Here is a 54,646-nt window from a genome sequence, read left to right as displayed (position 1 = left end):
TTGAAGGCAAGGATTATATTATGCAAGACGGTGACGTCACTTATTTCCGGTTTAATGTCTAAGATTGTCTGAATAAAAATGATTTCTGTTGTTTTTTAGCTGATAGGAATAGGCAGAATGCTTATTATCGTGGTTCAGGTTCAGGAGGTTGGGCTTGATTTTGATAGATAGATAGTCTATACTATATTAGTCAAGGACATGTAAGGTTTTCACAAAGAGAATTTGGAAAACCCTTCCTGCCCCATGGTGGGGCCATTAGTCCAAAGGAGGAGGTGATTTCGTGAGAAAATACGAAGTCGTGTTTATTTTTAAAGTGCTTGAAGAAGAGGCAACAAATACGGTTGTAACCAAATTTGAAAACCTCATTAAAAACAACGGCGGTGAAATCGAGAAGATTGACCGTTGGGGGAAAAAACGTTTAGCCTATGAAATTAAAGATATGACAGATGGTTACTACGTTTTAGTACATTTCAATGCGGAACCGGCAACGGTAAAAGAACTCGATCGTGTGGCTAAAATTACTGAAGAAGTATTGAAGCACATGATTGTTAAAGTAGACGAGAAATAATTAAAGTCAAGGGGATGAAACCATGAATAAGGTTATATTAGTTGGTCGCCTTGCACAAGATCCTGAAGTGCGTTATACGCAGACAGGCAAGGCCGTAGCATCTTTTTCTTTAGCTGTCAATCGCTATGCAGGCCAAGGACAAACCGAGGCAGACTTTATACCCATCGTAGCATGGGAGAAACTAGCCGAAATTTGTGGCAACAATCTTACCAAAGGACAAAGAATATTAATCGAAGGACGTCTTACCATTCGTTCTTATGAAGCGAATGATGGTCAGAAACGTCGTGTTGCTGAAGTAATTGCTCAGAACATGGAGTTCTTGGAGAAAAAGCAGTCACATAGTTCTGCTGAATCAACAGGCGGTAATTCATTTGATGCCAAATCCTTTGGCAAAGAAGTCTTCCCTGAAGAAGAAATACCATTTTAAAAGGGAGGTTATGTAGTGAAGCGCGAAAGAGGCAGAAAGCCAAAGAAAAAGGTTTGTAGTTTCTGTGTTGATAAAATTCAGACTATTGATTATAAAGATGTGCCGAGACTTCGCCGTTATACGACAGAACGCGGTAAGATTTTACCTCGTCGTATTTCTGGTAACTGTGCCAAACATCAACGTCAATTGACAACAGCAATTAAACGGGCTCGTAATATTGCATTACTGCCGTTTACAGCAGAATAATAAATTAAAGGAGAATCAGTATGATTCTCCTTTTTGTTACTTTAAAACTTAAAGATAAGGTTTCATAATAATTAGGCTACTCTAGTATTTGGTGATAAAGTCGTAATTCTTAAAAGTATGGAAGTATAGTGTAAATTACAATCATATATGTAAAATGCCCTCTATATCATCAGCATGAACTGATGTGATGTAGAGGGTGTTTTTTTTTGACATTTTTTAGCACATATTTTTGTCAATATTCAACTTAATGAAATATTAGTCTTTTGTTAACGAAAGCTTAATATGTAATCGAAGGAAACAACTAAGCCTGAGCAGAAACAATCTATGAACTTAAATAAAATGGTAAAAAGCAGGGCTAATCAAATGTTTATGTAAGGGGGATTTAGAATGAGTGAGTTGTTTTCGAATCTTAATTTAGATTGTAATCGTCGTGATTTTATCAAAAAGTCATCGGGTGCAATGGCAGCATTAGCTTTTGCTTCGTTGCCGATTACGGTTCAGGCGGCGCCATTAAGGGTAACTAGTTTGTCACTACCAGAATGTCTCAATCTTGATCCGGTGACGATGGCAAGAAAATCACCTTGTATTCAAGCGGCATATCAGTACATATTAACCGTGGCTAATGAGATTCAAAATGAAGATTTACGTATACGTACGTTGGAAATTTTAAATAATCCCGCGCCAACGTTAATGGAACTTTACCCTGCTTATAGGGAAAAAGAAAGGGTGAAACAACAGTTAGTGTCTGCCGGGTATATAGCTTCCGACGCTCAATATGAAGATTTTTTACCTCCTTATACGACGTTGGAACAATCAGTTATTCCTTTTTATGCGGCACCAGGCAGCGGCTATTATAGTCATCATGCCTATCCGGGTGGATTAGCTACGCATGTTGCTGTTAATGTAAAAGCCTCGCTCGGATTTTTTAATGCTTACAAGGACATTTATTTTTTGCCGATGGATCGGGACATTGTTTTGGGCGCACAATTACTCCATGATCTTCACAAGCCGTGGGTTTTCCAATGGCAGGAAAACGGTGTATCTCGTACGGAATATACGATTGCAGGGACAGGTCAGCACCATATTTTGAGTATTGCGGAATTGATTCATCGTAATTTTCCACCCCAATTAATTGTGGCTCTTGCTTGTGCCCATAATCATCCCGGTACGGACAATGACGAGCATGACGTGGTGAATTGGCTTAAAGCGGCGTCCATTTTAGCTGGAAAAGACCCCGTAGATGTTGGCTTATTGTCGTCGACGGGCAAAACTTTGCCTCTGCCGCGTCGTACAGAAGGTTTTCTTGTCCATCTAGGTGATCATGACTTTGTTTTGGCTGGAGCAGCGTCCAAGTGGATGGTCGCGAAATTGGGCGATATTGCTAAAGCTGAATATTCTTTTACTGAAGCAGATCTTAAGACTTCCCGATTTTATGCTTTTCGTAATTATGTGTTTTCCCAAGTTACTTTGGACCAATTGTACTTGATTTGGACGATAAAAGGAGATGAGGCATTAATCGATATGGTGAAGTCCATCGTGAATGTATAAAAATTAGCCATAGCTGAATGGTGTATGAACAATTTTCTTTCTTGGGAAAGAGGCTTATTGGACTTTTGTTAAGATTTGATTATCAATTGGTTAGGAAGTACCTGCGATGATTGTTTTTTGTCTTGGTGGTTATTATAATGTTATTTAAAAGCGTCAATTTATTCCAAAGGGTGTGAAAAAATGTTTAATTTGGGTATGTCTGAACTTGTATTAATTTTGGTTATTGCTTTAGTTGTTTTTGGTCCTGGTAAGCTTCCTGAAGTAGGGAAAGCTATCGGCAAGGGAATCCAGGAGTTTAAGCAGGCTACGACCAATCCCGGCTCAGAAGCGGTCGTTAAGGCTGAAACCAAGTCTCTTATCAGCGAACCTAAGACACTGGAAGAGCACAAGTGAGGTTTTGGCGATGAAAATAGCGCAGCAGGAAGAAGTTTGTGCTGAGAGTTTTGCCGGGGCTGCAGAGGGCGTCATGTCTCTTGTGGATCATTTGCAGGAATTCAGGCAACGGCTCATTAAAGTCATCATTGCCATCGTGATTGCCAGTAGTTGCAGCTATATTTTTTCAGCCGATATTGTTGCTTGGATGACTCAACCGGCGGGTAAGCTGTATTATATGCATCCTGCTGAGGCTTTTTTTACTTATATGAAAGTTGCTGTTGTTGTTGGTTTCTTGATTACTTTACCTGTGACAATGTATCAAGTCTGGGCCTTCCTGTTACCCGCTTTAAAAAAACGGGAAAAACACACTGCCACCTTCTTCATGCTTGCTTCAGTAGTGCTTTTTGTGCTTGGTTTGGTTTTTGCTTACTTCTTTGCCCTGCCAGCTGGTGTTCGTTTTATGTTAGGCTTTGAAAGTGATAATTTGCAGCCCCTCTTTTCGATTGGTGATTACGTATCTTTTGTCCTGTCTTTTTTGTTACCTTTTGGACTTATTTTTGAATTGCCGCTGTTTATTCTTGTGGCTGCTCACTTTGGTTTGGTTAGTGGTGAGTTTTTGAAAGCCAAACGGAAAGCTGTTTTGGTGTTGGCTTTCATAGTAGGAGCCATCTTGTCACCTACACCGGATATTCTTTCACAGACACTTGTGGCTGTGCCATTGATGGTCCTCTATGAATTGAGTCATTTGATTGTCCGTTATATTTTGCACAAATAAATTTTATTCATTTATTGGGTCTGAATCTTTTCTTGATTTCAGATCCTTTGTGTTTGTTTTCACAGTTTGTTTTAAAAGCTTAAAGATAACTTAACACAATGTTAATTATTAACAAAGCTAGACCGATTATAATGGAGGCGTAAAGTTTGTTCAGTGTATTTGATGAGGAGGGTTAGTGTGGAAGAAAGAAAAAGTCTATTTGAATTGTTTACGGAGCATCAACAGTGTATGAATCGACGGTCTTTTCTTAAAACATGTGGAGCCTCTATGCTTCTAGCTAGTTTGCCTGTAAATATTATGCAGGCTTTTGCTGAAGAAAAGGTTGAAATTCACTCAGGTGCAACGCCAGATCATGTGATGTTGTCGTGGACTATGGACCCTAAAACAACACAGACGGTTGTTTGGCGTGCCGCAGATAGCAACGCAAAAGGAACAATCCAATGGGTTAAAACAGAAGAATTCAAGCATTCTTCATGGGAGCATGCAGACAAAGCCGTGGCAACGAATGATATTTTACATACTGAATTCGGCGATGTAACCGTTCAATATGCTACAATTGAAGGTTTAAAACCAAGTACTCATTATATGTATCGTGTACAAGACGGAAAAGACTGGAGTGACCCCTGTGATTTTGTTACTCAGCCGTCTGCAAAGCAGCCTTTTAAATTTCTGGTTTTTGGTGATTCTCAAAGCGGATTGCCTAAAAATCCCGAATATGGACCTTGGCGGACAACGATTCATAATGCTTATCAGGCCCATTCGGATGCGGTTTTTTTCATGGTGGTAGGTGATCTTGTTGAGGTGGGACAAGACTACAGACATTGGAACAACTGGTATGCTGCTGCAAAAGATGTAGCTGAGAAAATTCCACATATGGCGGTACCTGGTAATCATGAAACTTATGATGTACCGGAAGAAAATCATTCTGTGAAACCCATTTATTATACCAAGCAAAACAAATTACCTGCCAATGGCCCGGATGCTTTAATCGGACAAGTGTATTCTTTCGATTATGGCGATGTTCATTTTTCTATTTTGGATAGTCAAGCCGATGAAGAAGGGCAATATGTACCAAATATGCTTCAGCTTGAAGCCGAATGGCTTGACAACGATTTGGCAGCAACGAATCAAAAATGGAAAATTGTCTTATTCCATAAAACACCCTACTATAACAAAGCTGTGCGGGCCAATGAAAAGCTAAAAGCAGTGATACTACCTGTTATTGATAAACATCATGTCGATGTTGTCATCAATGGTCATGACCATGGTTACTCTCGTACCTATCCGATATATCAGGATTCTTTTGTAGATAGTCCGGCTCAAGGTACGGTCTATATTGTAGCGGGACGCAGCGGAAATAAATTTTATACCGATTTATCACAAAAAATCTGGGATGCCTTTTTTCATGATCCTCAGGCTGAACCGAATTACCTTGTTGTTGAGGCTATGGGCGATCAATTAGTTATTAATGCTTACACGCAAAGTGGGGAGCTTATTGAGCGGTATAGTATTGATAAAGTCAGTGGGAAGGATTCGCCCTTGACGATGCTTCCTGAACGCTCTCAGCAACCACGGTTGGTTATCTGGGGGAATATGCTTCAAACGCCGCTCCTGAGTGCTGTACCACAAAAAATAGCCGATGCATGGCATGTTCCTTTGCGGGCCTTTTTTGAATTTATTGGTGCTTCCGTCGATATAATGGGTGGAGGGCGAATTGCCGTAAAATATCAAAAAACTAACCTGATTTTCCAGATGAATGATACGCAAGTGATTGTGAATGACCAACCTTCGGTTCTTCAATACCCTTTGGCTACTGTTCAGGGGGCAACGCTTATTGCCGCAGAAGATTTAAAAAAATTACTAGGCTTTGGTTATCGCTATGATGCTAAATTGAATATGCTATTTTTGGCAAAATAAACGATTTTTTCAAAAAAAGCTCGCACCACTTTTTTAGAGTGGCACGAGCTTTTTTGTTTATTATTCTATTGTAATTTAAATACAGCAACAATTTCTTTTAAATCGATAGCAAATTGTGAGAGCGTATGACTGGATGCGGCAATTTCCTGGATGGCTGCTGTTTGTTCTTGTGTAGCAGCTGATACGGTTTGAGTATGGCTGGATGTTTTTCCACTGGCTGTTGTAATGGCCTCCATGGATCTAGCCACCTGTGAACCATCTCCAGCAATTTGCTGAATGGAAGCAGAAATTTCTTGTACTTGCTTGAGGGTTTCCTGAGAAACGGTAGTAATTTTTTTAAAGATGTCACCAGCGAGATCGACAGCTTCCTTCCCTGCATGTACTTCAATATTTTGATCATTCATAGCTGTTACGGCATTATTTGTATCAGACTGTATTTCAGCGATAAGTTCAGCAATTTGTTTGGCGGCTGCTTGTGACTGTTCGGCAAGCTTGCGCACTTCTTCAGCAACGACAGCAAAACCACGGCCTTGTTCACCCGCGCGAGCCGCTTCAATTGCTGCATTTAAAGCGAGTAGGTTGGTTTGACTGGCAATATTCGAAATGGTATCGATAATTTGACCAATTTCTTGCGAGCGTTGTCCTAAATTCGTGACAACACCTGTTGATTTTTTTACAGCACTTTCAATATTATTCATTTGGGTAATGACGTTTTCAATGGTCTCTTTGCCATTATCGGCAGCTCCAGCTGTTTCCTTCGAACTTTGTGCTGCTGTGGAGGAGGCGGTTGCAACTGCGTTAATACTCAGCGTCATTTTTCCCACGACACTTGTTGTTGCGTGAATTTCTTGCGTTTCGTTTTCGATCGTATTAGCAATATTTGTTATCGATTGAGCTACTTGTGTAGCGGCTTGCGCTGATTGTTCAGAACTATCTGTTACTTGTTGAGAAGAATCAGATAATTGTTCGGCATGAAGCAGTACCTGGGCTGTAATACGGCGCAGTTCGTCAATGGTTTGATTAACGGCGTCTGCTAGCTGGCCGAGTTCATCAGAGGTTTTGAGTGATAGTCTTTGTGTTAAATCACCGTTACCTAATTTTTTTACTACGTTCATAATATGAAATAATGGTTGGAGCATTTTTTTTAACAGGTGCCATGATAGGAAGGATAAAATAAGTAGCAATACAATTAAAATAAGTAATGAAGAAGTGAAGCTGTGATAGAAGCTTTCAAAAAGTTCTTGCTTGGGGATGTTTACCATAACTGACCAACCTGTTGATTCGATGGGATTTAAGGCAATGGCCTCTTTTGTACCTGCTTCATTTGTAATTTCAGCAGTTGTAGATTTAGCTGTTTTCATTAAATTTTGCACATCGGCTTGAATGGGCTTTCCATCTAATACGAGTTGTTCATTCTTGTGTGCCACATATTTTCCTGATGGTGCAATAATGCTGGCATAACCTGTCTTTCCAATAAGTGTCTGACTAATCATGGCTTGCAAATAATTTACTTTTACACCTTGAATGAGCACACGAAAGACATGGTTTTCTTTATCTTTAATCGGATAGGCAAAAACGATACTTGCCTGCCCGGTTGAATTGGAAATAAGAACATCACTGATTTGCGGCTGTCCTGTGGCCATAACGGCTTTAAAATAGTCACGATCAGCTCGTGTGGAGTGGAGTTGCTTGGCGTCAAATGGATACAAGTTGATAACGGAGCCTTGGGCGTCAGCAACCATTAAGCTATAAACACCTGGAATGGTCTTAGCATACCCGGCGAGTTCTTGCTGGGCGGCATTATAATCATTACTGGCAATGAGGGGATTTTCAGCGATTGCTTGACCCGAACTTATTAAACAGGAAGTGTAGGCGTCTACAGCATGTGATAATTGAGCCGACTGATTCCTTAGATTTACTTCATTATCGCGGTAAATGGAATTGTAAAGACTGTACAGATTTGTGCCGCTAAGTAAGATGCCTGTAGCTGTAATCATACCGATGAACAGTACAATGAGTTTTGTTCTAATACTTGTTTGGCTTAAGTGTAAGAATTTCATAATACATCAGACTTCCTTTCTGTAAGTAGAGGTAAATGAAATAGTTCTTATTTGTTGTATTCCAGTTTGTTTTTCTTTTTCCTGTATATAGCAAGAAAAAAGACTGATATTTCAAAATCTGGTTTTATGACCGTTGTGACTGAAAAGCTGTTCTCTATGTACGATGAGGCCCTAGCCTAAGGCACGCTATATAGGCAGTAATAATATTTCCGGAAAATAACATTAGGTTATATAGCCTATGTCTGCTTTATGACAGGTGTCATATTTTAGTAACTAGTACGCTGAAAGCGCCAGTTACTGGAACTTTTTATTGTGGCATCATGAATTGTCAGCGGGGAAAAATCCAATAGTTGCTCTGCTGCCAAATAGTGTTTATAATTAATCTCAATAAGCGATTCTTTTCTTCCTTTTGTACTTTTTCAGAGCTGTTAAGTAAGTAGCAGGAAAGCTATTCTTAAGGTTAGAATAATAGTAGTAACTATTTTGGGGAAGCATTGTGTTACACAGGGAGGAACTTTTGTGTTTACACCTGAATCAGATTTGCTGAGCAAACTCAAATTAATGGAGCGGCTCAAAGCGCAGCTTGTTATTGGCACGGGTCAAGTGTTTGAAGCCCTTGCTGATTATGGAGAAAAATCTTTGTTAGATGCTTTAGCTAATTTGGCTATTACTGTCTATGTACTTGCTAGACGGCTCGGTATCGATTTTGCTTCGCTTGAAGCGGATATGCTAACGAAATTAAGGCAATCAGGCAAGCGTGACAGTCAACTTGAAAAGCTATTTGGTGATTATAGCCAACTTGAGCGTTATTTAAAACAGAAGAGGTGAATTCATGAGTTCTCAGTCTCGTTCAGTAACTCCCATGGTAGAAGGGGGGATTCTTTCTGCTGTAGCGATAATTTTCGCCTTTATTAGCGCTTACTTGCCTGTTATTGGTGCATTTATCAATTTTATATGGCCTGTTCCGATTATTTTGCTTGGCGTAAGGCATGGCTATCGTTATAGTGTAATGGCCACAGTTGTGGCAGGATTGCTCATTGCCTTATTAATGCATCCTATGCAAGCTGTAACTGTTGTTGTTGGGTTTGGTCTTATTGGTATTGCCTTAGGTCATTCTTTCCGAAACAACCATTCACCAGTAAAGACTATCTTTATTGGTTCAGTGGCCTCGCTTGTATCAAAAATTGCCGTGCTTGCCATTACTGCCGCTGTGATGGGTTACAATCCCCTTAGTATGGAAACAGAATCTTTTCAAGCAGCCATCAGTCAAGTACTTGATTTTTATCGGTCCGCGGGCTATAGTGAGGAAGATTTAGCTAAGACAGCCCAGACCATGACAACTATTGTGGATATTGTGAAAGTGATTTTTCCAGCCGGATTTGTCTTGGCATCTTTTTTTGATACATTTTTTAATTATTGGCTGGCTAAGAAAGTACTAAAAAGACTGGGCTATAGCTATTCCGCTTTTCCTCCTTTTCGTCAGTGGTGTTTGCCACGATGGGTTGTGGTAATCTTTTTAGTCGGACTTGCCATGCTGTTGTTTGGCAAATCGAATCAGAATGACTTAATTTATAATATCGGCATGAATATTGAAGTATCAGGCAGTGTGCTGCTTCTTATACAGGGATTGGCGTTATTTTACTACCTTGCCGAGAAATACAATTTGTCAAGATTTGTACGGGGGATTATACTAGTCTTAATACTAACAAACGGTCTTTTTACGCAGATTGTTATTATTGTTGGAGCTTTTGATGCTGTTGTCGATTATAGGCAACTGCGATTGCTCCGTCTGAAGTAAACTGGAGGGTTTGGTATGTCACAAGGCCCATCTTCTTGGTTTGATACAAGGATTTATCTTGCTGTAGCAGCAGCGCTACTTGCAATCATCCTGTTTTATAACCAGTATGTTGCAGTGCTGGGAGCTGTTTTACTCTATGCTCTGTATTGTTATGGTAGGGAAAGACATCTCGAACGGCAACATGCACTTGCAGTTTATATGGAATCCATGACTGGACATATCGATGAAGCTTGTCTTTACGCTCTTCAGGGGCTGCCTGTAGCTATTGCCCTTATTGATGAAGAGGGATTGATTCATTGGTGCAATCATGTTTTAACAGAGTGGTCCAATAATCAAGGCCGGGCTGGCGAGAATATTTTCGATTTTTGGCCAGATTTGCCTGTGGATCGTCTGAAAGATAACGCAGGTTCCTTTATTTTTGCCGTGGATAACAAGAAATATCATGTGCAGTATCGTATTACTGGAGAAGGTGACAGGCCACTTAGATTGTTTTATCTGACAGATATTACAGAAACTGAGATACTTCGCACGAAGGTGCGCGATTTAATGCCTGTTTTCGCTTATATTCAAATTGATAACTATGTTGACGTACTCAAAGGTTTGAATGAAACACAAAAAACGGCTATTCTAGCTGAAGTGAATCAAAAACTTGTCGAGTGGATGACGGAACTCAATGGGTTTTTAAAGAAATACAGTGAAGAACTTTATATCGGTGTATTTAATCATCACGCTCTAGAAAAGTTGCTTCAGGATCGCTTTGATATTTTGGATAAGGTGCGGGATATTCATGGCGGAAATAAAATCCCATTGACATTAAGTATGGGTGTTGCTGCCGATGAGTCGTCTATTGCAGCTCTTGATCAAAGAGCGCAAGCGGGTCTGGATTTGGCTTTGGGCCGTGGCGGGGATCAGGCTTCTGTTCATATTGCAGGAAAAATGCAATTCTATGGAGGTAAGACCAAAGCGGTTGAAAAAAATACTCGCGTCAAGGCTCGGATTGTGGCGCAGGCAATTCGTGACACCATTTCGGATGCTGAGCTTGTGCTTGTTATGGGTCACTTAGCCGAAGATTTTGATTCGCTGGGAGCGGCGTTGGGTGTTGCAAAAATGGCGCGTATTTTAAACAAGCCTGTTCATATTATTATGAGTCCTACGAGTTTAGCTGTGAATAAGTTAATGGATCTTGTGCCGGAATATAAAGAGTATGAAAACTTACTGATTACGCCGGAACAAGCATCTGCGCTCATTATTCCTCATACCTTAGCGTTCGTTGTTGACACGCATCGTCCGGAAATGACGGCAGCGCCAGATGTTTTAACAAAGGTTTCCAAGACCATTGTCATTGATCACCATCGGCGCAGTGAATCTTTTATTCGTAATTCCCTGTTAGTTTATTTGGAGCCTTCTGCTTCTTCTACAAGCGAGCTTGTAACAGAACTACTCATGTATTTTGATGATAATGTTGATTTAACCCGTTTGGAAGCATCTGGTCTTTATGCGGGAATTATTGTTGATACGAAGCATTTTACTGTGCAGACAGGTGTTCGAACTTTTGAGGCGGCTTCTTATCTCAGGCGTAGCGGGGCGGATCCTTCTATTGTTCGTCATCTCTTCCGCATGGATTTTGAGTCCATTCGTTCCCGTGCCCTGATCATGAATAATACAGAAATGTATCCTGGCGGTATTGTGATTGCCATCTGTCCCGATAACATTAAAGAGGCACAGGTTGTTGCCGCTCAGACGGCAGATCTGCTGCTTAGTATTGAAGGAGTGAATGCTAGTTTTGTGCTGATCAGTGGCGACGATGGCGTTGGCATTAGTGCTCGTTCGGAAGGTGATATTAATGTACAACTCATTATGGAAGCACTCGGCGGCGGTGGTCATCAACTTGTTGCCGGAGTTAAAGTAAAGGGTTTTACAGTAGATGAAGTGAAAAGTAAGTTATTAACTATTGTTGATCAATATTTGGAGGAGAGTGAATCACATGAAATTAATTCTACAACAAGAAGTGAAAAAACTTGGTAATAAGGGTGATATTATAGATGTATCTGAAGGCTATGCCCGCAATTTTTTATTACCGAAAAAATTAGCTGTTGTGGCTACATCTACAAACGTCAATTCAGCTGTGCAGAAGAAGGCGGCAGAAGAAAGAAAATCGCAGCAGTTGCTTGATGAAGCGAAGGTGATGGCGGCACAGCTCACGAAAGTGAGTGTTACTGTGGAAGCCAAGCTGGGTAACGGTGGTAAACTTTTTGGTTCTATTACAGCACAGGATGTGGCGGATGCTTTAAAAAAACAATATAATATTGAACTAGATAAACGAAAAATTGAAATGAAAGATCCTGTTAAGAGTTTAGGTGTTTATCAAGTAACCGTGAAAATTCACGCCGAAGTAACTTCTCAAATTGAAATGAAAGTCGTGGCAAAAGCATAAACTCTCCGGCCCGTGTTTGATGTTTATACTAGAGAGGAATACACTATGAAAAATTTTTTTAAGAAACTTGTTCACAAAATGCCGTTTACAGATAAGATGAGTGAAGGCGATCAATTAAAACGCCAAGTGGCATCGCTTTATCAGCTCTATTCCGGGATTATTGGTACCGATCATGTTGTTTTAAAGGCAGGAAAACTCGATGCCTTATCACTCATGGGAAGTGAAGATATCCGGGAAAGAGTACTGGCATTACAAAAGTTAGTTTACGAAGATCCTACGCTGGAGCAGCTTCCAACGCTTGCGGAAATTCCGGAAATTTTAGGTCAGCTTGAAGATGAATTAGCAGATCTCATGGCGCGTCGCGTTGTGGAAGAGCGTATTGAGAAAAAAATTGCTGACAAGATGGAAGAACGTCATCAGGAATATGTGCAAGAAATAAAGATGCAGGTTATTAAAGATGAAAAAAATGTGGAAAACCCCCAAACCCTTAAAAAATACGCGCAACTTGAAAAACTTGAGTCGGTTAAATTGACGAAATCCCTGATGGAATTAGTCAGGCCGACGACCCTCGCTGAAATCGTCGGGCAAGAACGTGCCATTGAGTCGCTAAGATCTAAGCTGGCATCGCCGTATCCTCAGCATTTAATACTCTATGGACCACCTGGTATTGGTAAAACAACGGCTGCGAGGTTAGTGCTGGAAGAAGCTAAAAAGTCTACAGTAACTCCTTTTCGTACTGAGGCTCCTTTTATTGAAGCCGATGGCACAACACTCCGCTGGGACCCCCGTGATATGACAAATCCTCTCTTAGGTTCTGTCCATGATCCGATTTATCAGGGAGCCAAACGAGACTTAGCTGAAGGCGGTATTCCTGAACCTAAGCCAGGCATGGTCACAGATGCCCATGGTGGTATTTTATTTATTGATGAAATTGGCGAAATGGATGCCATGCTACAAAATAAGTTACTGAAGGTCTTAGAAGATAAGCGCGTTTTTTTTGATTCCGCTTACTATGATCCCAGTGATGAGAATGTACCGAAATATGTTCAGAAGCTGTTTAAAGAGGGGGCACCGGCCGATTTTATCTTAATTGGAGCTACAACACGTGAAAAGTATGATATTAGTCCAGCTCTTCGCTCGCGTTGCGCCGAAATTTATTTTGAGCCCTTAACTCCCAAAAATATTGAGGAAATTGTTTATAATGCAGCTAAGAAACTGGCTGTTGCCATTGAGCCTGAGGTACCACGTATTATTAGTGAGTACACCATTGAAGGTCGCAAAGCGGTCAATTTGTTGTCCGATGCCTACAGTTTGGCTCTTTATCAACATCAGGGGCAGACAGAAAGTATGATGATTACAGCCGCTGATATTTATAAAGTGACACAAGTTAGTCGTCTGAGCCCCTATGTGAATAATAAGGCTTCCAAAACGGGTCAAGTTGGCCGGGTCTTTGGGCTGGGTGTTGCTGGTTATTTAGGGTCTGTCATTGAAATCGAAGCCGTTTCTTTTCCTGCTAGCGAAAAGGGGAAGGGCAGTATGCGTTTTAATGAAACAGCTGGCAGCATGGCTAAAGATTCTGTGTTTAATGCCGGAGCTGTCGTGCGAAAAATTACGGGCGAAGATGTGTCGAACTATGATATTCATGTCAATGTCATTGGCGGGGGAAATATTGATGGTCCTTCAGCAGGTACGGCCATTCTTTCCGCCATCATTTCAGCGATTACAGGTCGGAAAGTTCGGCAGGATGTGGCTGTAACAGGTGAAATTAGTATTCAAGGGCAAGTAAAGGCAGTTGGCGGCGTATTTGAAAAAGCCTATGGTGCCAAACAGGCCGGTATTACGACCCTCGTTATTCCAAAAGAAAATCAAAAAGATCTTGCACAAGGGCACTTGGGCTTGGATATTCGTGCTGTTGATACGGTAGAAGAAGCCATTGCTATTTTGTTTGAAGAAAGTAGCGTGGTAAGTGCGTAGTGAGATAGCACAGGGAGGAACCAAACGTGATTGACCGAGTACCCCCGCAAAACGTTGAGGCAGAGCAGTCTGTTATTGGCGCAATGCTGATAGAAAGAGAAGCTATTTCTAAAGTTGCTGAGTTTTTGCAACCGGAAGATTTTTATCGTGAAGCCCATCGGCTTATTTATACGACTATTTTGGACTTGTTTAATAAAAATGATGCCGTTGACATGGTGACAGTAACGGAAAATCTACGTAAAGTAGATAAGCTTGAAAGTGTCGGTGGTATTTCTTATATTACGTCTTTGGCCAATAGTGTACCGACAGCAGCAAATGTTATCTATCATGCCCGTATTGTGGAAGAAAAATCTCTTCTCAGGCTGCTCATTAATGCAGCTACGGAAATTGCTGGCATGGGATATGAAGGTAGTGAAGATGCGGCGCAGATACTCGATCAGGCAGAACGTAAAATTTTAGAAGTATCCGGTCGGAAAATGGGCCATGATTTTACGCCCATTAATACCATTGTTATGGATGCCTTTAATAAAATTGAGCTGCTCTATGCTTCGAAAGGCGGTATTACAGGTCTTCCTACGGGGTTTAAGGATTTAGATCGCCTTACTTCCGGATTGCAGCCTTCTGATCTTATTTTAATTGCAGCTCGCCCCAGTATGGGTAAAACGGCTTTTGTCTTGAATATTGCGCAGCATATTGCCATTAAGGAAAAGAAAGCGGTTGCCTTTTTTTCCTTGGAAATGTCCAAAGAACAGCTTGTTCAGCGTATGCTTTGTGCTGAGGCACCTATTGATGCTCAGCGGCTGAGAATCGGTGAATTGGAAGAAAATGATTGGACGAAACTTGTTCGGGCATCTGATCGTTTATCGGCGGCGCCTATCTTCATTGATGATACCGCAGGCATTACGGTGCTTGAAATGCGTTCTAAGGCTAGGCGCTTAAAAATCGAGCATAATTTGTCGCTTATTATTATCGATTATTTGCAACTCATGCAGGGGAGTTCCGGCAGTGGACGCAGTGAAAACCGTCAGCAGGAGATTTCAGAGATTTCCCGTTCACTAAAGGCTCTGGCTCGCGAGCTTCATGTACCTGTGATTGCTCTTTCGCAGCTTAGCCGAAGTGTAGAATCCCGTCAGGTTAAAAAGCCTATGCTGAGCGATTTACGTGAGTCTGGTTCACTTGAGCAAGATGCCGATATTGTGGCTTTCCTTTATCGTGAGGATTATTATGACCCTGAGACGGAAAAGAAAAATATTACGGAAGTCATTGTAGCGAAACATCGTAATGGACCTGTAGACAGCATTCAGCTCTTTTTCCATAAGCAATGGACGAAATTTGTGGATCTTTCAAGACAAACACCGAGTTAATAACGGGGCCGTTAGGCTCTGTTATTTTCTTTTTTTTTTTGTAAAAGTGTAATTTTATCTTGACGATGTATTTATTTCTGCATATAATGTCTATAACAAGTGTATAGAGTCAAAGGTAATGATAGAAAGAGTAGTTATGTGTATTCATTCAGAGAGCTAGTGGTTGGTGTAAACTAGTTGAGGAGCATAATGAAGTTCCTTCTTGAACTGCGAGCTGAAATTAATAGTAGGCTTGAACGGTTTACCGCCGTTAAAGGTCAGAGTAGGTTTATTTTCATCAACTAGGGTGGTACCGCGATATTTTCGCCCCTTTATCGCAGGTGCTATTTTTTTTGGTTAAATAAATCAATTTTGGGTGGTACCACGATTTGATCGTCCCTTTTTGGGGCGATTTTTTTATTCTTATATCCGGAATAAGAGTAAATAACGATCACTATTTTAGGAGGGTTCACGATGAATATTCCCTTGTTAATTGTTGCTTTATATATTATTGCTTTATTCTTTATTGGTCTTTATGGTCATCGTCGTACAAAAGGCAGTACAGAAAACTATGTTTTAGCTGGTAGAAGATTGACGACACCACTCATTACCGTTTCTATCGTTGGATTGGCTATTGGCGGTGCCTCAACGATTGGTGTGGCTGAGCAGGCCTATCAAGTGGGCCTGTCTGCTGGATGGTATACAGCGGCTTGGGCGGCAGGTGCGATCACGATGGGGCTTTTATTGGCGAAAAAATATCGTCAGCTTCATATTTCCACCATTCCCGAGTTGCTTGGTAAATACTATGATAAAAAGGGCGTGATCGCTGGTGTTATTTGTCAGATATTCATTCAATTGATTATTACTTCCTTGCAATATATTGCTGGGGGAAGTATTCTTCATGCCTTACTGCCGAATGTTTTCGATTTTCAAACAGGCATGATTACAAGTGCGATTGTGTTTATCAGTGTGACTTTTGTGGGGGGGATGTGGTCCGCAAGCCTTTCAAACCTTCTCCATATTGTCCTTATTTACGTGGGGATTACCCTTGCAACAATTATTCAAGTAGGAACATCAGGTGGATTGACAGCCATGGCGCAGCAACTGCCCGCAGATATTCCTTATTTTGATTGGTTTCAAGGCGTGGGTTGGCAGCAAATTGTCAGTTGGTTTGCTGTCATGATTACAGTTAATCTTTCCTTGCAGAGTATTGTTCAAATTTCACTCGGCGCCAAAGATACACGCACCAGCCGTAATGGCTTTTTATGGGGTGGCTTGATGATGATTCCTGTCGGTTTTCTTTGTGCCTTGCTAGGGATTGCCGCCAAGGTACAGTTCCCTGAAACAACAGGTGCGCTGGCCTTGACCCAAACGATTATGACGCTCAATCCTGTTTTAGCCGGATTGACGCTTGCTGCTCTCTGGTCTGCTGATATTTCAGCGGCATCCAATCTTCTTTTAAGTGCAGCGACGCTATTTTCACAAGATGTTTATAAAAAGTCGATTAACCCGGCTGTAAGTGAGCAGAAATATTTACTCATAACCAAGTTATCTGTCGTAATTTTTGGGTTTATGACTTTCGTGTTAGCTTTAACTATTAGTGGGATTATTAAAACCTTAATGGTCGCCCTCAGCTTGACGGCAAGCTTTAGTGTGATAGTGCTATTTACAATTTATGCACCTAAAATGTGCTCCAAGTCAGCGGCCTTTTATACGATTGTGGCCGGAGTCGTGACGCTTATTTTGTGGCAGACAGTACCGCAAATTCGGATTTTCCCCCATGTAATCTTTTTAGAATGGCTCGTATGTTTGGGTACCTTTGTGGGTGTTCATGTGCTTGAAGGAAAATCCGCTGTTGCCTTGGACACTGAAGAGTCATTGGGATAAAAAGATCGAAAGAATAGCAATTCGGGGTTGACAGATTCTTTTATTGTCGTGTATACTTGTAACTACATTACGAAGTTACATTTTATTGGATCAATGAATTGCATAGTGTGAATGAAAAGTTGTGATGGAGATATTTGTATAGCATCTGTTTCAGAGAACCGGTGGTTGGTGTGAACCGGTAGCAGAAATATATAATTGATCACTCCTGAACTGCAAGGCTGAAGTTTGTAGTAGGCCGCGCCGGAAACAGCTCCTTGTGAGTGCAACCGTTATATTGCTAGGGTTGTTAGACCTGATGAGAGATGTATGAGCTTTTTATTATTCGCTCATATGAATAAGGGTGGTACCGCGAGATTAACCTCTTGCCCCTTGATTAGTTCAAGGAGGTAAGAGGTTTTTTATTGTTTAAATTTCATTATCTACCTAATGGAGGGATTTAAGAATGAATGTATTAGAAAAAGGTGCAAAATTTATTTGTGAGAAGTTTACTTTGTGGATTATTGTCTTTTCTGTTCTTGCCTATGTAGAACCGGAGCCATTTAAGCCCATTGTTCCTCATATTTCTTATTTACTTGGTCTTATTATGTTAGGCATGGGTCTTACCCTGTCATTCGATGATTTTAAATTAGTTTTTAGTCGTCCCAAAGATGTTTTATATGGTGTGGGTTTCCGCTATTTAATTATGCCTTTTGTAGGTTTTTGTGTGGCGAAAGTACTTGGTTTGCCGCCAGCTCTTGCAGCAGGTGTTGTATTACTTGGCACCTGTCCAAGTGGAACAGCATCGAATGTGATGTCTTTTATAGCTAAAGGAGACACGGCCTTATCGGTCACTGTTTCGAGCGTAAATACCATTTTGGCGCCTGTCCTTACGCCCTATATGTTTTTGCTATTAGCGGGAACTTTTATTCCCATTAATGTAACCGTCCTGTTTGTTGAAATTGTCAAAATTGTTCTGTTGCCTGTTGCGACGGGTGTTGTATTAAGGATGCTCTTGCGTTCGGTAGTAGAAAAGGTCAGCAAAGTTGTTCCGGCAGTTTCGGTTGTTCTGATTATTACTATTTTAACATCTGTTGTGGCGGTTAATGCCAGCCGCTTGGCGACAGTCGGATCTATTTTGCTCTTAGCAGTGTTTTTGCATAATGGTATTGGGTTATTATTTGGCTATGGTGCTGCTCATGGTGTACGTATGGGCGAAAAAAAGGCACGGGCTCTCACTTTTGAAATTGGCATGGAAAATTCCGGATTGGCTGTTGCCTTGGCCATGGTTCATCTTGATCCGATGGCCGCCCTTCCTGCTGCTCTATGTAGTATCTGGCAAAATATTAGTGGCAGCTTACTTGCAAGCTATTGGGGTACGAAGGATGAGCCAGTAGCAGAAGGCGCGCCTGTTTTGGCTAAATCAGAAAACTAAGTGTCATGATTATTGTTAAGAAAGTAGGCGTTTGTTGTGAAAAAGATAGTATTCAATTATGGCGACTCTGTTATGGAGGCAGAGATAAGTGAAGAAAAAGTGTTGCAAGTCATTACAGGTAGCCCTGTTGAAGTAACAAAAGGGGAAGATGAAATTATTCTTGATGCTTTGCGGCATCCTATTGGCAGTGCTCGTCTGAAAGAATTGGTTCATGCCGGTGAAACTGTGTGTGTCGTGATCCCTGATGCAACACGTACTTGGCAAAAGACAGATAAATATTTATTTCGCATTGTAGAAGAACTACATGCCGGCGGTGTAAAAGACGAGGATATTCTGTTTATCAGTGCTCTTGGATCACACCGGAAACAAACGAAAGAAGAACATCGCTCGCTCCTAGGTTCGGTTTTAGCTGATCGCTTTGACGTAGTCGACCATGATTGCTATGACAAGGAGAACCTTGTTTATTTAGGTGAAACAACCTATCATACACCTGTTTATGTCAATAAGACAGCGATGTCCTGTGATCATATCGTCATTACAGGCGGGATTGTTTACCACTTTCTTGCTGGGTGGTCAGGCGGAAAAAAATACATTCTTCCTGGGATTTCTTCTTATGAAACCATTATGGCCAATCATGCTTTATCACTTAATGATACACTGGGGGAAGGGGCTGATCCTGATGTACGATCCGGTTATGTTCAAACGAACCGTCTTCATTTAGATATGGTTGAGGCCGCCAGCTTTGTTCGTCCTACTTTTATGTTTAATGTTGTGATGGGACCTGATGGCAATTTGGCAGGTGCTGTAGCCGGGCATTATTTAGATGCGCATGCCGCAGGACGTAAACTCGTTGATGCGATTGACGGCGTGCCGATTTCCGAAAAGGCCGATTTAGTTGTTGCATCAGCAGGTGGCTATCCAAAGGATATTAATTTATATCAATCCATTAAAACGGTAATTAATGCACGCGAAGCAGCGAAACCGGGTGGTACGTTGATTGTTATGACACAATGCCGCGAAGGGTTGGGTGGTAACGCTGAAGTACAAGATATGATTTTAAATTATGATACGGTATTGGAGCGGGAAAAGGTTCTTCGCAAAGATTATAGTATTTCAAAATATGTGGGTTATTATTTTTGTGAAACAGCTGAAAAATTTGACTTTATTTTAGTATCTGATCTTGATCCAAAATTACTGAGAAAAGCCGGAATTACTGTCGTGAAGACCTTAGCTGAAGCCTTAACGATGACTTATCAGAAACGAGGCAGAGACTTAACAACTCATTTGATGCCGCATGCAGCAAATACTTTGCCAAAACTTTCATAGCAGCTATTTTATAAAGAATATAGCACAGAAAAAGTGTAGCAGCCTATTGCTTTGATACGGTAATAGGCTGCTACACTTTTTACTGCACAAGGTAACGTTAATATGTGGATTGACAAATCCGTAAAAGGCAGATACAATAATCTTATCGATACTGATAATCATTATCAGTTATTTGCTTCATGGAGCAAGGTGATTAGCTCGCTTGCTGCATTGCCAATCATCATTTTATTAGTGCCGCTGAGAAAAACAGCATTGAATTATTTTGAAGAAAAAAAGGAGCGATAATCATGGTTAAAGCTTTGAATCAATTACGTTCTGGCGAACAGGGAAGGGTTAATAAAATAATCGGAACAGGCGTGATACAAAGGCGACTGCTTGATATGGGCATTACACCAGGCACAGCAATTCAGGTTCAAAAATTTGCGCCACTCGGTGATCCCATGGAGATTAAGGCCAAAGGATTCAATCTCTCGCTACGCAAGGCGGAAGCTGAAAGTATCCAAGTCGATGTAGCCTTATAAAGTGATTATAGGAGGAGTTATTATGCCGCTAGTTATGGCGAAATCTGGAGAAGCTTTTACAGTTTCCTCACTTGAGGGTCCTCATGAACTACGGATGCGTCTCGTTAATTTGGGGATTTTTCCTGGTGCAATCATCCAAATTCTTCAACGTACATCATCGACAGTATTACTCAAGGTTCAAGATACGCGGCTGATGATTCAGCAAGGTATGGCTTGTCAGGTTTATGTAAAATAGATATTTTTTACGGTTAAAAGTCAGGAAAAACTAACTTTAAAGTTAAAGGAGCGAAGATATGGAAGCGAAAAAACTACGAATTGCCCTTGCCGGGAATCCTAATTCGGGTAAAACAACGATTTTTAATAATTTAACAGGGTCCAGACAACACGTGGGGAATTATTCCGGAGTGACTGTTGAAAAAAAAGAAGGAACTCGCAGGTTTAAGGAATACGATCTTTTGCTAGTCGATTTGCCTGGTACTTATAGTTTAACGACGTATTCGCCTGAAGAAGTTGTTGCACGCGATTTCATTGTTCAGGAAAAACCGGATGTTGTCGTCGATATTTTGGATGCGGCCAATTTGGAACGGAACCTTTATTTAGCTGTTCAGCTGTTGGAATTAGAGCGGCCCTTTGTTTTGGCCCTCAATATGGTTGATGTGGCAGAATCACAAGGGCTGATGATTCAGGATAAGATTCTGGCTGAAAAACTGTCTGTGCCAGTAGCACGGATGATTGGTAATCGTGGCGAAGGTACTGAGAGAATGCTAGAATCTGTCGTACAAGCCGCGCAGCAGAGTGCAAGGTCTTTTTCTATCGACTATGGAAAAACCATTGAAGAGCCGATTCAAGAATTAGTAAACCAGCTGAGCGCTTTAAGTCAGGATTTAAAATATCCGATACGGTGGATGGCGCTAAAATTATTGGAAAATGATCAAGATATTATGGGGCGTATTCAAAATGTAGCGGGCGGGCCGGCCATCATAGCCCATGCCAAAACATTGCGAGAAACGTTGCAAAAAGATTTCGATGAAGATCCGGAAATGACCATTGCTACTTTGCGTTATCAGTTTGTTGGGGACCTATATCGCCAGGCTGTTTCAGGAAGACCGGAACATGCAGTGACGCTGTCTGATAAGATTGACAAAGTTTTAACCAATCGTGTTTTGGGTATTCCCATCTTTTTAGGAATGATGTGGATCGTATTTACCCTAGTGTTCACCGTGGGGAAGTATCCGCAAGATTGGCTTGCACAGGGAATTAAGGTTGGGAGTGCTCTCGTCGGTCAAGCTTTACCTGAGGGCGATTTAAAATCACTTATTGTTGATGGAATTTTCGGCGGTGTTGGCAGTGTCATTTCATTTTTGCCGCTTATTTTAATTTTATTTTTAGCCATTTCATTATTGGAAGACACAGGCTATATGGCGCGGGCGGCTTTTGTCATGGATCGTATTATGCGTAAGGTTGGACTGCATGGAAAATCTTTTATTCCCTTGTTACTAGGATTTGGTTGCGGCGTTCCGGCCATTATGGGAACGCGGACACTTGAAAATCCTCGCGACAGGTTAGTAACGATTTTAGTTTCACCGCTTATGAGTTGTAGTGCGCGGTTACCTATTTATAGTGTCTTAATTGCTGCATTTTTTCATGACGATGTTGCCGGAAATGTCTTATTTTCTATTTATTTGTTAGGAATTGTACTGGCTATTTTAATGGCGCGTATTTTTCGGTCGGTCTTATTTAAAGGTGTAACAGAGCCGTTTATTATGGAACTCCCGCCTTATCATCTGCCAACAATCAAGAGTGTTTTCATTCATATGTGGGAACGTAGTGTTCTGTATTTGAAAAAAGCGGGAACAATTATTTTAGCTGTCAGTATTATTATGTGGTTCTTGACGAATTTCCCGAGCAATGTGGAGTATTCAAAAGACTATGAAGCGGCTGCAGAGCAAGCAGAAGTACAATTTACTCAGCGAGTGAATACAGAAATTAATGAGCCTCTAAATATAGCTAATATTGATGAAAATAATGCACTGAAAGATACAATCGATAAAATTTTAGCTGTTCAGGAAGATTTTAAAAAGGCTACCGAAGATCTTGATGATGACGATTCCCAATTAGCCGTTCTATCAGCGAAGCAAGAAAGTGATTTAAAAACGATTGAAGAAGAACAGCCTGAAATCTTTGAAAGCGCCAATCATTATGCAGAACTAAAAGGCGATTTAGAGGATGCGAAAGATGAACTGGATAAAGAAAAGGGTGCTGAAAAAATCGGTCAAAGTTATGCCGGGACAATCGGTAAATTTTTAGAACCTGTCATGGCTCCGCTAGGTTTCGATTGGAAAATCAACATTGCCCTTATTGCAGGCTTTTCAGCGAAAGAAGTCGTTGTAGGAACATTAGGTACCATTTATAGTGTTGGTGATGTCGGCGAAAAGACATTGCCATTACAAACAGCACTTGCAGCAGACCCCGCATTTAATCCGCTTATTGCTTATACTTTAATGGTTTTCTGCCTGGTTTATTCACCTTGTTTAGCGGCTGTTGCAACAATTAAACGGGAAACGAATTCTTGGAAATGGGCGATTTTTGCTTCAGCTTATACGACGAGTCTGGCCTGGGTACTTGCCTTTATTGTCTACCAGGGAGGGCTGTTCTTGGGCATTGGAATTTAAGGAGATGGAGAAATGGAACAAATCATTTTATTTGGTGTGGGTATTTTAGCTGTTTTTTATGTAATTCGGTTATTATGGAAAGAGGTACAAGGGAAAACGACTTGCAGTTGTTGCAAAGGTTGTTCTTCAACGAAATTCGGCTCTTGCAAAAAGGGATGATAAATGAAACGGCTCTATAGAAAATAATCTGTAGAGCCGTTTTTTTTTGGCAGTCTTTCACGAAAAAATCCGAACGTTTATATGTTAATATTAAATAATATTCGACTTTTTTATTGACACTGAAAAAAACAGATGATATGATATTTAAGGGATAAAATGCATGTAATCCCGTAAGAATGAATGATTAAGTTTTTTTGAGAGTTTTAATTGTCTCAATAAGCAAGAGTGTTGCTCGTGATGAAACTTATCGCTGGGTGCAACCAATTCCATGACGAAATGGATGGAAGGCGCTGACTTCAAGACAAATATAAAAAAGGGTGCCGATATTAGCAAATATCTGACATCGGATGAAGTGGATGAGTGTCTTCATTATGATTATCATTTGAGATATATTGATACAATTATGGCTAGATTTTGTCTCTAGAAGAAAGGGTGAGAATATGTCAACAGTAGTTGTTATGGGTACGCAATGGGGCGATGAGGGAAAAGGGAAAGTTGTTGATTATTTAGCAGAACAGGCAGATGTTGTTGTTCGTTCACAAGGCGGTAATAATGCTGGTCATACTGTAGTTGTCAATGAAATGGCCCATAAGCTGCAATTATTGCCGTCAGGAATTTTATATAAGGGTAAAACCTGTATTCTTGGCAATGGTGTTGTTATTGATCCGGGTGCGCTTATTACTGAGATTAAAAACATGCAGGCCAAAGGATTTGATACTTCGGCACTGCGCATTTCCAACCGGGCCCATGTTATTCTGCCTTATCATCAGTTGCTTGATGAAGTGGAAGAACAAGCGCGTGGCGCATTTAAAATCGGTACAACGAAACGAGGCATTGGTCCGTGTTATATGGATAAAATGGCTCGCGTAGGCATTCGTATCGTTGATTTAATGGATGAAGAAGAATTTAGTGCTAAATTAGAGCGGAACATTGCCGCGAAAAATCATTTACTGAAGAATGTTTACGGCGTAGAAGGATTTGAGTATGAAGCTGTGAGAAAAGAATATTTGGCTTATGCCGACTTCCTGCGTCCTTATGTTGCGGATACTTCTTATATTCTGAGCAAGGCCATTAAAGCAGATAAGAAAGTGTTATTTGAAGGCGCTCAGGCCACCATGCTTGATCTTGATCACGGGACTTATCCTTATGTTACTTCTTCGAATCCCATTGCTGGTGGAGCCAGTGTGGGTTCGGGTGTTGGTCCTAGCAAGCTTGACAAGATTATCGGAGTTGTGAAGGCTTATAATACCCGTGTAGGCGAGGGACCTTTCCCGACAGAGCTAAACGACGAAATAGGCAATCAGATTCGCGAAACAGGTCATGAATATGGCACAGTAACAGGTCGGCCTCGTCGTTGCGGCTGGTTGGATGCTTGTGTTGTCCGTTATGCGGGACACTTAAGTGGTATTGATTATATGGCTATTACGCGATTGGATATTTTAGACGAACTTGAGACACTGAAGTTATGTGTCGGTTATAAATATAAAGGCGAAATTATTGGCGAATATCCGGCTAGCTTGAAGGTTTTGGCTGCTGTTGAGCCGGTTTATGAAGAATTTGCTGGTTGGAAGACTTCAACTTGTGCAATTCGTAAGTATGAAGATTTACCGCTCAATGCGCGTAAATATCTTGAACGCCTTAGCGAAGTGGCTGAGATTCCGCTTGGTATCGTTTCGGTTGGCCCAAATCGCGATCAAACGATGATCTTGAAGCCCTTGTTTTAGTCATCAGAATCAAAGGCTGTTATCTTTTAAAGGTAACGGCTTTTGTTTTTGAAAAAAACATTGACACTTCTTGTTGAAATCTGTATAATAACTTCTTGTGAGACATGATCCACTAGCTCAGTTGGTAGAGCACCTGACTTTTAATCAGGGTGTCCCGCGTTCGAGCCGCGGGTGGGTCACCAGCAAAATCAATGCTTTTCAAACTTATTGTTTGGAAGGCTTTTTTTATTTCTATAAAAGTACCAAAATGTTATTAAAAGAGCTCTGCGAAGAGCGGCTGCTAGCCGTCTTTTGCAGAGCTTCTTTGGTTCAACCAAGAGGCTTCGCTATCACGAATGCCTTTGAAATCGTGGATAAAGGCCTCTAGAGGAGTGAGATTGTAAGTGGCAGTAGAAAAGGTAGCCATGTTCACGATAGCACCTGTAGTAACATCATATACAGTCTGGTTCAAAATAATATGATAGGTGTTTTTTTCTTGTTTCAATCGGACTGCGCTTACTTCGGATAAAATGGCTAAGCGGCAATTCGATGCTGTAGCTGCTTGTTGCCAAGTGAGTGGTGTGGAATTGCTTGCGATGATAGAGTTTGGTAACGTTTGCCGATGTTCATCGTCTAAAGCTTCACACATATACCCAAAATCTGCTGTCAGTTGATGAGGTAAGCTGTTTTGGAGTGGCGCGGTATAGATGCGGTCAAAATTTGTCTGCTGGGTTGTCAACTGTTCAGGCAAGTTTATTCCTGCTTGTATGGCTAGACGACGTTTGTCATAATAGTTTTTGAGGGCCGAATCGACATAGGCAGTGAGATTATGGGGCTTATCGAGTGTGTCAGGAAGGTTCCATTTAATTTCCCGACCAAACTGCTGATAGCCTCCCACGAGCGTTTGCAAAATGCCTGTTACGGCATCGCCGGAATTGACTACGCGAGTTAGGTGAAGGAGACCTTCAAATTTAGCAGCAAATGCCGCATTGCCTACGGCAGGTGCGCCAAAGGTGATAACTTCAATTTGATCGGGATTTATTCCGCTGCTTAGCAGCCTGGCTCCGGCTAGTGTTGCTGCTGCGCCGCCAAGACTATGTCCTGTAAGATATAACATATCATTTTTGTTGCTTTTAATCAGATCGATAAGCAAGTGTGAATTAAATTTGACGTTACGTAAGGTTGCTGCCGGTCCGGCTTGTACGAATTTATTAAATCCGCGGTGAACTTTCGGTTCTGTATTTGGTACATCCTTTTTAGCGGCATTAGCGGCGAATTCGTCTAAGTTGGTACCGGCAAAATATACTTTATCAAAACTTAAGTCCATTTTTATGTCTTCAGATGATTCCGTACCCACAATGGCAATGATGTAAGTTGTGCCTCCGGCTTGGTTGGCTTTTTGTGCTAGGACGAAGCGAGCGCCATTATGGCCCTCTGGTTGTATATAGTGATCGATTTTCCAGCCGTCTTGTTCTAAATAATGATTGGTGAGTTCGCCAATTCGGTCATCATAGGCTGCTACGCTAGTTCCGGCTGTAATATATAATTTGTAAGCTTCTTCATAATCTTCTTTTGGACCTGTATGTCCAGCAAGCGGGGTATAGATGAGGACAAGGGTGAAAAGAAGAAAAAATATACGTTTCATTGAAAAACTCCTTGAGGCTTTTTACTCTAAAATTCGCTTTCTTTTTAAATAAGCCTTCTTGTTGTTGAAATGAATTAATATTCGTAAAACTATATTTTTATATTATTCTGCTTCTTTTTTAATTATTTCAACGAACAGTGTTTTGTCTTATATTAACTAACGATTTCTTTATTTGCATGAGCAAACGGGAAAAATTTAAGGGGTTTATATAATCGATGGAATTCCAAGCGAGTTGTTTTTCGTTACTTGTTATGTCAGTTTTAGTGGTGAGAAAAATAATTGGAATGGCAGCTAACGAAGGCTGCTTCTTGAACCAACGCCAGGTTTTACAATCATCAATGTCCGGTATCGTTACATCTAATAGAATAAGATCTGGTAAAGTTTTAAGTGCGGAAATCAATGCTGTTTCACCATTTGTAGTCCAATTTACTTCGTACTTTCTTTCTGAAAATAAAGTAATAAGAGCGCGGGTTTTAGAAGAATTGTCTACAATGAGAATAAGCGGGTTTCTATTTTTCATGGGAATAAGTCTCCTTTCAAAATTTTATAGTTTAAAAAACAGTATTAGTGTCATATAGACACTAATACTGTTTTTAGTTAAGAAATTCCTGCTCGGCAGGGTCTTATAGACACAATAATTGCACTGCTTTTATTGGCGCGATATCTTAAAGACAGGAGGTGTGGCTTATGGAAACTTTAGGAGCTAAAATTAAACATTTACGAAATAAACTAACGCAAGAAGAATTGGCCGCCATCCTTCAGGTTGATCGTTCGACCTTAGCATCATGGGAAGTGAATCGCCGTGAACCTGACATTGCAACATTATGTCGCATAGCAAATTTTTTTAAGGTAAGTATTGATTGGCTTGTTGGTTATAGTCAGGATATTTCTTCGCATTCAAGATACATTCATGAAACTGTAAACGATTATGGTATTAAAATAGATGAAGCTTGGCAGACTGTAATGATTTTGGCCCAACACTACGGGCTTAAACCGGATGATGTACGTCAACTAATCGAAATAAATTCGAAGATAGCCCGGTCATTGAATGGGAAATAGTTTGGTTATCATAATAAGTTACCACATTGGTAAAAATAACTATTGCCAAACGTTATAAATTTGTGTATACTATCCAAGTGACATGAACTTGGTTTAATAAATGGCGCGTTGGTCAAGCGGTTAAGACACCGCCCTTTCACGGCGGCTTCATGGGTTCGAATCCCATACGCGTCACCAATATTTCCGACTTTTCATGGGCGATTAGCTCAGCTGGGAGAGCGCCTGCCTTACAAGCAGGATGTCGGCGGTTCGATCCCGTCATCGCCCACCATATTTCAAAATTTTGGCCCGGTAGTTTAGTTGGTTAGAATGCCGCCCTGTCACGGCGGAGGTCGTCGGTTCAAGTCCGATCCGGGTCGCCATTTGCCGCGATAGCTCAGTCGGTAGAGCAGAGGACTGAAAATCCTCGTGTCGACAGTTCGATTCTGTCTTGCGGCACCAGCTTTTAAAACAATGAAACAGTCTTCTATGTAAGGCTGTTTTCTTTCTATTAAAAAGAGCATAGAGAAATATTATGGTAGTTGCCTTTCAGATTGTTTTCGAGTATAATAATATGCGTGATGAGCAAAGAGCATGCGGGCGTAGCTTAGTGGTAAAGTTCCAGCTTCCCAAGCTGGCTAGGCGGGTTCGATTCCCGTCGCCCGCTCCAAAATTGTCGCAGAACTGCTTACTTATTTGTAAGCAGTTTTTATTATTTTCCAATGATTTTACTAGGGGGAGACAGATGTATTTTAATATAAACCCAATTAATTTGCTGCGGGCCCTATCACTGGCTCTAGAACTTGCTTCGGGTGGATTATCTCGTCATCATTGGCGCACTGCGATTATTGCTGATCGGATTGCTGAGGAGATCAACCTCGTTGACAAAGAACGGCAACAGCTAATTTATGCAGCACTGCTTCACGATATTGGCGCAGCATCTAGTTGGTCGGAAAAACATCAGATTCGTAATTACGCTAACCCGTTGCTGCATAAACATGCTGAAGTTGGTTATGAACTGCTGAAGGATTCAGCGCAATTAGGTTATTTAGCTGATACCATTCGTCATCATCATGATTTGTGGGACGGGTCAAGTCCGGCAAGTTTCGTTGGTCAGGAGATCCCGCTGTTGAGCCGCATTATTAGTTTGGCTGATCGTGTGGAAGTGTTACTGAGAGATGATCAGTTTATTTTTGATCAACGGCCAGTCATTTTAGCAACGATTCGCCAATCTAGTGGTATTTCTTTTGATCCGGACTTAGTTCAGGCATTGCATGAAATTTCTCGGCAGGAAAGTTTTTGGTTAGATCTGGTGAATTCGCGGTATTATCAAAATTTTTTTCAACAACTTGAATCTTATGGTTCAACGCGGTTTAATTTAGATGATGTTATGAATATTTCGGAGATTTTTGCAACAATTATTGACCGCACGAGTCGTTTTACGGCTGCTCATTCTCGCAGTGTGTCTACAGTTGCCGCCTTTTTAGCTAGTAGCATGGGATTTTGTGCGGATGAGGTAAAAGTTATGCGTATTGCTGGACTTATGCATGATCTAGGGAAACTAGCAGTTTCTAGTGGTATTTTAGAAAAGAACGGTAAATTGACTGTACACGAATATCATATCATTAAGCAGCATCCTTATTATACTTATCGCATTTTAAATGAAATTGATGGTTTCCATACCATTGCAGAGTGGGCAGCCTATCATCATGAGACGCTTGACGGAAAAGGATATCCTTTTTGTATTCAGGAAAGCTCGCTGAGTTTAGGATCAAGGATTATGGCTGTTGCTGATATTTTTACTGCTTTAACGGAAAATCGACCTTATCGGGCTACATTAGAAATAACTAAGGTAGAAAAAATTATGCAAACCATGGTTGCTAATCATAAAATAGACGATCAAATAACGGCTAAGCTTTTTAGTAACTCTCAGCAAGTTCGTGATTTGAAACAACAAGTTCTTGAGCAGACTTTTTATTAGATAGTGTGGCTGTAAAGTCGGGAGCTTTTAAGTCAAGAGTACTTGAAAGCATTTTCTGAATATTATATAATTAATTTAGGAAGTATAGATTGTCTAATGTAATGAAAAGGGGGAGTCTACGGTGGCAGATAAAAAAATTATTGTTGCTTACGATGGATCTTCCGATAGTAAAAAAGCATTAAGCATGGCTACAGATTTATCAAAAGATATTGCAGCAGACGTTGTTGTTGTATCAGTTTATGACGTGCCTATTGCATTAGCAGATGGAGTTAGTTATAGTGAATGGGCAGCAGATTGTGAAAAGGCTTGTGAGGCAAGAGTGGCAGAAGGGAAAAAACTTTGTGAAGACAAGGGTATCGTGGTATATACTGAAGTGTTGCAGGGAAACCCTGCCGATGAAATCATTAAATACGCCGAAAATGAACAAGCTTATTTGATTATTTCTGGTACACGTGGTCTGGGTGGATTTGCCCGTTTGTTGGTGGGAAGTGTAGCGCATAAGATTGTTACTTATTCTAAAATTCCTGTATTAGTTGTAAAATAAATAGAGCATAAGAGATTGGGACTCAGTATAGAAAAAGCATCTGATATTCTAGATCGAATAGAATTAGGGCTCAAATCATTTCAATTAGAAGGCATTGTTTTAGTATCCAAGCTATGTTATTGACAATGTAGCAGTAGTAGTTTATAATAATATATGTTGTGTGCCGATATAGCTCAGTTGGTAGAGCACCTCATTCGTAATGAGGGGGTCGTAGGTTCGAATCCTATTATCGGCTCCAGGAATATCAAGGGTTTGCAGGACTTTCTGCAAGCTCTTTTTTTATTTTGTGTCCGTTTTTGTGTCCATGAAGGGCATTTTTTTAATGAGACTAGCCTAAAAAAGCATATCTCATCATAACAAAGTTCAACTCAGCTTTTTATTTTTGAATTTTTTTTCTAAAGCTCGTAATGATTCGCGTTGCTCAAGTGGAATTAGGTGAAAATAACGTTTATATGTTACCGACACATCACTATGCCCAAGTCGTTTCGATACATAACTAATATCTTCGCCGGTAGATAACAATTGGCTAGCGTGAGTATGCCGCAAACAATGAAATGTTAATTTAGGCAGGCCATGTTCAGCACAAAAATCAGGGAACCATGCGGAGGGTGTTCCTGGATACATTGGTTTACCATCTTCTCGGCAAAATACTAGGTTATTATCTTCGTAATAATTTCCAAGCTTTTCTTGTAATATTTGCTGTACTAAAAATCGAATTCTTAAAGCATCTAAAACCTCGGATGTGACTTCGATTTTACGGCGTGTGTTATTCTTTGTTAATTTAAATTCATATCCTTTCTCTTTCGTATGAGAGAGAGATCTCTTGACAAATATAGTTTTAGCTTTAAAGTCGATCGCATCCCAGGAGAGTGCCAATAGTTCGCCGCGTCGCATTCCGGTGCGTAAGGCAACCGTGACTAATTCGGAATAGGAAGTATTAGCAGCATGCGATTCAAGAGTTATAATTTCGGAGTAAAGACTTTGACTAAGTCCTCGTCGGGATCGTAGTCTTCAGGTTTAGGGGGCTCAGGTAAGTCGATTCGATCAGCCACGTTACGCTGAAGTATTTCATCGGCATAGACAGCGTCATTTAAAATTCGATGGATGATGCGATGATTATATAAGATAGTTTCTATGCTAATTGGTTTAGATGGGATTTTTTTATCGACTGTAGTCTTTTTCGTTGCTTTAACGTTTTTGCCTTGGGGATCACGGCCTTCTTTGATAATTCGATAATAGAAGTTTATCAAATCTGTTCTGGTTAGGTCTGGAAGCTTGATTCGTCCAAGCCAGGGGATGATCCTCGTGTTAATATGCATTTTATAATTGGACTGCGTTTTGCGTTTTCGATGCGAGATTTGTAAATGCTGGAGTCGTAAGCCAATGAGTTATATACTCTTCGACGGTTGTCTTAGCTAAGGGCCGATAGCTTCTATCAGCTAATTGACCGATTAATATATCACGTTCTCTTTCAGCCACAGATATGTCTGTGGTTTTTATTGTACGCGTTTCTTTTTTTCGTTTACCGGAACCATCAATACCGTGATCAATAATAAGTGTAAAAGATTTTTTTGAGCGCTGTACAATGCGAATTGTGGCCATGGGTAGTTTCCTCCTTTATAGCACATATGTTCGGTTAATGTGTTTAAATAAAAACGGCTTCATGCCGTACGTTTTATAAAGAGATCGTTACAACATATATGAAGATGCCATCTGATCAAATTTGTCAGCTCGATTTTCAATGTAATGTCTTTGATGATCAATGCCTACCCAGTAGTGTATTGTAGGCACGTCTTCGATAATATGTTTGAGTTCATGTAAAAAAGCATGACGCATGGCTTCTGGTGATAAGGATTCATTTAGGATAATGTGAATCCTTTTTTTCGGGAACAGTAAACAAAGGCATGTACAGAAGCGTCTAATAGAACAATGTTTACTTTTATGTTGTTAGTTGCTAAAGCTTCATTAATATCAATGTCAGAATAAAGTAAGCGAAAAAGGTTATATGTAGAATGACGCATTTAGTCACTTCCTATCGAAACGCAGAATAAATAGTAAAACACGGCTTTTACGCCGTGTCATTTTTTTATTATGAGCAATGATGTTACTTGATTAATTTTAGATTGCGAATATCATCTTCATGTTCTGCCGTTTTACGGACTAAGAAAGTAATATCACCAGCCATACGATCAATATTTTTTTCGGAATTGGCCATATGGCCTTCGATTCGAGCAGTAACGTTCATGAGGTTATCAAACTGAGTATTTTGAAGTTCACTTTGGTGGACTAATCCTTTGGTAACTACTATATTTTCTTGTAGACGCCCATCAAGGTTGTCCAATTTTTCTAATACTAATTGCTGAAATTCTTCATTAGTCATAAGTATTAATCCTCTCTTTCTTCCTCTTCTTCGATAGCTTTAATAATGGCTATCCAATGTTTCCGGTCGTACAACGGTTGATTCTAAGTCACTAAAAGCTAAATTTCCTGAGATTTATAGTCAGGTATCAAAGCAAGCTGCTCCATCGCGGAGATTCAGCATTAAATAAATGATTGCGGGGAGGATGAATAATTATGGCAAGTGCGAACGGAAGTAATGCTCAATTGTTAAAAACAGTTGAGACAAAGAACATGACGGCTACGCAGAAAAAAGAAGCAGCTTTTCAACAGTTAATTACGAGAGGGCTGCGGCTATTGCTGAAATAGAGCGAATGGCATAACAAATAGCCAAGACCGGAGGCTAATCTTGGCTAGATGAATATCAGGCTATGAGTTTTGATGCCTCAATACAATATATGCTTTAAATTAACATAATGTTAAAAGATAGTTGTGCATAGAAAAAGCCAGAACCTGATTGGCGGCCCGGGCTAATAAATGGAGGATCTTTGTTAGCGTTTATATGTTACCCGAGAATTCAGCTTTTATGCATGGAAAAGCCAGAGTCCACTTGTCAGGGTGTGAACTCTGGCTATCCACTGAAGAATTAGGAGTTTCCGTTTATAGGATACCCGAAGATAAAAATATTATGCGGGAGATAAGCTGAGTCTGTTATAGAGAGGGCGAAATCTATAGACATCCGTTAGAAATGAATATTACCAGGTTTGATTTAAGGAAAAGCGGATTTTGATAACATATTTAAAGATATTACCGGAGTTATCATAGTAGTTGGTCATTTTACGTAACGCACGATACTCTTCGACTTCGTTGTTCTTGTTATCAAAGTAGATAACCTTAAAATTTGAAGAAGGTAATTGGTCGATTACACACATTATGGCGTCAACTCACTTAATAATATTGTCGATTTCGCCACTCTATAACAGATATTTTTATTATAGTGCTAAATGGTTGTGAAATAAATAACAAAATTAGAATTAACTGATGAAAGCAGTAGTTGATGACAATAAAATTATATGTTCAAGCAATAAATTACAATATTCAGCAACAAGACCATAAAGCAATGGGGGTAAGGTTATATCATGACAGACGAACGGCTACGCGAGATTGAGCAGAGAGTGGAGGTACAAAAAAATAGGTGGCTGGTGCCACCCTTAGTAATTAACTTTTCTTTTTGGTTTCAACAGATCCTGTATTGCTTTTAGATGTTTTATCTGTGGGGCTCGCAGGTTTAGCATGTTTCTTAGCCTTTTGCCGACTTTCGAACTGATCCAGTGTTCTTCCACCCATGAAAATACCTCCTCGTATTTTAGTTTTCCGAAAAAATTTTTGCTATATGCAAAGTGTTCGTTAGTGATATTGATGGTTTTTGTTATGGTTTCAAATTACTTTTTATGCTTATTATTATTTGCTTTTCTCTGTATCTTACCTTTTTGGGCTTGTGCATTTCGCGTTTGTTTATTAGCTTTTAAATCAAGTGATAGATCAGTGGTTGAACGGAAAAAATCTTGTTTGGTCGTCAAGAAATCACCCCTAACTATAGTGTTTCCTAATTTTAAAAAATCTTACAAAGGAAAGTGATTAAATAATGAAAGCCATAACAATCCTGCAGCCGTGGGCAAGTTTGATAGCCTGCGGCGAAAAGAAAATAGAAACTAGGTTATGGCCGACGAAGTATCGGGGACCGATTGCAATTCACGCGGGGCTGGGAAAGCAACACATTGATTTATGTAGGCAACAACTATTCTGGGCTAATTTATGGCCGTATGAAATTGCAGCGCAATATTCATTACAAGAAAGAATAGATAAATTTTTACCTTTGGGCGCAGTGATTGCCATAGCTGACTTGGTTGATTGGTAGAGATGTACAAGGCTTGGAAAGGGCCGTATTGTACAGGCTTATGAAAGAACAGGAATAGATTAAAAAGGCAGACGTGGGGAGCGTCTGCTTTGGTGCGTTACTATAGGGAAGGGGTTAAGGTGAGAAATATTACTGCCATAAATAACAATATAATGCAAGAACTTAAAAACGACGATACTACTGCTGAAGAATGGCTATTGTACTATCCTGCCAGACTTAAGCAATATTATCAAGACCTCAACTATATCAGTACTGAAACGAATAGGCCGGAAGTGTTTGCACGCTCTGAACCTGCAAATGTTGTTGTACAGAAAGTAGTTAGTTTGGCTGAAATGGAACGAACAGAGCGATGGCTTATTGTTATTGAACTAGTACAAGCCATGTTGTCGCCTAAGAAATTACTGTTTTTAGAGATACGACGTAAAGCCGTTGATAAACGTCAGACGGTCAACGGGCATGAAGTTTGGCGTAATTATAGCATTTTTTCAGTGCTAAACTGATAGTGTGATAGTTCGGCAGGTAACATATTGTTGACTCTATTGCATATGATAATATTAGGCAGTGACCGCAAGGCGCTGACCTTTTCATATTTGTGAGGCTGCTCAGATGAGCGGCCTTTTTAGTTTACAAGAAATAGGTATATTTTTACTGCTAATTTGAGGTATGTTGGCGTTTTTGAATTTTAATTTGTTTTAGTTCATTTAAGTTTGTTATAGTAGTTATTTTATAATTTAATTTAATTCATAAAATCAAATTTCATAAATACAAATAAACATAAACTAACGTAAACTGATATAAGCGATATGTATAGTAACTTTTATATAAATGGTGATAAAATGAGAAAAAGTGCATATAGTTCATTTTTATTTAAAAATATAGCTGAATATAAATAAATACGTTGATTTTTGGCAATATTAATGATAGGTTATTGGTAAAGACACAATTAAGGGAGTGATTAATTTGAAGATTAGCGGAAGAAACAAGATGGAAGCTATTGTAAAAGAAGTTGTTAAGGGTACAGTTATGGCTAAGGTTGTTATGGATTTTAAAGGGACTGAGTTAGTAGCGGCTATTACGGTGGATTCTGTAGAAGACTTAAATTTGAAACCTGGGGATAAGGTTTCCGCTCTTGTAAAGGCTACCGAAATGATGGTTATCAAATAGTAAATCAGTGTGTAAAAAGCAGATATTACGATTATTTATTTAGTCAATAAGCAGAAAAAGTGCAAAAGCTTTTTTATGGTTTTTATTATAGTGAAAATATAGCTTTAGCCCATCGATAAACTCAATTAAATTAAGTATTAGCGGTATCACTGGACGAACATGTCCGGGCGATGCCGTTTTTTAGTAAAAAAAACGAGGTGATAATATGAAATGTAAAGACTACGTATGCCAATCAGAACAAGCATCTAAACTATGGGATTTATGCGCTGGCTATATCCATGAGACAGGAACCGGATGCCTAATTCACGGGCCTAACAATAAAACAGACTTGGTTCATGACCCTGTAGTGGTGTGCGGTAAAAAGAGCAGCCGGATTACAGGTGAAGTCAGTCGAAGAGATTAAAGAAATAGTACATAAAGCTTGGAGGCTTGGAGAGTATGGTGAATTTTGGTGTAAATTATTTCACCATAAAAATTGGCAAATTCCAAAAGAATTTTTGCTTTGCACATATGTTAATTGTACGATTTATCATGTAAAAACGTATTGGTGTCCTATTTGCAAGAAATATAGGTATAGAAAGGTGAAATAACATGAGTAAAAAGGCATCACAATTTATTATTCCTGCGCATCCAGGGCCGCATCAGATTGAAGAGATGCTTGCGGTGTGTTCAAATCAGATAGCTACTTTGGCCGATATTTTGACCGGGTATAAATCAGACGTGGCCATAAAGGACACAGCCTATAAACGGGCACTGGCTAAGGCAATTATCAAAGGATGTATAGATCGGGTACCTGCAACGATTGTGGCCAAGGTTGCCGAAGACGATCCGGATGTTATTGCTGCCAGAGATGCCCTTGATATTTCGAATGCAATTTATATAGCAGCTAACGGAGAGTATGAAGGATGGAACAGTCATTTTGTTGCGCTCAGGAAGATGGCGGAAATTCGCAAGTTTGAAATGTTTAGCGGTACCGGGCCAAGGTAAAGCATAAGATATGCGAACCTAATCGATGGCTGGGAGATTATATTTACTGGAAATTAAAGGAACAGACATTTTCCTGTCGAAGAACATAGAAAAGAGCAGGAGGCTTTATTATGTTCCTTGAAAGAAGCGAGTTACATGATTTAACAATGTTAGTTCTAAATAAGACTCAGTTTGAATGGGAAAATACAGAGTCTACTAAGTTAGCCGAAGAAGTTGCTAAAAAATATAAGCAAGTACGTGAAACTATCCAAAGAAATTTTGATGACCAAAATCTAAATTAAAGCGTAGCAACAAATAAAAATTATAAGAAAAGCGTCCTATATAGGGCGCTTTTCTTATAGTTGTTTTGCAGGATAAGATTACCTTTTGCCGAATGGTGTTAGAATATGGTATAAGAGGGGATGGCAATATGAATAATCAACTTGGTAGCAAGGAATGTCCTAAATGTCGAAATATAACAATGATTAAATTACCCCTTGATTCTAGTCTTGCTGATAGATGGAAATGTAGCAATCCTGAATGCGGATATGAAGAAAGAGAAGAGCTATCCGATAAATTAGCTAAGAGGAACAGGTGAGATTTTAGACCAATCGTCCTTCAGAGCGGTTTTCTTTATGTAATACAAACAACTGTTCCATGGTATAATAAGCCTAATACTGTTAAGAAAGCAGGGTACAGTTTATGTACAATGAAGAGTTATGGGAAGAAGTTGAGTACCTAAAAGGAAAGCTCAGTGAAGTTGTTAGTAAAAAAGGTATTGATTCACCTGAGGCGATTCGAGCGAGCCAAGCATTTAGAAATAAGATGAAAGAATATAGCGATTTAAAGTAAGTCATTGAGAGCCATTGGGGCTCTTTTCTTTTTGCCAAATCGGAGGTAATAGCTATGGTCAAGTTGCGAGGGCAGGTGAATGTTGAAATGAGTGTTACGGCTGACAATGTTCCGGTTCATTGCGCGTATGACGAACTTGCCGATATAACAATGCTAGTTCCGAATTCGCGTAATCCAAATACGCATCCGCAAAAGCAAATTGAATTATTGGCCAAGATAATAAAAAGCCAGGGTTGGCGTGCTCCGATAACGGTAAGCACCCGCTATGGTTTTGTTGTACGCGGTCATGGGCGACTGCTGGCGGCTCAATTGTTGGGTGTGGGGCAAGTTACCTGTAGATAGGCAAGATTATGCGACAGAAGCCGAAGAAGGGGCGGATTTGATCGCGGATAGTCGTATTGCTGAGTTATCACAGATTGATGATGAATTATTGGCCAGTCTGTTGACCGAGATAAATACGGAGGGCTTTGATGTTAATCTCACAGGCTTCTCTGATAAGCAAATAGATAATTTGCTGGCTGATTTCAATGTGCAAAAAGTAAAGGAAGATGACTTTGATCCGGCGGCAGCTGCAGCAGAGATAAAAGATCCAATCACAAAGCTTGGTGATGTGTGGCAGCTCGGACGTCATGGCTGATTGCCTGGCTGATCAAAACTGTATTTGCGTTTATCGTGGCCACTTTAACCAGTGTGCATGGAACGGCCATGGTTGCTTTCGTGGTCTTGGTATTTATTGACCTCCTGACTAGGTGGATAGCGTTATGTTATAAGCACCTTCAGGATTGCAGTCGGGATAATGATCTATACAGCTGCATTGCTGACATTCCTATGGCCATTAAGGCTGGCTATATAAATAGTGACGCTATGAAGCATCGTTTTGTTGGGAAGATAATTGTTTACATGGTACTGACTGTTATGGCTGTGAATGTGGATAAGCTACTGTTTGCGAGTGGTGAAACGCCTATTATATTGAAAGTAGTTTGGACGTACTTAGCTGCAACAGAAGCCATGAGCGTATTAGAAAATTTAAGAGATGCAGGAATTGAGCAGGCTGGCAGCTTGCTCGTTTTTTTGCGGGAGCGCACGACAATTTTACTTGATCGATTCAAACAAAAATAAAATTACGGGGGTAGTAATAATGGCTAAATTTTGTATTGATCCGGGACATGCACCAAACGGGGAACCAGATCCAGGTGCAGTAAATTCGGATACAGGGCTTCGTGAATGTGACGTAGCTCTGACTATCGGAAATAAAGTCGCTCAATATTTACAAGAAGCAGGCTATGAAATATCTTCACCGGTAGATAACAATTGGCTAGCGTGCGTATGGCGCAAACAATGAAATGTTAATTTAGGCAGGCCATGTTCAGCACACAAAAATCAGGGAACCATGCGGAAGGTGTTCCTGGATACATTGGTTTACCATGCGATTCAAGAGTTATAATCTCGGAGCCAGTAAAGACTTTGACTAAGTCTTCGTCGGGATCGTAGTCTTCAGGTTTAGGGGGCTCAGGTAAGTCGCTTTTTTGAGCGCTGTTCAATGTGAATTGTAGCCATTGGTATTCTTCTCCTTTATAGCACATATGTTCGACTGATGAGTTTAAATAAAAACGGCTTCATGCCGTACGTTTTGCAAAGAGATCTTTACAACATATATGAAGATGCCATCTGATCAAATTTGTCAGCTCGATTTTCAATGTAATGTCTTTGATGATCAATGCCTACCAATAGTTTATTTTGGGCATATCTAGCGGTCATTGCGGTTTTGATTAAGCCGCAGGTTCGTCTGTCTAAGGCTTTCATGATTGCCCTCCCTTTTTTTGTTACTGCTGGCTGCCTTTTGCAGCAACTAAATTGATTTTTTCATAAAATATGGTTATAGTTTTTAGTAAGTATATAAATGTCTTATTTCACTGAAGGGAGAATTTTTATGTTTCAAGATAAGAGAAGTAAAAAAATTGTTCTCGTAGCCCATTGTATTCTAAATCAGAACTCCAAAATTGACGCCTGTGCCTATTATCCTGGTGCAATCCTAGAGGCAACAAAAACATTACTAAATGCAGACGTTGGAATAATCCAGATGCCTTGTCCTGAACTTCTTTATTTAGGACTCGACAGAGAAGCCGATCCAACAGCTAACTGCACAATTGAATCAGAAGATACTAGGGTTGCATTCCGCATGAAAGAAGAACAAGCTAAAACATTGTGCCAATCACTAGTAGATTGCATTGTTTACCAGGTTGAAGAATATATAAAGCATGGGTTTCAAATTGTCGGACTTATAGGAATCAATGGCTCTCCTACCTGTGGTATTGAAACAACTTGGGCCGATGATCACGCATTAGATGGCCGAGGCGTTTTCATCGATACACTGGAACAATCTCTTAAAAATAAGTCTATATTTATAAAACTAGTAGGCATAAGAGCGAAAGATCCCCAGCATGCTATTGCAACTATAGAAAATTTACTTAATAACTAGCAACATAAAATCTCGCATTTCGAAAATTGCTTGCTTAAAACACTCGAATTCGATGTATTTAACTTTACCAATAGTTTTTCCAATACCGCAGCAAAATTGCCAGGCTTAACTACAGATTTCTTTTTATCCACCTGCCTTTGCATCAAAGCTTACCCCTCCCGCATAATATTTTTATCTTTGGGTATCCTATAAATGGTCAATAGACTAACCATCCTTTGATGGATTGCCAGAGTTCACTCCCTGCTAGGTGGACTCTGGCTTTTCCATGTATAATATTGCTATTCTCACATATCTTATAGCTAGGGTAAACGCTCCTATAAATTACCTTAAAGCCAGGGTCCTTTGACAATTTGCGGCTCTGGCTTTTCCACGTATAAAAGGCAATTCAGCGAGTATTATATTAGTGTAAGATTTCTCTCTCCCGCCAGGGCCACTAGACAGGTCCTGGCTTTTTTATATTGAATTTTACCTCCTTGTTTTGTAAAGACTAATATTAGGAGGTGATCTAATGGTTGACAAAAATAATCAATCACGTGATAATCGAACCCAAGTTCGCGGCCCACAAGATAATCAAGGTTCCGACACTAAAAAGCAGCAAGATCGAAATCAGCAAAACAACAATACTAGAAACGTACAACATTGATTTAATAGGTGGCAGGAAACTGCCACTTATATTATTTTTGTCATAGAAGCATGCCACGTTCACGCCCCCTTTGCCCTTCTAATGCGGGGATCGTAATCTTCAAACTTACATGATTTCTTAGTTTGATATTTATTACACCACCGGGCACCCAAATGCTTGATCTTTTGCGGCGCAGCCGCCTTATCGTATACCATCACAAAAGAGTTAACCCCATATTCATCTAATATCGCGATCCGTCGTAAATCCTGTTCAATGGTACTGTTGAAATTGACTAAGACATAAAACGAAAGCCGATCGTGATTAATTCCCTGTTTCAGTAATAGTTCAATACCATGGCGAACTGCTTTCTCAATTTGTAGGCTGTCAAAAGCAAAATGTATCATGATGGTGCTAATTGGATACAAGTCCTTGATAACAAAGGCGGCAGACGGTGCTTTTGTTGACAGTCGATTTGTGCCATCTACAAAAGCCTTGTCACGGATCGTATCGCAAGGCATGACGAAAGCGCAGTTTGATGCCGCACCTTGGCAAGGATGGACTATTGATTGGGATATAAGGCTATCCGGTTTGGCTTTGGATTGAGCCTTGCAGCCAGTACGGACACTGCTTTTTGCGATAATGTTAAATACCAGTATGACGGTACATGTTTCTGGAAGGTTGCAGTTAACGGGGTAGATTATGAGGCCAGATTTGGTAATACAACGTTAAAACTAAAATGGTTAACAGGTGGATGGAAAGCAAAAGTAAATTATTGATTATGGAGGAGCCTATGCCGCGAGAACCTTGCCGCTATTGAGCGGTTATTTTTATGCGAATTTTTGGGGAGAGGTGAGAAAGTGGATTTTGAAAACTTATTTCGGGCCATACAGAAAGCAGGCCATGATTTGGCTGATGCCTGGCTGATTAAAAGTGTATTTGCGTTTATCGTGGCCACTTTAACCAGTGTGCATGGGACGGCCATGGTTGCTTTCGTGGTCTTAGTATTTATTGACCTCCTGACTAGGTGGATAGCGTTATGTTATAAGCACCTTCAGGATTGCAGTCGGGATAGCGATCTATACAGCTGCATTGCTAATATTCCTATGGCCATTAAGGCTGGCTATATCAACAGTGACGCTATGAAGCATCGTTTTGTTGGCAAGATAATTGTTTACATGGTACTGACCGTTATGGCTGTGAATGTGGATAAGTTACTGTTTGCGAGTGGTGAAACGCCTATTATATTGAAAGTAGTTTGGACGTACTTAGCTGCAACAGAGGCCATGAGTGTTTTAGAAAATTTAAGAGATGCAGGAATTGAGCAGGCTGGCAGCTTGCTCGTTTTTTTGCGGGAGCGCACGACAATTTTACTTGATCGATTCAAACAAAAATAAAATTTGTGGAGGTAGTATTAATGGCTAAATTTTGTATTGATCCGGGACACGTTGGAAGCGATTCAGGAGCCGTAGGCCCGCCAGGGCTGATGGAAAAAGATGTGGCCCTAGCAGTAGCGTTGCAGTTAAAGGGGATGCTTGAGGGGGGTGGTCACGAAGTCGTGATGACACGCGACAGTGATATTGATGTAGGGTATGCCTATGACAGTGCAACGGTAGAACTACAGGCCCGCTGCGACATTAGCAATAATGCAGGTGTTGATTATTTTGTTAGCATTCATTGCAATGCTGCATGTCCTGAAGCACATGGAAGCGAGACTTGGTGCAGCGATGGTAGTGAACGAGGTACTGCGTTAGCTCAGATTTTTGATTCTAACATTGTTACCTTAGGACTGACTGATAGGGGTGTGAAAACAACGGCACAAGAACGTCTGTATGTTTTGATTCACACAAATGCGCCGGCCGTTTTAGTAGAGACCGTATTTATCAGCAATCCGGAAGAAGAGCAGCAGCTTGTCGATCCGGCTTTCCAGGCGCAGCTGGCTGGAGCTATATTTAATGGTTTATTGCAAGTAGAATAACAAAAAACGAGAGGGGATGTTCGCAACAGGCCAAGGACGTAAATGTTCTGCAAAATCTATTAAACGAAAGTAAGCAGAATGCTCAAATGCTTGCTGATTTTATTAAAAATGCTCAATCAGGCAAAGTGCAGCCCGTAACTAATTTTGTTGTATCAGCAGGTAATCCTGACCAGGCGGCCCAACAAGTCGCGACAAGAATTAATCAAGCTGATCCAACTCTGCTGCCTGAAGCATTAGAAAAAATGGATCGGACTATTGTAACGACTGTCCCTACGACTGAACAGCAAAAAATAGAAATTGATAAGCAGAACGCTCAGAATGGAACGACGGTCAATGATCAGTACCAGGTGCAGGTATATAAAAATAACAATTATCATAACTGGGAATGGTCTGCTGGGTATGGCCAATACGGCGGTGATCGGTATGTGCCAGTCGAAGTTCAGCGAAACTTTAGCAAGGATGCAGCTGTGAGTTATGAGCAGCATGTAGGTGGTTATCAGTCAGGGTTTGAGGTAAAGTACACGGTGAAAACAGATAAGCTATTTGGATTGTTTTGAAGAATATGCCCGCGAATTGAGGGTTATACCGCAGGCTGTATTTAATTAATAAAATGTGGACTAGCTCGTTTAAAAAATTATCTTGAAAGAATGTATATATGTGAAAGCCGACATGCAGGATTCACACATTAGAGATAGAGTCCTTGGCTATGTTGATTATCAAAATAAAATTGAAAAGGTCGTGTTAATAATGGCAAGAACATTTGCTTGTAATGAAGAAATTATCGTAGTATCCAAAGGAACAGAAGATATTGGTAAACTGGCCATGCTGGGTAATGATGGTAAATTTGACCCGAGCGTTATTCCGGCAATGCAATCCTGTATACCTGCTGGAGTCGTTCTACATTTTGCAGCGGCAACACCGCCTAAAGGCTGGTTAAAAGCCGACGGAAATGCAGTATCTAGAACTGAATATGCGGATCTTTTCGCTGTAGTTGGGACAACTTTTGGTACTGGTGATGGTAGTACCACATTTAATTTGCCCGATTTGCGTGGTGAGTTTATTCGCGGGCTTGACATGGGGCGAGGGGTAGATATTAGTCGGGAACTAGGTAGTTCACAAGCGGATGGTATTAAGAAACATAATCACAATTTGAAAACAGAAACTGGTGATGCTGGTAATGATGGGTGCTTGGCTGATACTGGAATTTGGAAAAAGTGCTTAGCTAACGAATATGCGATTTGTTCAGATGGTACGCACTTAGTAATGTCAACATTTGATTCTGGCGATACTGAAACTCGTCCTCAGAACATCGCTTTGTTGGCTTGTATCAAATATTAATCCGTTGGTATATCGATTTCTAATCAAATAAAAAATGGAGGTAATGCAAATATGTATGAAATGGATCAATACACCGTATCGTTATTGCATTTTGATGATGGAATTAAAGATGAAAGTGGTAAGGTATGGACAGCTTATGGGGGCGTTGCGGTAAGTACGGATCAAAAGATATTTGGAAATAGTTCATTGTTTTTAGATGGTGTAGATGATTATTTAAGTATGCCTATGTCAAGTGATTTTTCATTTACTGGAGATTTTACAATTGATGCTGAAGTTTTTATTCCTTCAGATGTAATTATTGATAGTAAGACTACGGCATTTGGAATTTTTCAAATAGGTAACCACTGGAACAATAGTCAGTTTTTTGAGTTCTCAATTACTGATGGTTTTTTTAATGTTCTTTTATATGATACTAATGAGTATCTCATGCAAATGTGGAATCCTATTACTATTGCTAAGAATGTATTTAACCACTTTGCTGTAATTCGTAAAGGATCACAGTGGTACGCTATTTGCAATGGGAAAGTTGTTGGTAGTGTAACTTATAATGGAACTTTTTTTCCTAGTGCAGAAGTCAATATTGGCGCGTATTTATATGATGGTAATAGGCAATATATTAAAGGGTATATTGATGAGCTTCGTGTGTCTAAAGTTGCAAGATGGATAATGTCTTCACTAAATGCTGTAGCGGATAGTGATAGAATATCACTTTCGTGGACAACAGTAACCGACGCGGTTGGATACAGCGTTAAGCGTTCTACAACACCGGGTGGCCCATACGAAACGATTGCTACTAATATAACAGGTACAAGCTATGTCGATGATACTGTAAAGAATGGAACTACTTATTACTATGTAGTTACCTATGTCGATTGCAACGGTCACGAAAGTATGAATTCAAATGAAGCTTCTACAACGCCATTGGAATCCAGCAAAGCATTGTTGGTAGTAACCGTAATTGATTCTAGCGATCATGATTACCAATTATCACCTACTGAAATCGACAGCTTTGTAAACTGGTTTATGAATCATGCAAGCACAGATACTGCTGGGTACATGCTGAATAAGAAAGTGGGCACACAAGAAAGCAAAGAATATTTAGCTTTTGAAAAAATCATCAGCTTCGAGATTATGCCGCTTACAAAATAAAATTTTAATGCCGCCTAGTAGCTTTGATATGCTACCCCTAGATAGGACAGTGAAAAAGAAAAACTGACCTAACTGGGGGTAAAATTATGCCGAACAAAGGAAAGCTGGCGGTAGAAGAAAAAGTACGTCTCATAGAATCATATTTGTCAGGCAAGATCGGAGGCATTGAAGCTAGTCGGCAGGCAGGAGTGGATTACAAGACAATTGCCCGATGGGTCAGTCGGTATAGGACGGAAGGACCAACTGGATTTCTGCCCCAAGAGCATGACCGAGCATACAGCAAGGAAACAAAGCTATCGGCAGTTCTGGATTATCTGTCAGGGCAAGGGTTCCCTGCGGAAAATATGCGAGGAATATAGAATACGAGATTCGCGACAGCTCAGAGATTGGCTGAAGGTGTATAATCGTCATGAAGACTTCAAGATACACACAGGAGGGAGCCTCATGACGAAAGGCCGGAATACGACTTCACAAGAACGGATACAGATTGTAAAGACGTGCATTGCCAATGGGAACGACTACGGCGGGACAGCGCTCAAATATCGGGTTTCCTACCAGCAGGTCTACACATAGATAAAGAAATATCGCGAAATGGGAGAAGTAGGACTGGAAGACCGGCGAGGACATAGGGCAGGAACGTTGTCAAGCCGAACACCGGAAGAAGATCTAAGAGACAGGGTAGCCCAGTTGGAGCGAGAGAAATATGATTTGGAAATGGAGAATACCTTGTTAAAAAAAGTGAAGGAATTGGAGAGGAGGCGACGCGGAGCTTTGTAAGGCATCCATCGGCTTATGACGCGGTGAGGGCCCTATCTGAGGAACGGTCATTTCCCGTGTGAAAACTCTGTGTCTTTCTACACAGCACGCGATCAGCGTATTACAGATGGCTAAAAAGTGTCCGAAGAGCGACCCTGAGTTGGAAAACGAACGAATCGCGGGTGAGGTGGAAAAATCCACAACGCGCACCCGGATATGGGATACCGGAGAATACGGGACGAGTTGGACAGGTACCACGATATCCATGTAAATGATAAACGTATCCTTCGAATCGACCGCGCTCTTCATATCCAATCAACTATTAAATATAAAAGACACGGATGCACCAGGAGCACGGTATCACCGGAATACATAGCCCCGAAATATTTCTATTTTTTCATTGTCCTCTTGACGGGTGCACACCACTTCAATGCTGCTGGGCGGCATTTTTTTGTTTAGTTGAAAAAATCATTGTCACTGGGAATCATTGTTTTGTAAAAAAATACTTCAATTGTCACAATTTGGTCATATGTTTTGGGTATTATGTGATATGTACCTAAAGTCAAAGAAGGAATTTACTATCATGGTAGATAATACACAATAGTTATATCTACGCGGGGGCATTGAAATTAAACATGAATAATGATGAGAATGATAATAATCAACAGGATCAATCAAATCCGATTAATATGGACGGTCTACATCGAGCTGCTCTTGGATCACGAGCCGTATTATCTGACATGAGCGATTTTATTGTGAAAAAGACTAAAGATGTTTTAGATAATAATGCGTATTCAAGCGCTATATCTGGAATTACGGACACATTAACAGGAAAACGCCTAAGTGAAATGTCAGCCCTTAAAGGTGTTGAACTACAAGATAAGCTAGGAAATATTATCTTTCGAAGTAATATAGTGGCAACTGGTGGAAAAATTGCGGGTTGGGTCGAAAAGAATAGCCCAATAGGAACAGCTGGAACTACTCTTTATGGACTTTATAAAGATGCTACTAAGTATTCAGGGCTGGATATGATGGGAGCAATGTTTTTAACTGGATTAGCTACGGCAGGTGGCATCGAAAGTGGAAATTATCTTACTAAATTAGGTCTTACAACACCGTATGTTTTAGGCGGTGGTATGGCGGCAGGTAAGGTTATTGGTGATCTAACTGACGGAGCAAAAGAAGTGCTTTGTAATGAAGATGTAAAAGAAGGAAGAACTGATATTCCTCAGACTCCGAATACGTAGAAGAATTAAAGGTATAGGAGAATATACAGATGACTGGTACATTTTTAGGTTTGAATTTAAAGTACCTTCCTTGGCAATTAGTTGTACCAATAATGCTTGGTTTATCTATTTTTTGTGCATATGGGGCACTTACTATAAGGGGGAAGGGAAAAAATGCTAATATTTTTTTCTTTTGTTTGGCTATTGCGAGTTTCATTTCTGGAATAAAAACAATGGCAACTCACACAGGTATTTTCTTGAATTATTTATCTTTATTAGATCCAATAATGTATGTTTTTGGTGGCATAGTAATGATTATAGTGTTTTGGAAATCCTGAGTATCAAAAAAGGTTCATAGAAATGTTTCATCTCAGATAGCATACCATAAATTTTAAGGTATCCAAGACACGGGAGAAGGAATGAGAAACTTAAATCATCTACCTTGGCAATTATTTGTGGCAGCAATGTTCTGTTTGTTTTTAGTTTGTGCATATGGGGCAGCAACAAAAAAAGAGTCTAAAAAAGTAAACGTTCTTTTTTTTTGTATAGCCATAATGGTATTTCTTGTTGGAATAGAATCATTGGCAATCCATACAGGTATATTTGTACAGTACCTGCCGTTTCTAAAGCCAATATACTATAGCTTTCTAGGTATAGCATTGATTTTGCTTTTCTTTTTCGTAAAAACACCTTAACATACGAAATCCGCATTGCAAACAACTTATATAAATAATTTATATTTCTACATCACCTTCAATAGGTTTATTCTGGTTGGAGGCTTTTTGTTTTGTACATTAAACATCTACCTTTTAGACAAAATAATAGAATAAAAGTTGTCTACAAAGGAGGCACATTATGCCAAGACCCATTTGGTCAGGAATGATTAGTTTCGGACTTGTTAATGTTCCGGTTAGACTCTATAATGCCACCAAGAAAAAAACTGTCCGCTTTAATCAACTACGAAAAGGCGACGGCTGCCGGATACGGCTGAAGAAAGTTTGCTCCAGTGACGAGAAGGACGTCCAGCAAGGGGATATAGCCCGTGGTTATGAAGTATCACCGGATCGGTATGTTGTAGTAACAGATGAGGATATGGAAGCATTAGCTCCTAAAGCCTCCCGACTCATTGAAATTGGCACTTTTGTAAAGTTAGAACAAATTGATCCGATTTACTATGAACAGACATACTATCTTATGCCTGATAAGGGCGCCGCTAAGGCGTATACTTTACTACTGTCGGCTATGAATGATACTGGAAAAGTTGGCGTAGCCCGATTTGTTCTGCGAAATAAAGAGTACCTAGCTGCATTACGTCCGTACCAAAACATATTGAGCCTTTCGGTTATGCTATTTTCAGATGAAATTGTTAGCGTTGGTGAATTCGAAGAGGTGCCCGAGCAAATAGAGCTCAACCCCAAAGAAGTGAATATGGCCAAACAGCTAGTCGATACACTTACGATGGAATTTGAGCCAGAGCAGTATAAAAACGAGTATTACTATCAGATTTTGGATATGATTGAGAAAAAAGCAGAAGGAGAAGTAATCGAATCTCAACCTGCCGCTACGAATAATGGCAAAGTCCTTGATCTTATGTCTGCCCTCGAAGCTAGTATGAAAGCCATTAAAGAGAGTAATTCCAAAACCAAGAAAAAATCAAAATTAAAGAAGGAAGCGTAAATAAGGGCCTCGTTACGGGGTCCTTATTTTTGTTGCCATTTATTCCAACTTGAATATCGTTGAACGTATGTTCTATAATTAAGAATACAAACATATGTTCTAAAAAGGAAGTACGCAAGATGGGAAAGATTTTTGTAAAAATTACAGCAGAACATGATACGAATGGAACAGTTCGGCCACTTGAAATGATTTGGAGTGAGGGACGCTGTTTTTCTATTGATCGTATTTTAGATGTTCGAAAGGCGGCTTCATTAAAAGGTGGCGGATTAGGAATGCGGTATATTTGTCGGATATGTGGTAAGCAGGTTAATTTGTTTGATGATGAAGGACGCTGGTTTATCGAAGTCTAGATTGTTAGGGTAATTCTGAAAATTAATTCGGGACTTTTTAGCTACAGGAATGTTTCAACAGTCAAAGAATTTAATAATAATTGTCTTAATACGGAGGTTTAAAAAATGACATTGAGTGAACTAGATAAACAGTGGAATGAAATATTAACATTGTTGGGTTCTGATGATCCTGGAGAACAATCAAAAGGTGAAATGTTAGAGAAACAGTTTTATATAGATCATCCAGAGCAGGCTATTATATTGGACATCAATAAGTAAGACCCATTTTGGCTAATTGCCGGAATGGGCCTTGCTTTTTTAGTAGTATCTATTGTCTTTCAGCGTCGATTAGGTCTATAATGCCAGTTTCATATACAGCCTCAGTTAACATTTTGTTGTCTAGTAACCATTTATTTTTTGAGTCTTCAACGCCTAAATAATTATATTGCAGGCCCATGGATTCGATATTTTTTTTGAATTCAGGAGTAGTAATGATTGCCTTTAAATTTTCAGCTAATTGATTTTTTACTTCAGTAGGAATATCTTTTGGTGCTGCAATTCCAAATCGGCCAGTAAAAACAAGATTTAATCCTTGTTCTTTAAAAGTAGGTACATTTGCGAAAAGTGGATCAGTCATGCGTTCTTCACCTGCAACTGCCAAGACTTTAATCATTCCGCTTTTGAGATATTCATTGGCTGAAGCTGGATTAACTATTGCAATTTGAACATGTCCACCTAATAGGGCTGCCATTGCTTTTGATGCACTTTGAAAGGGTACTTGCTTCATTTTAATATTACTCATTTTAGAAAAGGCCTCGCCGAGAATATGATTTTGCGTACCAATTCCACTATGACTGAATTTGAGTTTTCCTGGATTTTGTATTGCGTAATTAGTAAGATCGGAAATATTTTGCCATGGTTGGTCAGCTCGTACCACCATGAGAAGCGGTGCGGTTGCAATTTGAGCTATTGGATCTAACGCAGTTGGATAATTATATTTGGTAACACTATAAAGTGGGTTTAAAAATATTTCAGAACTTGAAATGCCAATAGTATAACCATCTGGGTTTGCGTCAACCAGCTCATTCCAACCAATGGAACCAGATGCTCCTGGTCTATTAACAATGATCATGGGTTGATTTATATGTTTTAAAGATTCGGTTTCTATTAGTCGAGCTACTAAATCCAATGCACCACCAACTCCAAAAGGCACAATTATAGTAATGGGTTTATTCGGAAATTTTTCTACTTTAGGTGTAATGACAGTCTCACCTTGCGCGTTCGCATATCCTCCGATCATTATTGAAATAAGGATTACAAATAAAATAGAAAAAATTTTTCGCATAAAATCATCTCATAATTTCCAATATACTACATTTAACAGGAAAATCCTGCAATTAAATGTAAATTAATATACAATATTGTGTATTTATGGTTATGAATGAAAATTTATACAATAATTCTGCCTACGACAAAAAAAATAGCCTCCGAAATGGTTGGAGGCAAGGTAAATATATGAAAAGTGGTACTGCGATGTGGAATGCTGTTGTCAAATAGTGAAGCGTCTACTCTGGCCGTAATGGCTGTGGGAGGCGGTTTTTTATTTAGATTAAAATGAATCTATCAGAAAAAGAGGGATAAAAATGAAACAATATGATGAAGAATTTAAGAAGAAAATCATTCGCCTTCATTTAGAAGAAGGACGAAGCTTAAAAGGGTTAGCTGATGAATACGGCGCATCAAAAGCAGCTATATCAAAATGGACTAAACTATATCGCGAAGAATGCCAAACAACGGAAAGCAGCCAAACAGAATATGATTATATGAAAGAGAACCTAAAATTAAGAAAGCAGCTAGAAGAAATGGAAAAGGAAAATCGCTTCTTAAAAAAAGCGGCGGCATTCTTTGCGAAGGAAATCGAATAAGAGTTTATCAATTTATTGAAAGATATCACCAAGAATTTGGGCTTAGGTGGCTTTTAAGAAAATTTGAGCTAAGCCCAAACGCTTATTATAATTTCCTCAGAAGTAAGGAAAATAAAGATCGCAGTGAAAAAGTAAGGATTTTTGAAGTCATTACAAAACTGTATCATGATACGGATGGTGTGATAGGCCATCGCATAATGCGCGTATTTTTAGCGCGAGAAAACATCTATTTAAGCAAGACCACAGTCCATAAGTATATGAATAAGCAGTTAGGCTTAAAATCAATTGTAAGGCGAAAAAAGCTAGGATATGTAAAAGGTAAAGCCCATAAACTATTTCCCAATCTTCTTAATCAAGATTTTACCGCTGAATCAAAGAACAGCAAATGGTGTACCGATTTTACGTATCTATCTTTAACAGATGGCAGCCCGCGCTTTAATTGCGCAATCATCGACCTTTATGACCGCAGTATCGTTGCCAGTATAAATGGAAAAGAGATAACCAGTGACCTTGCTATTCGAACCGTAAAAAAAGCATTAAAATCCCAGCCAGCTATCAAACAGCAACTTATACTCCATAGCGACCAGGGAGCGCAATTTAGTTCAAAAGAATTTGTTGCATTCTGCAAATCGATGAAAATTACCCAAAGCATGAGTAAAGCCGGGTATCCCTATGATAATGCACTAATGGAAATATATTACAATACACTAAAAAACGAAAAGCTCAATTTGCATTACTACCATTCAGAAGAGGAACTCGATCAAGCTGTCAATGATTTTGCATATATTTGGTATTAACCATGTGAGACCACATTCTTACAACAACAATCTGACTCCATTTGAGGCAAGGTTTAAACGTGAAAGAAGTAGACTCAAGTGTTACAAAAATGTTTGACCACTACTGAGGTAACGTTGTGCATGGTGGTGGGCAGTGAAGCAGCGAACCTATAATTGAGTATAGAAAAAGCCAGGACCTAATTGGCCCTGGTAACTGGGAGAGATACTTACGCTTATATGATGCCTTGGAAATAGACTTTTATACATGGAAAAGCCAGGGCAATTCCTTGCCTATATTAGGTCCCCTGGCTATCCATTAAGAGAGGTGTAAACTCTCGGTGTTAGGATACTCAAAGACAAAAATATTATGCGGGAGGGGTTAAGTATGGGGTATTGAAAAATAATTGGCCTAAGTATGAAAATACTGTTCACAATTCAGCTAAGGTGGGGCTTTTTTATTTCTATAGCAGGTGTTATAATGGGTGTGCAAATGATGTGCAACGAGTATTTGTTTCACACTATTTTTTGAGGCTGTTTTAAGTTTTACCAGATCAATAAGTACAGCGAACTAAGTACTGTAGCCGATCAACCAAATGCGTCCTGCTATTTCGTAATGAGGGGGTAGGTTCGAATTCTATTATCGGCTCCGAGGATTTAAGGCTTCGCAGGTTTGCGGAGCCTTTAGCTATGTAAATATGGTGACATTATTGGTAACATAATTAGAAATTAGTGTCACTAGTGTCAAATTATTACCAGTATAAAGGAGCATGATATATGTTGTGGTTTATTGCAATCATTTTAGGAATTGTGCAAGGGTTGGGTGAATTTTTACCTATATCCAGTTCAGCACATTTAATCATTGTGCGCTGGCTTTTTGGCTGGGATTCTGTAATCGCTCAAGTAGGCGGAAATATTGATATCGCTCTTGATGTGGCATTGCATGTGGGAACGCTGTTAGCAGTCCTTATTTACTTTTTTCAAGATTGGTTAGAGCTTGTTGTACATGGCTTAACAAAAGGATTGAAAACGAAAGAGGGGAAAATGTTCTGGTATCTGGTTGTAGCCACAATTCCTGGTGGTGTTGTAGGACTACTCTTTGAGTCAGCCATAGACAAATTCATTCGTTCTCAGCCTCTCATCATTGCTGCTGGTCTCGCCATCATGGGTGTCATCCTTTACTATGTGGATAAGAATTCATTTCAAAGAATTAACTATGAAAATATAAATTTCAAACAGGCTTTGTTTATTGGTGTTTCACAGGCGCTCGCGCTGATTCCAGGTGTCTCGCGGTCGGGTATTACCATGACAACAGGTCGTCTGTTGGGATTTTCGAGAGAAGCGGCAGCTAAGTTTTCCTTTTTGCTATCAACACCGATCATTGCAGGTGCAGCGTTAAAACATACTCCAGAAATTATTCATCATGTTACCAGTCCCTTATTTTTGGTGGGCACAGTCACATCAGCAGTAGTAGGATTTATTTGCATAAGCGTTTTACTTAAATATCTCCAAAGAAATAGTTTTGCCGTATTTGCAGTATATAGATTTGCACTGGCAGTACTTATAGTAGTTGTTTACTTTGTCAGAGGTTCATGAGAATTTATAGAAAAAGTGCGTTCCCGGGTAATGGAAACGTACCTGCAGCTATTTTGTGCTTTTGTTGGGATTTTTCGCCGCAACCTAAAACCGAAATCCCCTATCTTGGCCGTGCCGGGATAGGGGATTAAAATTTTATAGAGCGGAACCCATGAATTTATATAGCATAGACTACAATGTACGAACATCTAAATCTTTGTTTTAAGTTGGGAGGTGCTGTTATGGGTTTCGGTGGCCGCGGTTTTGGAGGTAGTGGGTGTATTATCATCATTATTATTTTGCTCCTATTCTTTTGTTGCGGAGATAACGACTCATTTAGCTGTTAATTAGTATTGCTGTACCCGTTTGTTGGGAACGACCGCCCAAATAGAACGGAATATCAACGTTTGTACTTAGCAAGATGCTAGACTATCCCAAATAACCGTGTTGTAAATAAAAGGCTCCTACTCAATTCAAATAGTTGAGTAGGAGCTTCGTCATTTGAGTATGTCTTGAAATTCTGTTATGCATGGAAAAACCAGAGTATATATCCGGCAAGAATATAACGCAGGTAATGTTTTTAGTCTTTTTTCTCAGCCTCTAGCTGATTAGAAAGTGGTTTTGCTGCAGCGGGTTGTAGGTTGTTATTGATCATATTTTTGGCTCTTAAGAAAATGTCATCCTGCCATATTTGATAGCCATAAATCACTATTGCATGTGTTAAAGTGATTGGCAATGACAATACTGGGGATATGTTGAAATCAAATATACCTATACTAGGTAAAAAGTAGCTTAATAGAAAAAAGTTAAAGCCTATGTCCAGAATTGTATTGGTAATTAGATACCCCCAAAATCGTCCGTAGGTGAACTTAAAAACCCATAGTGTTAAAACAGGCATGAAGCCATAATAGTAAGGCATCATTTCATAAAAAGGAAATGTTGATTCCCGAGTAGCCCAAAATCCTAAAGTAGTACCTACGTCATGAATTATTGTAGTCAGAACTACGGCAAACATGGCAACTGGCATCCAATGTTTTACTTCTTCTTTCTTCATGAAGAAGAGGGATAGCCAAGGAATGAAAAACATTGACCACATAATAATGCCATTACTCACAAAGAGTCACTTCCAATCACTATTTAATCAATTTAGTTTTAGCTTACCATTCTTATTGTATACGGAGAGAGATCAGTGCTAAAGGCTGTATAAAAGAGCGGCTAACACTCTGAACAGGT

The 54,646-nt window shown here is 39.9% G+C and carries 72 protein-coding genes, 7 tRNA genes, 1 pseudogene and 2 other annotated features (1 of these 82 running past the window's edge); of the genes and pseudogenes, 67 read left to right on the top strand and 13 right to left on the bottom strand.

The window, feature by feature from the left end:
• The 8 genes from ychF to Ga0466249_RS08460 all read left to right on the top strand — a co-directional run.
• Nucleotides 1–62: the 3' end of a redox-regulated ATPase YchF gene (gene ychF, locus Ga0466249_RS08495; RefSeq protein WP_215829014.1), read on the top strand. Its footprint begins 1,048 nt before the window's first position; the window shows 62 of its 1,110 coding nt (coding positions 1,049–1,110); its start codon lies off the left edge, out of view; it ends in the stop codon at nt 60–62.
• A 218-nt stretch (nt 63–280) separates the two neighbouring features.
• On the top strand, nt 281–568 hold the full coding sequence (rpsF, locus tag Ga0466249_RS08490) for a 30S ribosomal protein S6 (RefSeq protein ID WP_215829013.1): 288 nt from the start codon (nt 281–283) through the stop codon (nt 566–568).
• Nucleotides 569–590: 22 nt separating this feature from the next.
• Nucleotides 591–995 (top strand): single-stranded DNA-binding protein, encoded by a 405-nt coding sequence (locus tag Ga0466249_RS08485; RefSeq protein ID WP_215829012.1) that lies wholly within the window; start codon nt 591–593, stop codon nt 993–995.
• A gap of 15 nt (nt 996–1,010) precedes the next feature.
• Nucleotides 1,011–1,241 (top strand): 30S ribosomal protein S18, encoded by a 231-nt coding sequence (rpsR, locus tag Ga0466249_RS08480; RefSeq protein ID WP_215829011.1) that lies wholly within the window; start codon nt 1,011–1,013, stop codon nt 1,239–1,241.
• 387 nt (nt 1,242–1,628) lie between these two features.
• A complete protein-coding gene (locus Ga0466249_RS08475) occupies nt 1,629–2,789 on the top strand; it encodes a twin-arginine translocation signal domain-containing protein (RefSeq protein ID WP_215829010.1) in 1,161 nt (386 codons plus the stop codon).
• 180 nt (nt 2,790–2,969) lie between these two features.
• Nucleotides 2,970–3,182: a Sec-independent protein translocase subunit TatA/TatB gene (locus Ga0466249_RS08470; protein ID WP_215829009.1), complete on the top strand. Its 213-nt coding sequence runs from the start codon at nt 2,970–2,972 to the stop codon at nt 3,180–3,182.
• A gap of 10 nt (nt 3,183–3,192) precedes the next feature.
• On the top strand, nt 3,193–3,939 hold the full coding sequence (gene tatC / locus Ga0466249_RS08465; RefSeq protein WP_215829008.1) for a twin-arginine translocase subunit TatC: 747 nt from the start codon (nt 3,193–3,195) through the stop codon (nt 3,937–3,939).
• 177 nt (nt 3,940–4,116) lie between these two features.
• Nucleotides 4,117–5,856, top strand: coding sequence for a metallophosphoesterase (locus tag Ga0466249_RS08460; RefSeq protein WP_215829007.1), 1,740 nt, complete (start codon nt 4,117–4,119; stop codon nt 5,854–5,856).
• 65 nt (nt 5,857–5,921) lie between these two features.
• Here Ga0466249_RS08460 and Ga0466249_RS08455 read toward each other — a convergent pair whose 3' ends face one another.
• The gene (locus Ga0466249_RS08455; protein WP_215829006.1) at nt 5,922–7,916 is read right to left on the bottom strand and encodes a methyl-accepting chemotaxis protein; all 1,995 of its coding nucleotides are present in this window, start codon (nt 7,914–7,916) and stop codon (nt 5,922–5,924) included.
• 519 nt (nt 7,917–8,435) lie between these two features.
• On the opposite strand from Ga0466249_RS08455, the gene Ga0466249_RS08450 reads away from it, so the two are divergent.
• The 17 genes from Ga0466249_RS08450 to Ga0466249_RS08370 all read left to right on the top strand — a co-directional run bounded on the left by Ga0466249_RS08450 (nt 8,436) and on the right by Ga0466249_RS08370 (nt 25,347).
• On the top strand, nt 8,436–8,744 hold the full coding sequence (locus Ga0466249_RS08450) for a MazG-like family protein (RefSeq protein ID WP_215829005.1): 309 nt from the start codon (nt 8,436–8,438) through the stop codon (nt 8,742–8,744).
• A gap of 4 nt (nt 8,745–8,748) precedes the next feature.
• On the top strand, nt 8,749–9,714 hold the full coding sequence (locus Ga0466249_RS08445; RefSeq protein WP_246588556.1) for a YybS family protein: 966 nt from the start codon (nt 8,749–8,751) through the stop codon (nt 9,712–9,714).
• A 15-nt stretch (nt 9,715–9,729) separates the two neighbouring features.
• Nucleotides 9,730–11,739: a DHH family phosphoesterase gene (locus tag Ga0466249_RS08440; RefSeq protein ID WP_215829004.1), complete on the top strand. Its 2,010-nt coding sequence runs from the start codon at nt 9,730–9,732 to the stop codon at nt 11,737–11,739.
• On the top strand, nt 11,699–12,148 hold the full coding sequence (rplI, locus tag Ga0466249_RS08435) for a 50S ribosomal protein L9 (protein ID WP_215829003.1): 450 nt from the start codon (nt 11,699–11,701) through the stop codon (nt 12,146–12,148). Before Ga0466249_RS08440 ends, rplI begins: the two co-directional genes overlap by 41 nt.
• Before the next feature lie 45 nt (nt 12,149–12,193).
• Complete coding sequence (gene lonC / locus Ga0466249_RS08430) at nt 12,194–14,122, top strand: Lon family ATP-dependent protease (protein WP_215829002.1); 1,929 nt, start codon at nt 12,194–12,196, stop codon at nt 14,120–14,122.
• 26 nt (nt 14,123–14,148) lie between these two features.
• Nucleotides 14,149–15,486 (top strand): replicative DNA helicase, encoded by a 1,338-nt coding sequence (gene dnaB, locus Ga0466249_RS08425; protein ID WP_215829001.1) that lies wholly within the window; start codon nt 14,149–14,151, stop codon nt 15,484–15,486.
• A 109-nt stretch (nt 15,487–15,595) separates the two neighbouring features.
• Nucleotides 15,596–15,800, top strand: a binding site (T-box leader).
• Between the two features lie 139 nt (nt 15,801–15,939).
• Nucleotides 15,940–17,352, top strand: coding sequence for a sodium:solute symporter family protein (locus Ga0466249_RS08420; RefSeq protein ID WP_215829000.1), 1,413 nt, complete (start codon nt 15,940–15,942; stop codon nt 17,350–17,352).
• 112 nt (nt 17,353–17,464) lie between these two features.
• Nucleotides 17,465–17,725, top strand: a binding site (T-box leader).
• A 69-nt stretch (nt 17,726–17,794) separates the two neighbouring features.
• Nucleotides 17,795–18,763, top strand: a complete 969-nt coding sequence (locus tag Ga0466249_RS08415; protein ID WP_215828999.1) for a bile acid:sodium symporter family protein — start codon at nt 17,795–17,797, stop codon at nt 18,761–18,763.
• Between the two features lie 36 nt (nt 18,764–18,799).
• Nucleotides 18,800–20,089: a lactate racemase domain-containing protein gene (locus Ga0466249_RS08410; protein WP_312889735.1), complete on the top strand. Its 1,290-nt coding sequence runs from the start codon at nt 18,800–18,802 to the stop codon at nt 20,087–20,089.
• Between the two features lie 102 nt (nt 20,090–20,191).
• The gene (locus Ga0466249_RS08405; RefSeq protein ID WP_215828998.1) at nt 20,192–20,374 is read left to right on the top strand and encodes a hypothetical protein; all 183 of its coding nucleotides are present in this window, start codon (nt 20,192–20,194) and stop codon (nt 20,372–20,374) included.
• A gap of 2 nt (nt 20,375–20,376) precedes the next feature.
• Nucleotides 20,377–20,610: a FeoA family protein gene (locus tag Ga0466249_RS08400; RefSeq protein ID WP_215828997.1), complete on the top strand. Its 234-nt coding sequence runs from the start codon at nt 20,377–20,379 to the stop codon at nt 20,608–20,610.
• A gap of 22 nt (nt 20,611–20,632) precedes the next feature.
• On the top strand, nt 20,633–20,845 hold the full coding sequence (locus Ga0466249_RS08395) for a FeoA family protein (RefSeq protein ID WP_215828996.1): 213 nt from the start codon (nt 20,633–20,635) through the stop codon (nt 20,843–20,845).
• A 58-nt stretch (nt 20,846–20,903) separates the two neighbouring features.
• Nucleotides 20,904–23,282, top strand: a complete 2,379-nt coding sequence (feoB, locus tag Ga0466249_RS08390; protein ID WP_215828995.1) for a ferrous iron transport protein B — start codon at nt 20,904–20,906, stop codon at nt 23,280–23,282.
• Nucleotides 23,283–23,294: 12 nt separating this feature from the next.
• Nucleotides 23,295–23,441, top strand: a complete 147-nt coding sequence (locus tag Ga0466249_RS08385) for a FeoB-associated Cys-rich membrane protein (protein ID WP_215828994.1) — start codon at nt 23,295–23,297, stop codon at nt 23,439–23,441.
• A gap of 268 nt (nt 23,442–23,709) precedes the next feature.
• The gene (locus tag Ga0466249_RS08380) at nt 23,710–23,865 is read left to right on the top strand and encodes a lyase family protein (RefSeq protein WP_215828993.1); all 156 of its coding nucleotides are present in this window, start codon (nt 23,710–23,712) and stop codon (nt 23,863–23,865) included.
• A gap of 16 nt (nt 23,866–23,881) precedes the next feature.
• Nucleotides 23,882–25,165 carry an adenylosuccinate synthase gene (locus tag Ga0466249_RS08375; protein ID WP_215828992.1) on the top strand — a complete coding sequence of 428 codons (1,284 nt, stop codon included), beginning with the start codon at nt 23,882–23,884 and terminating at the stop codon, nt 25,163–25,165.
• A gap of 106 nt (nt 25,166–25,271) precedes the next feature.
• Nucleotides 25,272–25,347: transfer RNA gene (locus Ga0466249_RS08370), tRNA-Lys, on the top strand.
• A 98-nt stretch (nt 25,348–25,445) separates the two neighbouring features.
• Here the strand turns inward: Ga0466249_RS08370 and Ga0466249_RS08365 are convergent.
• Together Ga0466249_RS08365 and Ga0466249_RS08360 are read right to left on the bottom strand one after the other, a co-directional pair.
• Nucleotides 25,446–26,789, bottom strand: coding sequence for a lipase family protein (locus Ga0466249_RS08365; RefSeq protein WP_215828991.1), 1,344 nt, complete (start codon nt 26,787–26,789; stop codon nt 25,446–25,448).
• Between the two features lie 127 nt (nt 26,790–26,916).
• Nucleotides 26,917–27,309 (bottom strand): response regulator, encoded by a 393-nt coding sequence (locus Ga0466249_RS08360; RefSeq protein ID WP_215828990.1) that lies wholly within the window; start codon nt 27,307–27,309, stop codon nt 26,917–26,919.
• 167 nt (nt 27,310–27,476) lie between these two features.
• Between Ga0466249_RS08360 and Ga0466249_RS08355 the strand changes: the two genes are divergently transcribed.
• From Ga0466249_RS08355 to Ga0466249_RS08315, 9 genes are all read left to right on the top strand, one after another.
• Nucleotides 27,477–27,848, top strand: a complete 372-nt coding sequence (locus tag Ga0466249_RS08355) for a helix-turn-helix domain-containing protein (RefSeq protein ID WP_215828989.1) — start codon at nt 27,477–27,479, stop codon at nt 27,846–27,848.
• Nucleotides 27,849–27,950: 102 nt separating this feature from the next.
• Nucleotides 27,951–28,025: transfer RNA gene (locus tag Ga0466249_RS08350), tRNA-Glu, on the top strand.
• An 18-nt stretch (nt 28,026–28,043) separates the two neighbouring features.
• Nucleotides 28,044–28,119 (top strand) — tRNA-Val (locus Ga0466249_RS08345).
• 14 nt (nt 28,120–28,133) lie between these two features.
• Nucleotides 28,134–28,210 (top strand) — tRNA-Asp (locus Ga0466249_RS08340).
• 3 nt (nt 28,211–28,213) lie between these two features.
• A tRNA-Phe gene (locus tag Ga0466249_RS08335) sits at nt 28,214–28,289 on the top strand.
• A 134-nt stretch (nt 28,290–28,423) separates the two neighbouring features.
• A tRNA-Gly gene (locus Ga0466249_RS08330) sits at nt 28,424–28,497 on the top strand.
• A 75-nt stretch (nt 28,498–28,572) separates the two neighbouring features.
• Nucleotides 28,573–29,808: an HD domain-containing phosphohydrolase gene (locus Ga0466249_RS08325; RefSeq protein WP_215828988.1), complete on the top strand. Its 1,236-nt coding sequence runs from the start codon at nt 28,573–28,575 to the stop codon at nt 29,806–29,808.
• A gap of 121 nt (nt 29,809–29,929) precedes the next feature.
• On the top strand, nt 29,930–30,352 hold the full coding sequence (locus tag Ga0466249_RS08320) for a universal stress protein (RefSeq protein ID WP_215828987.1): 423 nt from the start codon (nt 29,930–29,932) through the stop codon (nt 30,350–30,352).
• A gap of 162 nt (nt 30,353–30,514) precedes the next feature.
• Nucleotides 30,515–30,590 (top strand) — tRNA-Thr (locus Ga0466249_RS08315).
• Between the two features lie 125 nt (nt 30,591–30,715).
• On the opposite strand, the gene Ga0466249_RS26565 is transcribed toward Ga0466249_RS08315, so the two are convergent.
• The 4 genes from Ga0466249_RS26565 to Ga0466249_RS08305 form a co-directional block, all read right to left on the bottom strand.
• Complete coding sequence (locus Ga0466249_RS26565) at nt 30,716–31,315, bottom strand: site-specific integrase (protein ID WP_312889737.1); 600 nt, start codon at nt 31,313–31,315, stop codon at nt 30,716–30,718.
• Entirely contained in the window at nt 31,312–31,671 is a 360-nt protein-coding gene (locus Ga0466249_RS26560; protein ID WP_246588554.1) for a hypothetical protein, read from the bottom strand. Before Ga0466249_RS26560 ends, Ga0466249_RS26565 begins: the two co-directional genes overlap by 4 nt.
• 1 nt (nt 31,672) lies before the next feature.
• On the bottom strand, nt 31,673–31,954 hold the full coding sequence (locus Ga0466249_RS26555) for a hypothetical protein (protein ID WP_246588553.1): 282 nt from the start codon (nt 31,952–31,954) through the stop codon (nt 31,673–31,675).
• Nucleotides 31,955–32,456: 502 nt separating this feature from the next.
• On the bottom strand, nt 32,457–32,732 hold the full coding sequence (locus Ga0466249_RS08305) for a hypothetical protein (protein ID WP_215828986.1): 276 nt from the start codon (nt 32,730–32,732) through the stop codon (nt 32,457–32,459).
• A 194-nt stretch (nt 32,733–32,926) separates the two neighbouring features.
• Here Ga0466249_RS08305 and Ga0466249_RS27130 point away from each other — a divergent pair, with 194 nt between their 5' ends.
• A complete protein-coding gene (locus Ga0466249_RS27130) occupies nt 32,927–33,058 on the top strand; it encodes a hypothetical protein (protein ID WP_281422606.1) in 132 nt (43 codons plus the stop codon).
• A gap of 849 nt (nt 33,059–33,907) precedes the next feature.
• On the opposite strand, the gene Ga0466249_RS27125 is transcribed toward Ga0466249_RS27130, so the two are convergent.
• Together Ga0466249_RS27125 and Ga0466249_RS08300 are read right to left on the bottom strand one after the other, a co-directional pair.
• Complete coding sequence (locus Ga0466249_RS27125) at nt 33,908–34,036, bottom strand: hypothetical protein (protein WP_281422605.1); 129 nt, start codon at nt 34,034–34,036, stop codon at nt 33,908–33,910.
• Nucleotides 34,037–34,131: 95 nt separating this feature from the next.
• A complete protein-coding gene (locus Ga0466249_RS08300) occupies nt 34,132–34,269 on the bottom strand; it encodes a hypothetical protein (protein WP_215828985.1) in 138 nt (45 codons plus the stop codon).
• Nucleotides 34,270–34,334: 65 nt separating this feature from the next.
• On the opposite strand from Ga0466249_RS08300, the gene Ga0466249_RS08295 reads away from it, so the two are divergent.
• The 12 genes from Ga0466249_RS08295 (at nt 34,335) to Ga0466249_RS08240 (ending at nt 38,931) form a co-directional block, all read left to right on the top strand.
• A complete protein-coding gene (locus Ga0466249_RS08295) occupies nt 34,335–34,607 on the top strand; it encodes an ASCH domain-containing protein (RefSeq protein ID WP_215828984.1) in 273 nt (90 codons plus the stop codon).
• 119 nt (nt 34,608–34,726) lie between these two features.
• Nucleotides 34,727–35,107: a hypothetical protein gene (locus Ga0466249_RS08290; protein WP_215828983.1), complete on the top strand. Its 381-nt coding sequence runs from the start codon at nt 34,727–34,729 to the stop codon at nt 35,105–35,107.
• Between the two features lie 460 nt (nt 35,108–35,567).
• Nucleotides 35,568–35,771 (top strand): TOBE domain-containing protein, encoded by a 204-nt coding sequence (locus tag Ga0466249_RS08285; RefSeq protein ID WP_215828982.1) that lies wholly within the window; start codon nt 35,568–35,570, stop codon nt 35,769–35,771.
• 205 nt (nt 35,772–35,976) lie between these two features.
• Nucleotides 35,977–36,174 (top strand): hypothetical protein, encoded by a 198-nt coding sequence (locus Ga0466249_RS08280; protein WP_215828981.1) that lies wholly within the window; start codon nt 35,977–35,979, stop codon nt 36,172–36,174.
• Between the two features lie 188 nt (nt 36,175–36,362).
• The gene (locus tag Ga0466249_RS08275) at nt 36,363–36,758 is read left to right on the top strand and encodes a hypothetical protein (RefSeq protein WP_215828980.1); all 396 of its coding nucleotides are present in this window, start codon (nt 36,363–36,365) and stop codon (nt 36,756–36,758) included.
• 110 nt (nt 36,759–36,868) lie between these two features.
• Nucleotides 36,869–37,039 carry a hypothetical protein gene (locus Ga0466249_RS08270; RefSeq protein ID WP_215828979.1) on the top strand — a complete coding sequence of 57 codons (171 nt, stop codon included), beginning with the start codon at nt 36,869–36,871 and terminating at the stop codon, nt 37,037–37,039.
• A gap of 128 nt (nt 37,040–37,167) precedes the next feature.
• On the top strand, nt 37,168–37,335 hold the full coding sequence (locus tag Ga0466249_RS08265) for a hypothetical protein (protein WP_215828978.1): 168 nt from the start codon (nt 37,168–37,170) through the stop codon (nt 37,333–37,335).
• A 104-nt stretch (nt 37,336–37,439) separates the two neighbouring features.
• A complete protein-coding gene (locus tag Ga0466249_RS08260) occupies nt 37,440–37,589 on the top strand; it encodes a Spo0E family sporulation regulatory protein-aspartic acid phosphatase (protein WP_215828977.1) in 150 nt (49 codons plus the stop codon).
• 54 nt (nt 37,590–37,643) lie between these two features.
• Nucleotides 37,644–37,931, top strand: coding sequence for a ParB N-terminal domain-containing protein (locus Ga0466249_RS08255; RefSeq protein WP_215828976.1), 288 nt, complete (start codon nt 37,644–37,646; stop codon nt 37,929–37,931).
• Entirely contained in the window at nt 37,906–38,226 is a 321-nt protein-coding gene (locus Ga0466249_RS08250) for a ParB N-terminal domain-containing protein (protein ID WP_215828975.1), read from the top strand. Before Ga0466249_RS08255 ends, Ga0466249_RS08250 begins: the two co-directional genes overlap by 26 nt.
• Complete coding sequence (locus Ga0466249_RS08245; protein WP_312889734.1) at nt 38,202–38,708, top strand: phage holin family protein; 507 nt, start codon at nt 38,202–38,204, stop codon at nt 38,706–38,708. Before Ga0466249_RS08250 ends, Ga0466249_RS08245 begins: the two co-directional genes overlap by 25 nt.
• A gap of 19 nt (nt 38,709–38,727) precedes the next feature.
• Entirely contained in the window at nt 38,728–38,931 is a 204-nt protein-coding gene (locus Ga0466249_RS08240) for an N-acetylmuramoyl-L-alanine amidase (protein ID WP_215828974.1), read from the top strand.
• 302 nt (nt 38,932–39,233) lie between these two features.
• On the opposite strand, the gene Ga0466249_RS08235 is transcribed toward Ga0466249_RS08240, so the two are convergent.
• Nucleotides 39,234–39,392, bottom strand: a complete 159-nt coding sequence (locus tag Ga0466249_RS08235; RefSeq protein WP_215828973.1) for a hypothetical protein — start codon at nt 39,390–39,392, stop codon at nt 39,234–39,236.
• Between the two features lie 127 nt (nt 39,393–39,519).
• On the opposite strand from Ga0466249_RS08235, the gene Ga0466249_RS08230 reads away from it, so the two are divergent.
• Both Ga0466249_RS08230 and Ga0466249_RS27120 read left to right on the top strand, forming a co-directional pair.
• Nucleotides 39,520–40,068 (top strand): CD3072 family TudS-related putative desulfidase, encoded by a 549-nt coding sequence (locus Ga0466249_RS08230; protein ID WP_215828972.1) that lies wholly within the window; start codon nt 39,520–39,522, stop codon nt 40,066–40,068.
• Between the two features lie 508 nt (nt 40,069–40,576).
• A complete protein-coding gene (locus Ga0466249_RS27120; RefSeq protein WP_281422604.1) occupies nt 40,577–40,711 on the top strand; it encodes a hypothetical protein in 135 nt (44 codons plus the stop codon).
• A gap of 59 nt (nt 40,712–40,770) precedes the next feature.
• Here Ga0466249_RS27120 and Ga0466249_RS08225 read toward each other — a convergent pair whose 3' ends face one another.
• Entirely contained in the window at nt 40,771–41,208 is a 438-nt protein-coding gene (locus Ga0466249_RS08225) for a hypothetical protein (RefSeq protein WP_215828971.1), read from the bottom strand.
• A 48-nt stretch (nt 41,209–41,256) separates the two neighbouring features.
• On the opposite strand from Ga0466249_RS08225, the gene Ga0466249_RS08220 reads away from it, so the two are divergent.
• The 16 genes from Ga0466249_RS08220 (at nt 41,257) to Ga0466249_RS08150 (ending at nt 49,419) form a co-directional block, all read left to right on the top strand.
• Complete coding sequence (locus Ga0466249_RS08220; protein WP_215828970.1) at nt 41,257–41,466, top strand: hypothetical protein; 210 nt, start codon at nt 41,257–41,259, stop codon at nt 41,464–41,466.
• An 81-nt stretch (nt 41,467–41,547) separates the two neighbouring features.
• Nucleotides 41,548–42,084: a phage holin family protein gene (locus Ga0466249_RS08215; RefSeq protein ID WP_215828969.1), complete on the top strand. Its 537-nt coding sequence runs from the start codon at nt 41,548–41,550 to the stop codon at nt 42,082–42,084.
• A gap of 20 nt (nt 42,085–42,104) precedes the next feature.
• Complete coding sequence (locus Ga0466249_RS08210; RefSeq protein WP_215828968.1) at nt 42,105–42,665, top strand: N-acetylmuramoyl-L-alanine amidase family protein; 561 nt, start codon at nt 42,105–42,107, stop codon at nt 42,663–42,665.
• An 86-nt stretch (nt 42,666–42,751) separates the two neighbouring features.
• Entirely contained in the window at nt 42,752–43,222 is a 471-nt protein-coding gene (locus Ga0466249_RS08205) for a hypothetical protein (RefSeq protein WP_215828967.1), read from the top strand.
• Nucleotides 43,223–43,322: 100 nt separating this feature from the next.
• Nucleotides 43,323–44,003, top strand: coding sequence for a phage tail protein (locus tag Ga0466249_RS08200; protein ID WP_312889733.1), 681 nt, complete (start codon nt 43,323–43,325; stop codon nt 44,001–44,003).
• A gap of 51 nt (nt 44,004–44,054) precedes the next feature.
• Complete coding sequence (locus Ga0466249_RS08195) at nt 44,055–45,152, top strand: LamG-like jellyroll fold domain-containing protein (RefSeq protein ID WP_215828966.1); 1,098 nt, start codon at nt 44,055–44,057, stop codon at nt 45,150–45,152.
• A gap of 86 nt (nt 45,153–45,238) precedes the next feature.
• Entirely contained in the window at nt 45,239–45,511 is a 273-nt protein-coding gene (locus Ga0466249_RS08190; RefSeq protein WP_215828965.1) for a helix-turn-helix domain-containing protein, read from the top strand.
• An 85-nt stretch (nt 45,512–45,596) separates the two neighbouring features.
• On the top strand, nt 45,597–45,725 hold the full coding sequence (locus Ga0466249_RS27115) for a hypothetical protein (RefSeq protein ID WP_281422602.1): 129 nt from the start codon (nt 45,597–45,599) through the stop codon (nt 45,723–45,725).
• Between the two features lie 18 nt (nt 45,726–45,743).
• Nucleotides 45,744–45,929, top strand: a complete 186-nt coding sequence (locus tag Ga0466249_RS08185; RefSeq protein WP_215828964.1) for a hypothetical protein — start codon at nt 45,744–45,746, stop codon at nt 45,927–45,929.
• A 174-nt stretch (nt 45,930–46,103) separates the two neighbouring features.
• Nucleotides 46,104–46,367, top strand: a complete 264-nt coding sequence (locus Ga0466249_RS27745) for a helix-turn-helix domain-containing protein (protein ID WP_376769293.1) — start codon at nt 46,104–46,106, stop codon at nt 46,365–46,367.
• 176 nt (nt 46,368–46,543) lie between these two features.
• Nucleotides 46,544–47,155, top strand: coding sequence for a hypothetical protein (locus Ga0466249_RS08175; RefSeq protein WP_215828962.1), 612 nt, complete (start codon nt 46,544–46,546; stop codon nt 47,153–47,155).
• 29 nt (nt 47,156–47,184) lie between these two features.
• Nucleotides 47,185–47,472: a hypothetical protein gene (locus tag Ga0466249_RS08170; protein ID WP_215828961.1), complete on the top strand. Its 288-nt coding sequence runs from the start codon at nt 47,185–47,187 to the stop codon at nt 47,470–47,472.
• A gap of 81 nt (nt 47,473–47,553) precedes the next feature.
• Nucleotides 47,554–47,829, top strand: a complete 276-nt coding sequence (locus Ga0466249_RS08165) for a hypothetical protein (RefSeq protein WP_215828960.1) — start codon at nt 47,554–47,556, stop codon at nt 47,827–47,829.
• 160 nt (nt 47,830–47,989) lie between these two features.
• Nucleotides 47,990–48,811, top strand: a complete 822-nt coding sequence (gene ku, locus Ga0466249_RS08160; protein ID WP_215828959.1) for a non-homologous end joining protein Ku — start codon at nt 47,990–47,992, stop codon at nt 48,809–48,811.
• A gap of 119 nt (nt 48,812–48,930) precedes the next feature.
• Complete coding sequence (locus tag Ga0466249_RS08155) at nt 48,931–49,161, top strand: hypothetical protein (RefSeq protein ID WP_215828958.1); 231 nt, start codon at nt 48,931–48,933, stop codon at nt 49,159–49,161.
• 105 nt (nt 49,162–49,266) lie between these two features.
• A complete protein-coding gene (locus tag Ga0466249_RS08150; protein WP_215828957.1) occupies nt 49,267–49,419 on the top strand; it encodes a hypothetical protein in 153 nt (50 codons plus the stop codon).
• 49 nt (nt 49,420–49,468) lie between these two features.
• On the opposite strand, the gene Ga0466249_RS08145 is transcribed toward Ga0466249_RS08150, so the two are convergent.
• On the bottom strand, nt 49,469–50,440 hold the full coding sequence (locus Ga0466249_RS08145; protein WP_246588571.1) for a tripartite tricarboxylate transporter substrate binding protein: 972 nt from the start codon (nt 50,438–50,440) through the stop codon (nt 49,469–49,471).
• A gap of 343 nt (nt 50,441–50,783) precedes the next feature.
• Here Ga0466249_RS08145 and Ga0466249_RS08140 point away from each other — a divergent pair.
• Both Ga0466249_RS08140 and uppP read left to right on the top strand, forming a co-directional pair.
• Nucleotides 50,784–51,959 (top strand): annotated as a pseudogene (locus tag Ga0466249_RS08140) (IS3 family transposase).
• 656 nt (nt 51,960–52,615) lie between these two features.
• Nucleotides 52,616–53,434, top strand: coding sequence for an undecaprenyl-diphosphatase UppP (uppP, locus tag Ga0466249_RS08135; RefSeq protein ID WP_215828955.1), 819 nt, complete (start codon nt 52,616–52,618; stop codon nt 53,432–53,434).
• A gap of 559 nt (nt 53,435–53,993) precedes the next feature.
• Here the strand turns inward: uppP and Ga0466249_RS08130 are convergent.
• A complete protein-coding gene (locus Ga0466249_RS08130) occupies nt 53,994–54,527 on the bottom strand; it encodes a hypothetical protein (RefSeq protein ID WP_215828954.1) in 534 nt (177 codons plus the stop codon).
• Nucleotides 54,528–54,646 lie beyond the last annotated feature (119 nt).

The organism is Pelorhabdus rhamnosifermentans, assembly GCF_018835585.1.
GTDB classification, from domain to species: Bacteria; Bacillota; Negativicutes; order UMGS1260; family UMGS1260; genus Pelorhabdus; species Pelorhabdus rhamnosifermentans.
Note: the sequence above shows the minus strand (reverse complement) of the source record. Positions and strands in the feature narration are given on the sequence as shown.

Bases quoted from the DNA above. Each gene is read 5' to 3' on its own strand.
- Ga0466249_RS08485 (WP_215829012.1), top strand. From the start codon at position 591: ATGAATAAGGTTATATTAGTTGGTCGCCTTGCACAAGATCCTGAAGTG.
- Ga0466249_RS08475 (WP_215829010.1), top strand. From the start codon at position 1,629: ATGAGTGAGTTGTTTTCGAATCTTAATTTAGATTGTAATCGTCGTGAT.
- Ga0466249_RS08470 (WP_215829009.1), top strand. From the start codon at position 2,970: ATGTTTAATTTGGGTATGTCTGAACTTGTATTAATTTTGGTTATTGCT.
- tatC (WP_215829008.1), top strand. From the start codon at position 3,193: ATGAAAATAGCGCAGCAGGAAGAAGTTTGTGCTGAGAGTTTTGCCGGG.
- Ga0466249_RS08455 (WP_215829006.1), bottom strand. From the start codon at position 7,916: ATGAAATTCTTACACTTAAGCCAAACAAGTATTAGAACAAAACTCATT.
- Ga0466249_RS08445 (WP_246588556.1), top strand. From the start codon at position 8,749: ATGAGTTCTCAGTCTCGTTCAGTAACTCCCATGGTAGAAGGGGGGATT.
- Ga0466249_RS08440 (WP_215829004.1), top strand. From the start codon at position 9,730: ATGTCACAAGGCCCATCTTCTTGGTTTGATACAAGGATTTATCTTGCT.
- rplI (WP_215829003.1), top strand. From the start codon at position 11,699: ATGAAATTAATTCTACAACAAGAAGTGAAAAAACTTGGTAATAAGGGT.
- lonC (WP_215829002.1), top strand. From the start codon at position 12,194: ATGAAAAATTTTTTTAAGAAACTTGTTCACAAAATGCCGTTTACAGAT.
- Ga0466249_RS08420 (WP_215829000.1), top strand. From the start codon at position 15,940: ATGAATATTCCCTTGTTAATTGTTGCTTTATATATTATTGCTTTATTC.
- Ga0466249_RS08415 (WP_215828999.1), top strand. From the start codon at position 17,795: ATGAATGTATTAGAAAAAGGTGCAAAATTTATTTGTGAGAAGTTTACT.
- Ga0466249_RS08405 (WP_215828998.1), top strand. From the start codon at position 20,192: ATGTGGATTGACAAATCCGTAAAAGGCAGATACAATAATCTTATCGAT.
- Ga0466249_RS08400 (WP_215828997.1), top strand. From the start codon at position 20,377: ATGGTTAAAGCTTTGAATCAATTACGTTCTGGCGAACAGGGAAGGGTT.
- Ga0466249_RS08395 (WP_215828996.1), top strand. From the start codon at position 20,633: ATGCCGCTAGTTATGGCGAAATCTGGAGAAGCTTTTACAGTTTCCTCA.
- feoB (WP_215828995.1), top strand. From the start codon at position 20,904: ATGGAAGCGAAAAAACTACGAATTGCCCTTGCCGGGAATCCTAATTCG.
- Ga0466249_RS08385 (WP_215828994.1), top strand. From the start codon at position 23,295: ATGGAACAAATCATTTTATTTGGTGTGGGTATTTTAGCTGTTTTTTAT.
- Ga0466249_RS08380 (WP_215828993.1), top strand. From the start codon at position 23,710: ATGACGAAATGGATGGAAGGCGCTGACTTCAAGACAAATATAAAAAAG.
- Ga0466249_RS08375 (WP_215828992.1), top strand. From the start codon at position 23,882: ATGTCAACAGTAGTTGTTATGGGTACGCAATGGGGCGATGAGGGAAAA.
- Ga0466249_RS08365 (WP_215828991.1), bottom strand. From the start codon at position 26,789: ATGAAACGTATATTTTTTCTTCTTTTCACCCTTGTCCTCATCTATACC.
- Ga0466249_RS08360 (WP_215828990.1), bottom strand. From the start codon at position 27,309: ATGAAAAATAGAAACCCGCTTATTCTCATTGTAGACAATTCTTCTAAA.
- Ga0466249_RS08355 (WP_215828989.1), top strand. From the start codon at position 27,477: ATGGAAACTTTAGGAGCTAAAATTAAACATTTACGAAATAAACTAACG.
- Ga0466249_RS08325 (WP_215828988.1), top strand. From the start codon at position 28,573: ATGTATTTTAATATAAACCCAATTAATTTGCTGCGGGCCCTATCACTG.
- Ga0466249_RS26560 (WP_246588554.1), bottom strand. From the start codon at position 31,671: ATGCATATTAACACGAGGATCATCCCCTGGCTTGGACGAATCAAGCTT.
- Ga0466249_RS26555 (WP_246588553.1), bottom strand. From the start codon at position 31,954: ATGGCCACAATTCGCATTGTACAGCGCTCAAAAAAATCTTTTACACTT.
- Ga0466249_RS08305 (WP_215828986.1), bottom strand. From the start codon at position 32,732: ATGACTAATGAAGAATTTCAGCAATTAGTATTAGAAAAATTGGACAAC.
- Ga0466249_RS27130 (WP_281422606.1), top strand. From the start codon at position 32,927: ATGGCAAGTGCGAACGGAAGTAATGCTCAATTGTTAAAAACAGTTGAG.
- Ga0466249_RS27125 (WP_281422605.1), bottom strand. From the start codon at position 34,036: ATGGGTGGAAGAACACTGGATCAGTTCGAAAGTCGGCAAAAGGCTAAG.
- Ga0466249_RS08295 (WP_215828984.1), top strand. From the start codon at position 34,335: ATGAAAGCCATAACAATCCTGCAGCCGTGGGCAAGTTTGATAGCCTGC.
- Ga0466249_RS08280 (WP_215828981.1), top strand. From the start codon at position 35,977: ATGAAATGTAAAGACTACGTATGCCAATCAGAACAAGCATCTAAACTA.
- Ga0466249_RS08275 (WP_215828980.1), top strand. From the start codon at position 36,363: ATGAGTAAAAAGGCATCACAATTTATTATTCCTGCGCATCCAGGGCCG.
- Ga0466249_RS08270 (WP_215828979.1), top strand. From the start codon at position 36,869: ATGTTCCTTGAAAGAAGCGAGTTACATGATTTAACAATGTTAGTTCTA.
- Ga0466249_RS08265 (WP_215828978.1), top strand. From the start codon at position 37,168: ATGAATAATCAACTTGGTAGCAAGGAATGTCCTAAATGTCGAAATATA.
- Ga0466249_RS08260 (WP_215828977.1), top strand. From the start codon at position 37,440: ATGTACAATGAAGAGTTATGGGAAGAAGTTGAGTACCTAAAAGGAAAG.
- Ga0466249_RS08255 (WP_215828976.1), top strand. From the start codon at position 37,644: ATGGTCAAGTTGCGAGGGCAGGTGAATGTTGAAATGAGTGTTACGGCT.
- Ga0466249_RS08240 (WP_215828974.1), top strand. From the start codon at position 38,728: ATGGCTAAATTTTGTATTGATCCGGGACATGCACCAAACGGGGAACCA.
- Ga0466249_RS08235 (WP_215828973.1), bottom strand. From the start codon at position 39,392: ATGAAAGCCTTAGACAGACGAACCTGCGGCTTAATCAAAACCGCAATG.
- Ga0466249_RS08230 (WP_215828972.1), top strand. From the start codon at position 39,520: ATGTTTCAAGATAAGAGAAGTAAAAAAATTGTTCTCGTAGCCCATTGT.
- Ga0466249_RS27120 (WP_281422604.1), top strand. From the start codon at position 40,577: ATGGTTGACAAAAATAATCAATCACGTGATAATCGAACCCAAGTTCGC.
- Ga0466249_RS08225 (WP_215828971.1), bottom strand. From the start codon at position 41,208: ATGCCTTGCGATACGATCCGTGACAAGGCTTTTGTAGATGGCACAAAT.
- Ga0466249_RS08210 (WP_215828968.1), top strand. From the start codon at position 42,105: ATGGCTAAATTTTGTATTGATCCGGGACACGTTGGAAGCGATTCAGGA.
- Ga0466249_RS08205 (WP_215828967.1), top strand. From the start codon at position 42,752: ATGCTTGCTGATTTTATTAAAAATGCTCAATCAGGCAAAGTGCAGCCC.
- Ga0466249_RS08195 (WP_215828966.1), top strand. From the start codon at position 44,055: ATGTATGAAATGGATCAATACACCGTATCGTTATTGCATTTTGATGAT.
- Ga0466249_RS08190 (WP_215828965.1), top strand. From the start codon at position 45,239: ATGCCGAACAAAGGAAAGCTGGCGGTAGAAGAAAAAGTACGTCTCATA.
- Ga0466249_RS27115 (WP_281422602.1), top strand. From the start codon at position 45,597: ATGACGAAAGGCCGGAATACGACTTCACAAGAACGGATACAGATTGTA.
- Ga0466249_RS08185 (WP_215828964.1), top strand. From the start codon at position 45,744: ATGGGAGAAGTAGGACTGGAAGACCGGCGAGGACATAGGGCAGGAACG.
- Ga0466249_RS08175 (WP_215828962.1), top strand. From the start codon at position 46,544: ATGAATAATGATGAGAATGATAATAATCAACAGGATCAATCAAATCCG.
- Ga0466249_RS08170 (WP_215828961.1), top strand. From the start codon at position 47,185: ATGACTGGTACATTTTTAGGTTTGAATTTAAAGTACCTTCCTTGGCAA.
- Ga0466249_RS08165 (WP_215828960.1), top strand. From the start codon at position 47,554: ATGAGAAACTTAAATCATCTACCTTGGCAATTATTTGTGGCAGCAATG.
- ku (WP_215828959.1), top strand. From the start codon at position 47,990: ATGCCAAGACCCATTTGGTCAGGAATGATTAGTTTCGGACTTGTTAAT.
- Ga0466249_RS08155 (WP_215828958.1), top strand. From the start codon at position 48,931: ATGGGAAAGATTTTTGTAAAAATTACAGCAGAACATGATACGAATGGA.
- Ga0466249_RS08150 (WP_215828957.1), top strand. From the start codon at position 49,267: ATGACATTGAGTGAACTAGATAAACAGTGGAATGAAATATTAACATTG.
- Ga0466249_RS08145 (WP_246588571.1), bottom strand. From the start codon at position 50,440: ATGATCGGAGGATATGCGAACGCGCAAGGTGAGACTGTCATTACACCT.
- uppP (WP_215828955.1), top strand. From the start codon at position 52,616: ATGTTGTGGTTTATTGCAATCATTTTAGGAATTGTGCAAGGGTTGGGT.